The 56,077-nt window shown below is 65.7% G+C and carries 54 protein-coding genes and 1 tRNA gene (2 of these 55 cut by a window edge); 28 read left to right on the plus strand and 27 right to left on the minus strand.

What is annotated here, in order from left to right:
- Nucleotides 1–221: the 5' end (the start) of a 16S rRNA (cytidine(1402)-2'-O)-methyltransferase gene (rsmI, locus tag QQL87_RS12675; protein ID WP_284418469.1), read on the minus strand. It extends 739 nt beyond the left edge of the window; 221 of the gene's 960 nt are visible here — the first part of the coding sequence; its start codon is at nt 219–221; its stop codon lies off the left edge, out of view.
- A 303-nt stretch (nt 222–524) separates the two neighbouring features.
- On the opposite strand from rsmI, the gene QQL87_RS12680 reads away from it, so the two are divergent.
- Nucleotides 525–1,724, plus strand: a complete 1,200-nt coding sequence (locus QQL87_RS12680) for a penicillin-binding protein activator (RefSeq protein ID WP_284418470.1) — start codon at nt 525–527, stop codon at nt 1,722–1,724.
- 3 nt (nt 1,725–1,727) lie between these two features.
- On the opposite strand, the gene QQL87_RS12685 is transcribed toward QQL87_RS12680, so the two are convergent.
- From QQL87_RS12685 to rph, 5 genes are all read right to left on the minus strand, one after another.
- Nucleotides 1,728–2,597 carry a hypothetical protein gene (locus QQL87_RS12685; protein WP_284418471.1) on the minus strand — a complete coding sequence of 290 codons (870 nt, stop codon included), beginning with the start codon at nt 2,595–2,597 and terminating at the stop codon, nt 1,728–1,730.
- The gene (locus QQL87_RS12690; RefSeq protein WP_284418473.1) at nt 2,594–3,685 is read right to left on the minus strand and encodes an aminotransferase class I/II-fold pyridoxal phosphate-dependent enzyme; all 1,092 of its coding nucleotides are present in this window, start codon (nt 3,683–3,685) and stop codon (nt 2,594–2,596) included. Before QQL87_RS12690 ends, QQL87_RS12685 begins: the two co-directional genes overlap by 4 nt.
- A 136-nt stretch (nt 3,686–3,821) precedes the next feature.
- Nucleotides 3,822–4,979, minus strand: coding sequence for a radical SAM family heme chaperone HemW (gene hemW / locus QQL87_RS12695; protein ID WP_284418474.1), 1,158 nt, complete (start codon nt 4,977–4,979; stop codon nt 3,822–3,824).
- Nucleotides 4,966–5,610: an RdgB/HAM1 family non-canonical purine NTP pyrophosphatase gene (gene rdgB / locus QQL87_RS12700; protein ID WP_284418475.1), complete on the minus strand. Its 645-nt coding sequence runs from the start codon at nt 5,608–5,610 to the stop codon at nt 4,966–4,968. The genes hemW and rdgB overlap by 14 nt, the downstream gene beginning before the upstream one ends.
- Nucleotides 5,607–6,320 carry a ribonuclease PH gene (gene rph, locus QQL87_RS12705; protein WP_284418476.1) on the minus strand — a complete coding sequence of 238 codons (714 nt, stop codon included), beginning with the start codon at nt 6,318–6,320 and terminating at the stop codon, nt 5,607–5,609. Before rph ends, rdgB begins: the two co-directional genes overlap by 4 nt.
- A gap of 172 nt (nt 6,321–6,492) precedes the next feature.
- On the opposite strand from rph, the gene hrcA reads away from it, so the two are divergent.
- From hrcA to QQL87_RS12720, 3 genes are all read left to right on the plus strand, one after another.
- Entirely contained in the window at nt 6,493–7,581 is a 1,089-nt protein-coding gene (gene hrcA / locus QQL87_RS12710; protein ID WP_284418478.1) for a heat-inducible transcriptional repressor HrcA, read from the plus strand.
- A gap of 127 nt (nt 7,582–7,708) precedes the next feature.
- Nucleotides 7,709–8,329: a nucleotide exchange factor GrpE gene (grpE, locus tag QQL87_RS12715; protein WP_284418485.1), complete on the plus strand. Its 621-nt coding sequence runs from the start codon at nt 7,709–7,711 to the stop codon at nt 8,327–8,329.
- 303 nt (nt 8,330–8,632) lie between these two features.
- Nucleotides 8,633–10,150, plus strand: coding sequence for a hypothetical protein (locus QQL87_RS12720; RefSeq protein WP_284418486.1), 1,518 nt, complete (start codon nt 8,633–8,635; stop codon nt 10,148–10,150).
- On the opposite strand, the gene QQL87_RS12725 is transcribed toward QQL87_RS12720, so the two are convergent.
- Together QQL87_RS12725 and QQL87_RS12730 are read right to left on the minus strand one after the other, a co-directional pair.
- Nucleotides 10,151–10,750, minus strand: coding sequence for a class I SAM-dependent methyltransferase (locus QQL87_RS12725; RefSeq protein WP_284418487.1), 600 nt, complete (start codon nt 10,748–10,750; stop codon nt 10,151–10,153).
- Nucleotides 10,747–11,793 carry a glycosyltransferase family 2 protein gene (locus QQL87_RS12730; protein WP_502871165.1) on the minus strand — a complete coding sequence of 349 codons (1,047 nt, stop codon included), beginning with the start codon at nt 11,791–11,793 and terminating at the stop codon, nt 10,747–10,749. The genes QQL87_RS12725 and QQL87_RS12730 overlap by 4 nt, the downstream gene beginning before the upstream one ends.
- A 288-nt stretch (nt 11,794–12,081) precedes the next feature.
- On the opposite strand from QQL87_RS12730, the gene QQL87_RS12735 reads away from it, so the two are divergent.
- Nucleotides 12,082–12,780, plus strand: a complete 699-nt coding sequence (locus tag QQL87_RS12735) for a class I SAM-dependent methyltransferase (RefSeq protein ID WP_284418489.1) — start codon at nt 12,082–12,084, stop codon at nt 12,778–12,780.
- 14 nt (nt 12,781–12,794) lie between these two features.
- On the opposite strand, the gene pncA is transcribed toward QQL87_RS12735, so the two are convergent.
- Nucleotides 12,795–13,508 (minus strand): bifunctional nicotinamidase/pyrazinamidase, encoded by a 714-nt coding sequence (pncA, locus tag QQL87_RS12740; protein WP_284418491.1) that lies wholly within the window; start codon nt 13,506–13,508, stop codon nt 12,795–12,797.
- Nucleotides 13,509–13,693: 185 nt separating this feature from the next.
- On the opposite strand from pncA, the gene QQL87_RS12745 reads away from it, so the two are divergent.
- Nucleotides 13,694–15,232 carry a hypothetical protein gene (locus QQL87_RS12745; protein WP_284418492.1) on the plus strand — a complete coding sequence of 513 codons (1,539 nt, stop codon included), beginning with the start codon at nt 13,694–13,696 and terminating at the stop codon, nt 15,230–15,232.
- 12 nt (nt 15,233–15,244) lie between these two features.
- Here the strand turns inward: QQL87_RS12745 and QQL87_RS12750 are convergent, their stop codons facing one another.
- A complete protein-coding gene (locus QQL87_RS12750; protein ID WP_284418493.1) occupies nt 15,245–16,180 on the minus strand; it encodes a hypothetical protein in 936 nt (311 codons plus the stop codon).
- A 534-nt stretch (nt 16,181–16,714) separates the two neighbouring features.
- On the opposite strand from QQL87_RS12750, the gene dnaK reads away from it, so the two are divergent.
- The 9 genes from dnaK to QQL87_RS12795 all read left to right on the plus strand — a co-directional run bounded on the left by dnaK (nt 16,715) and on the right by QQL87_RS12795 (nt 25,955).
- A complete protein-coding gene (gene dnaK / locus QQL87_RS12755; RefSeq protein ID WP_284418494.1) occupies nt 16,715–18,610 on the plus strand; it encodes a molecular chaperone DnaK in 1,896 nt (631 codons plus the stop codon).
- 146 nt (nt 18,611–18,756) lie between these two features.
- Entirely contained in the window at nt 18,757–19,890 is a 1,134-nt protein-coding gene (dnaJ, locus tag QQL87_RS12760; protein ID WP_284418495.1) for a molecular chaperone DnaJ, read from the plus strand.
- A gap of 237 nt (nt 19,891–20,127) precedes the next feature.
- Nucleotides 20,128–20,730 carry a class I SAM-dependent methyltransferase gene (locus tag QQL87_RS12765; RefSeq protein ID WP_284418496.1) on the plus strand — a complete coding sequence of 201 codons (603 nt, stop codon included), beginning with the start codon at nt 20,128–20,130 and terminating at the stop codon, nt 20,728–20,730.
- Between the two features lie 45 nt (nt 20,731–20,775).
- Nucleotides 20,776–21,354, plus strand: a complete 579-nt coding sequence (locus QQL87_RS12770; RefSeq protein WP_284418497.1) for an NADPH-dependent FMN reductase — start codon at nt 20,776–20,778, stop codon at nt 21,352–21,354.
- Between the two features lie 6 nt (nt 21,355–21,360).
- Complete coding sequence (pyrF, locus tag QQL87_RS12775; RefSeq protein ID WP_284418498.1) at nt 21,361–22,092, plus strand: orotidine-5'-phosphate decarboxylase; 732 nt, start codon at nt 21,361–21,363, stop codon at nt 22,090–22,092.
- A gap of 33 nt (nt 22,093–22,125) precedes the next feature.
- Complete coding sequence (locus QQL87_RS12780) at nt 22,126–22,428, plus strand: DUF1330 domain-containing protein (RefSeq protein ID WP_284418499.1); 303 nt, start codon at nt 22,126–22,128, stop codon at nt 22,426–22,428.
- A 90-nt stretch (nt 22,429–22,518) separates the two neighbouring features.
- Nucleotides 22,519–23,337 (plus strand): 4-hydroxy-tetrahydrodipicolinate reductase, encoded by an 819-nt coding sequence (dapB, locus tag QQL87_RS12785; RefSeq protein ID WP_284418500.1) that lies wholly within the window; start codon nt 22,519–22,521, stop codon nt 23,335–23,337.
- Nucleotides 23,338–23,361: 24 nt separating this feature from the next.
- The gene (locus QQL87_RS12790) at nt 23,362–23,985 is read left to right on the plus strand and encodes a 2,3-bisphosphoglycerate-dependent phosphoglycerate mutase (RefSeq protein ID WP_284418501.1); all 624 of its coding nucleotides are present in this window, start codon (nt 23,362–23,364) and stop codon (nt 23,983–23,985) included.
- A 1,169-nt stretch (nt 23,986–25,154) separates the two neighbouring features.
- Nucleotides 25,155–25,955, plus strand: coding sequence for a hypothetical protein (locus tag QQL87_RS12795; RefSeq protein ID WP_284418503.1), 801 nt, complete (start codon nt 25,155–25,157; stop codon nt 25,953–25,955).
- Between the two features lie 121 nt (nt 25,956–26,076).
- On the opposite strand, the gene QQL87_RS12800 is transcribed toward QQL87_RS12795, so the two are convergent.
- Nucleotides 26,077–26,358: a hypothetical protein gene (locus QQL87_RS12800; protein WP_284418504.1), complete on the minus strand. Its 282-nt coding sequence runs from the start codon at nt 26,356–26,358 to the stop codon at nt 26,077–26,079.
- Nucleotides 26,359–27,387: 1,029 nt separating this feature from the next.
- On the opposite strand from QQL87_RS12800, the gene QQL87_RS12805 reads away from it, so the two are divergent.
- Entirely contained in the window at nt 27,388–27,903 is a 516-nt protein-coding gene (locus tag QQL87_RS12805) for a DUF488 domain-containing protein (protein WP_284418505.1), read from the plus strand.
- A complete protein-coding gene (locus tag QQL87_RS12810; RefSeq protein WP_502871161.1) occupies nt 27,839–28,603 on the plus strand; it encodes a DUF8758 domain-containing protein in 765 nt (254 codons plus the stop codon). The genes QQL87_RS12805 and QQL87_RS12810 overlap by 65 nt, the downstream gene beginning before the upstream one ends.
- 14 nt (nt 28,604–28,617) lie before the next feature.
- On the opposite strand, the gene QQL87_RS12815 is transcribed toward QQL87_RS12810, so the two are convergent.
- Both QQL87_RS12815 and QQL87_RS12820 read right to left on the minus strand, forming a co-directional pair.
- Nucleotides 28,618–29,517 carry a methylated-DNA--[protein]-cysteine S-methyltransferase gene (locus QQL87_RS12815; RefSeq protein ID WP_284418507.1) on the minus strand — a complete coding sequence of 300 codons (900 nt, stop codon included), beginning with the start codon at nt 29,515–29,517 and terminating at the stop codon, nt 28,618–28,620.
- Nucleotides 29,518–29,857: 340 nt separating this feature from the next.
- Nucleotides 29,858–30,391 (minus strand): DUF2244 domain-containing protein, encoded by a 534-nt coding sequence (locus QQL87_RS12820; protein WP_284418508.1) that lies wholly within the window; start codon nt 30,389–30,391, stop codon nt 29,858–29,860.
- A 22-nt stretch (nt 30,392–30,413) separates the two neighbouring features.
- On the opposite strand from QQL87_RS12820, the gene nth reads away from it, so the two are divergent.
- The 4 genes from nth (at nt 30,414) to QQL87_RS12840 (ending at nt 34,687) form a co-directional block, all read left to right on the plus strand.
- The gene (nth, locus tag QQL87_RS12825) at nt 30,414–31,298 is read left to right on the plus strand and encodes an endonuclease III (RefSeq protein WP_284418509.1); all 885 of its coding nucleotides are present in this window, start codon (nt 30,414–30,416) and stop codon (nt 31,296–31,298) included.
- Between the two features lie 214 nt (nt 31,299–31,512).
- Nucleotides 31,513–32,565 (plus strand): type III polyketide synthase, encoded by a 1,053-nt coding sequence (locus QQL87_RS12830; protein WP_284418510.1) that lies wholly within the window; start codon nt 31,513–31,515, stop codon nt 32,563–32,565.
- Entirely contained in the window at nt 32,562–33,071 is a 510-nt protein-coding gene (locus tag QQL87_RS12835; protein ID WP_284418511.1) for an isoprenylcysteine carboxyl methyltransferase family protein, read from the plus strand. The genes QQL87_RS12830 and QQL87_RS12835 overlap by 4 nt, the downstream gene beginning before the upstream one ends.
- On the plus strand, nt 33,068–34,687 hold the full coding sequence (locus tag QQL87_RS12840) for an MDR family MFS transporter (protein WP_284418512.1): 1,620 nt from the start codon (nt 33,068–33,070) through the stop codon (nt 34,685–34,687). Before QQL87_RS12835 ends, QQL87_RS12840 begins: the two co-directional genes overlap by 4 nt.
- On the opposite strand, the gene QQL87_RS12845 is transcribed toward QQL87_RS12840, so the two are convergent.
- Complete coding sequence (locus QQL87_RS12845) at nt 34,625–35,377, minus strand: sulfate transporter family protein (RefSeq protein WP_284418513.1); 753 nt, start codon at nt 35,375–35,377, stop codon at nt 34,625–34,627. The two genes, QQL87_RS12840 and QQL87_RS12845, sit on opposite strands and share 63 nt — an antisense overlap.
- Before the next feature lie 204 nt (nt 35,378–35,581).
- Nucleotides 35,582–38,269, minus strand: coding sequence for a heavy metal translocating P-type ATPase (locus tag QQL87_RS12850; RefSeq protein ID WP_502871162.1), 2,688 nt, complete (start codon nt 38,267–38,269; stop codon nt 35,582–35,584).
- A 46-nt stretch (nt 38,270–38,315) separates the two neighbouring features.
- On the opposite strand from QQL87_RS12850, the gene QQL87_RS12855 reads away from it, so the two are divergent.
- On the plus strand, nt 38,316–38,591 hold the full coding sequence (locus QQL87_RS12855) for a metal-sensitive transcriptional regulator (protein WP_015663319.1): 276 nt from the start codon (nt 38,316–38,318) through the stop codon (nt 38,589–38,591).
- 15 nt (nt 38,592–38,606) lie between these two features.
- Here the strand turns inward: QQL87_RS12855 and QQL87_RS12860 are convergent, their stop codons facing one another.
- Nucleotides 38,607–39,584: a YiiX/YebB-like N1pC/P60 family cysteine hydrolase gene (locus tag QQL87_RS12860; RefSeq protein WP_284418515.1), complete on the minus strand. Its 978-nt coding sequence runs from the start codon at nt 39,582–39,584 to the stop codon at nt 38,607–38,609.
- Nucleotides 39,585–39,774: 190 nt separating this feature from the next.
- On the opposite strand from QQL87_RS12860, the gene QQL87_RS12865 reads away from it, so the two are divergent.
- Nucleotides 39,775–41,178, plus strand: a complete 1,404-nt coding sequence (locus tag QQL87_RS12865) for a flavin monoamine oxidase family protein (RefSeq protein WP_284418516.1) — start codon at nt 39,775–39,777, stop codon at nt 41,176–41,178.
- A gap of 159 nt (nt 41,179–41,337) precedes the next feature.
- Here QQL87_RS12865 and QQL87_RS12870 read toward each other — a convergent pair whose 3' ends face one another.
- The 7 genes from QQL87_RS12870 to rpmI form a co-directional block, all read right to left on the minus strand.
- Nucleotides 41,338–42,294 (minus strand): MBL fold metallo-hydrolase, encoded by a 957-nt coding sequence (locus QQL87_RS12870; RefSeq protein WP_284418517.1) that lies wholly within the window; start codon nt 42,292–42,294, stop codon nt 41,338–41,340.
- Nucleotides 42,295–42,327: 33 nt separating this feature from the next.
- Nucleotides 42,328–43,104: a sulfite exporter TauE/SafE family protein gene (locus tag QQL87_RS12875; protein WP_284418518.1), complete on the minus strand. Its 777-nt coding sequence runs from the start codon at nt 43,102–43,104 to the stop codon at nt 42,328–42,330.
- On the minus strand, nt 43,101–45,509 hold the full coding sequence (gene pheT / locus QQL87_RS12880; protein ID WP_284418520.1) for a phenylalanine--tRNA ligase subunit beta: 2,409 nt from the start codon (nt 45,507–45,509) through the stop codon (nt 43,101–43,103). Before pheT ends, QQL87_RS12875 begins: the two co-directional genes overlap by 4 nt.
- Nucleotides 45,506–45,922, minus strand: coding sequence for an ASCH domain-containing protein (locus tag QQL87_RS12885; RefSeq protein WP_284418521.1), 417 nt, complete (start codon nt 45,920–45,922; stop codon nt 45,506–45,508). Before QQL87_RS12885 ends, pheT begins: the two co-directional genes overlap by 4 nt.
- The gene (gene pheS / locus QQL87_RS12890) at nt 45,919–47,001 is read right to left on the minus strand and encodes a phenylalanine--tRNA ligase subunit alpha (protein ID WP_284418522.1); all 1,083 of its coding nucleotides are present in this window, start codon (nt 46,999–47,001) and stop codon (nt 45,919–45,921) included. The genes QQL87_RS12885 and pheS overlap by 4 nt, the downstream gene beginning before the upstream one ends.
- Before the next feature lie 169 nt (nt 47,002–47,170).
- Nucleotides 47,171–47,530, minus strand: a complete 360-nt coding sequence (gene rplT / locus QQL87_RS12895) for a 50S ribosomal protein L20 (protein WP_172113603.1) — start codon at nt 47,528–47,530, stop codon at nt 47,171–47,173.
- A gap of 78 nt (nt 47,531–47,608) precedes the next feature.
- Nucleotides 47,609–47,809, minus strand: a complete 201-nt coding sequence (gene rpmI, locus QQL87_RS12900; RefSeq protein ID WP_008539890.1) for a 50S ribosomal protein L35 — start codon at nt 47,807–47,809, stop codon at nt 47,609–47,611.
- 260 nt (nt 47,810–48,069) lie between these two features.
- On the opposite strand from rpmI, the gene QQL87_RS12905 reads away from it, so the two are divergent.
- Entirely contained in the window at nt 48,070–48,438 is a 369-nt protein-coding gene (locus QQL87_RS12905) for a hypothetical protein (protein WP_284418523.1), read from the plus strand.
- A gap of 64 nt (nt 48,439–48,502) precedes the next feature.
- Here the strand turns inward: QQL87_RS12905 and infC are convergent, their stop codons facing one another.
- The gene (gene infC / locus QQL87_RS12910) at nt 48,503–49,042 is read right to left on the minus strand and encodes a translation initiation factor IF-3 (RefSeq protein ID WP_284418646.1); all 540 of its coding nucleotides are present in this window, start codon (nt 49,040–49,042) and stop codon (nt 48,503–48,505) included.
- A 329-nt stretch (nt 49,043–49,371) separates the two neighbouring features.
- Between infC and QQL87_RS12915 the strand changes: the two genes are divergently transcribed.
- Nucleotides 49,372–50,157, plus strand: a complete 786-nt coding sequence (locus QQL87_RS12915; protein WP_284418524.1) for an alpha/beta hydrolase — start codon at nt 49,372–49,374, stop codon at nt 50,155–50,157.
- Nucleotides 50,158–50,159: 2 nt separating this feature from the next.
- On the opposite strand, the gene queG is transcribed toward QQL87_RS12915, so the two are convergent.
- The gene (gene queG / locus QQL87_RS12920) at nt 50,160–51,338 is read right to left on the minus strand and encodes a tRNA epoxyqueuosine(34) reductase QueG (protein WP_284418647.1); all 1,179 of its coding nucleotides are present in this window, start codon (nt 51,336–51,338) and stop codon (nt 50,160–50,162) included.
- Complete coding sequence (locus QQL87_RS12925; RefSeq protein WP_284418525.1) at nt 51,287–51,979, minus strand: glutathione S-transferase family protein; 693 nt, start codon at nt 51,977–51,979, stop codon at nt 51,287–51,289. Before QQL87_RS12925 ends, queG begins: the two co-directional genes overlap by 52 nt.
- 358 nt (nt 51,980–52,337) lie before the next feature.
- Between QQL87_RS12925 and QQL87_RS12930 the strand changes: the two genes are divergently transcribed.
- Complete coding sequence (locus QQL87_RS12930; RefSeq protein WP_284418526.1) at nt 52,338–53,144, plus strand: undecaprenyl-diphosphate phosphatase; 807 nt, start codon at nt 52,338–52,340, stop codon at nt 53,142–53,144.
- A gap of 116 nt (nt 53,145–53,260) precedes the next feature.
- On the opposite strand, the gene QQL87_RS12935 is transcribed toward QQL87_RS12930, so the two are convergent.
- The gene (locus tag QQL87_RS12935) at nt 53,261–54,229 is read right to left on the minus strand and encodes a complex I NDUFA9 subunit family protein (protein ID WP_284418527.1); all 969 of its coding nucleotides are present in this window, start codon (nt 54,227–54,229) and stop codon (nt 53,261–53,263) included.
- Nucleotides 54,230–54,454: 225 nt separating this feature from the next.
- Here QQL87_RS12935 and QQL87_RS12940 point away from each other — a divergent pair.
- Nucleotides 54,455–54,541 (plus strand) — tRNA-Leu (locus tag QQL87_RS12940).
- Nucleotides 54,542–55,547: 1,006 nt separating this feature from the next.
- Nucleotides 55,548–56,077, plus strand: partial view of a hypothetical protein gene (locus QQL87_RS12945; RefSeq protein ID WP_284418528.1) — the 5' portion only. It continues 205 nt past the right edge of the window; 530 of the gene's 735 nt are visible here — the first part of the coding sequence; it begins with the start codon at nt 55,548–55,550; its stop codon lies beyond the right edge, outside the window.

A 56,077-nucleotide genomic window follows, 5' to 3' on the forward strand; every position in this document is an offset into this window, starting at 1 on the left:
CGCGTGATTCGCGTGTCCTCGCAGAAGATGATGTCAGCACCGGCGAGGGTTTCGAGCGCGCGCAGCGTGATATCGCCGAGATTGCCGATCGGCGTCGCCACCAGATGAAGCCCGGGCCGCGTCTTGGCGACGGCGACGCGCTGTCCCGCCACCAGATATGCCGATGTGGTGGAAGATTTGCCGTCATCCGGCGAAATGTTCGGGATTGCGTTGGCGCCCATCGCAGTAATTTAAAGGGGCTGACGGGGGAATGCCACCAGGGAACGATCGTGCCGACAATTTGAAGTTCCGATCCAGGGCGCGCCGCGGCGCTGTTCATCGGGGATTCAAGTGCGAAGCCGCACGACTACGAGTGGTCCTGAGCAGGGGATAGAGCGTGCAAAACGTCGATTTGATCGCGGGTGTGGCGCTGACAGCCTTTTGTTTTGCTTAACTATTCGTCGACAATATGAATCAAATCGCGCGGCCCTTGCGGCGTGCGGTTGGGGAACTTCTGGCCGGTCTCGGCCGAACGAAGAGATGCCATGGTGGGCCCGCGTCATCCCAAGTCTCAAGGTCCGGGAGCCCATGCGGTTGCCCGGCGAACGGCGCTTGGCCTGATCGTCGGCGCGCCGCTGTTGTCAGCCTGCTCCGGCGTGCAGAACCCGTTCGAGCAGTCGGTCGCCCCGGCGGGTCCGCCGCAGCAGCCGGCGGTGGCCGGCAACGGCCAGGTCAAGGTCGGGCTGATTCTGCCGCTCTCGGCGTCGGGAAATGCCGGTGTTGCGGCGCAATCGATGAAGAACGCGGCCGAGATGGCGCTCGCCGAGTTTCAGAATCCCAATATTCAGCTGCTCATCAAGGACGATGCCGGCAGCCCGCAAGGTGCACAACAAGGTGCACAACAGGCCTGCGACGAAGGCGCGGAGATCCTGCTCGGGCCGCTGTTCGCGGGCTCGGTGCCGGCGACCGCCCAGGCGGCACGCACGCGCAACATCTCTGTGATCGCGTTCTCGACCGATTCAAGCGTCGCCGGCCGCGGCGTCTATCTGCTCAGCTTCCTGCCGGAGTCCGACGCCACCCGCATCGTCGACTACTCGGCCAGTGTCGGGAAGCGCTCCTTCGCGGCGCTGCTGCCGGACAACCCGTATGGCACCGTGGTGGAAGGCGCGTTCAAGACCGCGGTCAGCCGGCGCGGCGGACGCATCGTGGCGTTCGAGAAATATGCCGGCGATCGCACCATGGCCGCGCGCAACGTGGCGCAGGCGCTCGGCGGCGCCGATGCGCTGCTGCTGGCCGATGATGGCGAATCAGTCGTCGCGACGGCGGATGCGCTGACGGCGGCCGGCGCGAATCTGCGCAACATCCAGCTGCTCGGCACCGGGCTGTGGGACAATCCGCGCGTCTACAACAGCGCCAGCCTGCAGGGCGGCCTCTATGCGGCGCCGGATCCATCGGGCTTCCGTGCCTTCGCGGGGCGCTACCGGACGCGGTTTGGCGGCGATCCCGTGCGCACGGCGACGCTCGCTTATGACGCGGTGGCGCTGGTGGCCGCATTGGCGCGGACGCAGGGCGCGCAGCGCTTTGCGCCGGATGTGCTCACCAATGCGTCGGGCTTTGCCGGCATCGACGGCCTGTTCCGCTTCCGCAGCGACGGCACCAACGAGCGCGGGCTGGCCGTGATGCGCGTCAGCTCGGGCGGCGGCCAGGCGGTCACGGGTGCGCCGAAGAGCTTCAGCGCGACCTGAAAATCAGCCGCCAGCCGTCCTGGTTGAAGACCACCCGGCGTTGTCCTGGGCCACGGCATCGTCATAGCGGCGCCGGTTGCTCCAATAGATGTTGGCGAACAGCGCGGCTTCGTTGCGGAACGGGACGTGATCCGTCTCGTCCTCACTCGCCTGTCCATCAATCCACGCCGCGTGCTGCGCGATTGCGCCGGACCTGTCGCCGTTCAAAGCGCGGATCTGGAACGCGAACATCTGGCTCTCGATGTCGAGATAGCGATCATACCAGCAGGTGGACCATTGCCGGTTTTGCAGCGCAAATCGCCGTATCCAGCGCTCGGGCAGGTCCATCTCATGTTCGGGCTTCGAGAACATCACGTCTCGCCGGGCTTCCTGCAAAGTCTCGATGGCGACGAGCTTGTTGCTGCGCCACAGCGTGTGCATCGCCGGGTCATGAAGAAAACGATCGGCATAGATGGAGTGGTCGAAGGTCAGCTCGCGCAAGGCCGGCAGCTCGAAATAGATCCGGATCTCCGAGCAGACACTGGCCTTGAGCTCGTTGTCCTCCATCTTGCGGTGAAACGCGTCGAACCCGATCCCGGGGAAATAGGGCATGAACGCTGCGTGGAACATTTCGTGCAGCCGATAGAGGTCTTCGATGGCGGCATTGTCATAGCTGCGGTTCATCATGACGCCCCACCATGAACAGAAGTGGGCGCGTTCGAGCCGGTCATCCGTGCAGTCGCAGAACAGCCGCGGCAGCGTGGCGAATTGTTCGACGATGTCGTGAACGAAGCCGCCATCCGCATGGGATTGCCGGAACGGTTTGCTGCGCCACAAGCCGGCAAGATGGTCGTGAATGTCCCGAGGGGTGGTCAGAACGATGAGATTCTTCATGGCGAGGCTTCGGCGATCTTGATCGGTCCGGCCGTTCCGATCATCTGGGCCATGGCCGGAGTAAGACAGATGCGTAACGTTGCGGCTGGATGGCCGGCGGGGCGACGCAGGAAGGCGGCGAGTTGCGGATCCGTCGACGAATCCGCGACGGCCGTGGCCAGCACGTAAACGTCGCTGGGACGCAGCGTGAGGCCCAGGCTGCGGCCGATCCTCAGCAAAGCCTCCTGCTGCACAGGCCGGTACTTTCGCGGCAGGTCGAGGACGGCATGGCGGTCGATCAAAGCCGTGCCGAGCTGCAGCGAGGTCAGGTTCTTGAACCATTGATTCCCGAGCAGGCTGGGCACCGGGTGGCGACAGAGGACGCCGCCGATCCGGTCATAGTAGACGCCAAACGGCTTCGACAGGCTGAACGTCACCGCCAGGACCGCCCCGCAGTCGGCTGAGATTCGCTGTGCCGGCAATTCGGCGGTGGCGCCGACATAGGTCAGATCGAGCAGAACGCGCGGTTCTCGGCCATTGTCGACCAGCGCAAGAAATGCGTTGGCATCGCTCCAGACATTGCCGTCGATGGCAGATGGCTGGCTGAGGCAGAAGAGCGCTGAAGCGGGCAGCTGAGCCGCCACCGCCTCCCAATCGGCCCGCGCATGTTCGACGACGGCGATCCCGCACGCCTCCGCATAGGCGCGGTATCCCTCGTACTCGCCGGCAAAAATATGAACTTCAGGGGCAAAGCGCTCCTTGTGAGCGCGATTGCCATATTGTGCGATCAGATGAAACAGCGCTTCGCTGGCGCCGGAGGTCGGATAGCGCCAGGGGAAATCAGCCGCTGACATCGCGACCATCGGCGCCGTCCATGCCGTCCATCGTTCGATGAGGATTTCGTGGCTCTTGAACTGCTTGCCGGTCCAGGCCTCACGAAACTGCTCGAGATGGACCCGTCGCGCAGCATCGGGTCCGGCGCTGCAGTTTCCCAGAATGAGGTGCTTTGCCGCCTCGGTCTCGGGGGTCACGAGGGCGTAGACGGTCTTGCTGCCGCCGGCGTCCTTGACCAGCCGATCGAAATCAATGTCCTGGCTCGTGCTCTGCATGGGGAGCCTTGATAGGGCAAAATCATTACCCGTTATCTAGCCGGAGACCCTGCCACGCTTTTTTTGAGGCCAAGTACATTTGAGGTTGTGCCGTTCCCCCACCGTTCGACGGAGGGAGCCGACCCGTGCCGACGCGTCAGGCGGCGAGATCGGCGACGACGGCGTCGAGCACCGGGAAGCCGTCCTGGGTGACGCGCAGCCGGCCATCGGGATCGACGGCGATCGCCCCCTCTTCGCGCAGCAGCGCGATGCGGCGCGGGTCGAGCGCCCGTCCCGAGATCGCCTGATAACGCTGCGGATCGATGCCCTCGGTGAGGCGGAGCCCCATCAGCAGGAATTCGTCGGCGCGCTCCTCGCGGTTGAGCTGATCGTCGGTCAGGACGCCGTGGCCATTGGATTCGACGCGCATCACCCAGGCTTCCGGACGCTTGTCGGTCGCCGTGGCGTGACGGATGCCGTCGATGTCCAGCCGGCCGTGGGCGCCAGGACCGATGCCGGCATATTCCTGGCCGCGCCAGTACACCAGATTGTGCCGGCACTCCGCGCCGGGGCGGGCGTGATTGGAGATCTCATAGGCCGGCAGACCATGCCGCGCGCAGATCTCCTGCGTGACGTCGTAGAGCGTGCGCGCCAGACCTTCATCCGGTGTCTTCAGCTTGCCGGCGGCGTGCAGCCCGAAGAACGGCGTGCCTTCCTCGATGGTCAGCTGGTACAGCGACAGATGCTCGGCCGCCTCGCCGATCGCGCGCGTCAGCTCCGCGGTCCACATGTCAGGCGTCTGGTCGGGCCGCGCGTAGATCAGGTCGAACGAATAGCGGTCGAAGGCGCCACGCGCGATCGCGACCGCCTGCATCGCCTCCTCCGCCGTGTGCAGCCGTCCGAGCATCTTCAGCGACGCGTCGTCCATGGCCTGGACGCCGAGCGAGACACGGTTGACGCCGGCCGCGCGATAGCCGGCAAAGCGCGTGGCTTCGACGCTGGTCGGATTGGCCTCGAGCGACACCTCGACGTCGCCGGCGACGTGCCAGTGCTTGCCGATCGCGTCGAGAATGGCGCCGACGGTCTGTGGCTGCATCAGCGACGGCGTGCCGCCGCCGAGAAAGATCGAGCTGACGGTGCGCGGCCCGGTGCGCGCGGCGGTGGTCGCGATCTCCTGCGCAAAGGCGCGGGCGAAGCGGTCCTGGTCGATGGCAGCGTGGCGGACATGGCTGTTGAAGTCGCAATAGGGACATTTCGACAGGCAGAACGGCCAGTGCACATAGACGCCGAACGCTTCGCTGTCAGCGCTGGTCAAGGCAGATCTCCGCGAGCTTCACGAAGGCGCGGGCGCGGTGCGACAGTCCGAGGCCGAGCGGCGGCAGCCCGTGCTTCTCGATGCTCGTCATCTCGCCGAAGGTGCGGTCGTGTCCATCGGGCAGGAACATCGGGTCATAGCCGAAGCCGGCCGTGCCACGCGGCGGCCATACCAGGGTGCCGTCGACGCGCGCTTCGACCTCCTCGACGTGTCCGTCCGGCCAGGCCACGCACAGCGCCGAGACGAAATGCGCCGTGCGCTTGTCGGCACGGACCGCGCCGCGCTCCTGCAGCAGCCGCTCGATCCGCGTCATCGCCGCACTGAAATCCTTGCCCGGGCCGGCCCAGCGCGCCGAGTAGATCCCCGGCGCGCCGTCCAGCGCATGGACAACGATGCCCGAATCGTCGGCAAAGGCCGGCAATTGCGCCGCCTCTGCCGCGGCGACGGCCTTGATGCGGGCATTGGCCTCGAACGTGTCGCCGGTCTCCTCGGGTTCGCCGAGCCCGAGCTCGCCGGCGGAGACGGCCTCGATCCCATGGGGCGCCAGCAGCTCGCGCATCTCGGCGAGCTTGCCGGGATTGTGGGTCGCAATGACGATGCGCCCTGAGAGCTTGCGGTGCGGACGGCTCACGCGACGGCCATCTTCTGCAGATCGACAAGGCGCCCCACGCCCTTGCGGGCCAGCGCCATCAGCGCGAGGAACTCGGCCTCGGTGAACGGCGTCTTCTCCGCCGTGCCCTGCACCTCGATGATGCGGCCGTCGCCGGTCATGACGAAATTGGCATCGGTTTCGGCCTCGGAATCCTCGGCGTAATCGAGGTCGAGCACCGGCGTGCCGTTATAGATGCCGCAGGAGATCGCGGCGACATTGGTGCGCAAGACCTCGGTCTTGATCATGTTGCGGGTCTTCATCCACCTGATGCAATCGGCCAGCGCCACCCAGGCGCCGGTGATCGAGGCGGTCCGGGTGCCGCCGTCGGCCTGCAGCACGTCGCAGTCGACCGTGATCTGGCGCTCGCCGAGCGCTTCCAGGTCGATCGCCGTACGCAGCGAGCGGCCGATCAGGCGCTGGATCTCGACGGTGCGGCCGGTCTGCTTGCCGGATGAAGCCTCGCGCCGGGTCCGCTCCAGGGTGGCGCGCGGCAGCATGCCATATTCGGCGGTGACCCAGCCGCGTCCCTGCCCCTTGAGCCAGGGCGGCAGCCGGTCTTCCAGCGTCGCCGTCACCAGCACGTGGGTGTCGCCGAATTTCACCAGGCAGGAGCCCTCGGCATATTTGACGACGCCGCGTTCCAGGCTCACGGCCCGCATTTCGTCCGGTGCACGGCGGCTCGGCCGCATGGATTCTCTCCGTGAAAAAAGCCAAATGACGTCTTGACCGGCCTTGTAGGAGGCGGGACCGGCACCGGCAAGGGTTTATGAATGGTGAAACAGGCCGGGCCTCCTCAAGACCGGCTTGCCACCGAGCCGCCGCATGGCCAGATTATATGCAACTGGGTGAGGAGGATATCTGGTGGCCCACCACGATCCGATCAACCTGATGACACCGCCGGCAGGGCTGGCGCAGCTCAACGAACGCTCGCGCGAGATCTTTCGCCAGATCGTCGAGAGCTACCTGGCGACCGGCGAGCCGGTCGGCTCGCGCAACATCTCGCGGCTGATCGCGGTTCCGTTGTCGCCGGCCTCGGTGCGCAACGTGATGGCCGATCTCGAGCAGCTCGGCCTGATCTACGCGCCGCACACCTCGGCCGGCCGGCTGCCGACCGAGGCCGGCCTGCGCTTCTTCGTCGACGCCCTGATGCAGGTCGGCGACATGACCGAGGCCGAGCGGCAGTCGATCCAGAGCCAGCTGGCCTCGGTCGGGCGCGCCCAGTCGGTGGAAGCGGCGCTGGACGAGGCGCTGACGCGGCTGTCCGGCCTCACGCGGGCCGCTGCCGTGGTGCTCACCGCAAAGTCCAATACAAGGCTCAAGCATATCGAGTTCGTGCGGCTGGAGCCGGAGCGCGCGCTGGTCGTGCTGGTCGGGGAGGACGGACAGGTCGAGAACCGGGTGCTGGTGCTGCCGCCCGGGGTGCCCTCCTCGGCGCTGACCGAGGCCTCCAACTTCCTGAATGCGCGGATCCGGGGACGCACTTTGGCCGAAGCGCGGCTCGAGCTCGAGACCGCGCTCGCGCATGATCGTACCGAGCTCGATCAGCTGACGCAGAAAGTGATCGCAGCCGGCGTCGCGAGCTGGTCCGGCGGCAACAGCGAGGATCGCCAGCTGATCGTGCGCGGTCAAGCCAATCTGCTCGAAGACCTGCATGCCCTCGAAGATCTCGAACGTGTCAGGCGGCTGTTCGACGATCTCGAGACCAAGCGTGGCGTCGTCGATCTGCTCGGGCGCGCCGAGAGCGCCGAGGGTGTCCGCATCTTCATCGGCTCGGAGAACAAGTTGTTCTCGTTGTCCGGCTCATCGACGATCGTGTCGCCCTATTCCGACGCCACCGGGCGGATCGTCGGCGTGCTCGGCGTCATCGGTCCAACCCGGCTGAACTATGCCCGTGTCATTCCGACCGTCGATTATGCGGCACGTCTGGTCAGCCGCCTGCTGGGTGGCTGATATCAGACATGGTTAACCGATCGACAGCGCCATCGTCAGGCTGCGCTTGATTTTCAGCGCCCAAAGCACGATATCCCGCCCGACATCCCCAAATCCCGTTCAGCCGAACTTGTGAGAAGTCTGTCCCATGACCGATCCCGACCTGCATCAGAACGATCCGGAAAACCCGGCGCAGGCCAGCGAACCCGTCGTCTCCAAACCCTATATCATGCCCGACGACCCCGAGACCGGCTCAGCTGAGGCCTACGCCAAGGAAGCGGCCGATGCGCGTGACAAGATGCTGCGCACGCTGGCGGAAATGGAAAACCTGCGCAAGCGGACCGCGCGTGAGGTCGCCGACGCGCGGCTGTACGGCATCACCGGCTTTGCCCGCGACGTGCTCGACATCGCCGACAATCTGCAGCGTGCCCTCGATGCGGTTCCTGCGGAGACGCGCGCCAATGCCGATGCCGGCCTCAAGTCGCTGATCGAAGGTGTGGAGCTCACCGAGCGCTCGCTGCTCAACACGCTGGAGAAGAACGGCGTCAAGAAGTTCGATCCGACGGGACAGAAGTTCGACCCCAACTTCCAGCAGGCGATGTACGAAGTTCCTGATCCCTCAGTGCCGTCGGGCACGGTGGTCCAGGTCGTGCAGGCCGGCTTTATGATCGGCGAGCGCATTCTGCGCCCGGCGCTGGTCGGCGTCTCCAAGGGCGGCGCAAAGCAGGCGCCTGCCGCGAACAACGACCAGTCGAACAGCGCGGCCTGACCTTCGCCGAAAGCTGCGATCGTCAACAATTTCCTGCAATCACGAGAGGCGCCAATTCGGTTTCCGATGCGGCGCCTCTCTGCTGTTTGACGTGATGAACGAGCGCTGCTCCAGCTCAGATCGTCATCGCCGGGCTCGACCCGGCGATCCATCCCGTTGCGCACGATTCGTCGGACGGATGAACCCCTGCTCGAGGCCTGGGGGTGACGAGGCGGTGCCGTGCCTCAGGCCCCCGCAGCCGCAACACATCGCGCCTTAACCAACCTCCGCTAGCGTGGGCCGATGTCTTTCGAGGACGGTCCCATGAGCTCGCAAATCGACGCCGCAGTCCGCCACGCGGTGGCGCCGGCGAGTCCTGCACGCTTCGCCCGGGCGCCGTGGCTGCTGATCGGCGCCGTGTTCATCGTCGCCATCCTGCTGCGCCAGGTCGTGCCCCTGAATACCGACGTGAGCTGGCTGCTCGTCGTCGGCGAGCGCATGCTGGATGGCCAGCAACTCTATCGCGACATCATCGAGATCAATCCGCCGATGGCGGCGTTCGCCTATCTGCCCGGCGTTGCGCTCGGGCGCGCGCTGCACGTCGATGCCCGGCATGTCATCGATGCGCAGCTGCTGTTGCTGGCCCTGGCCTCATTGCTCGCGACGTGGCGCATTATCCGGCTCTCGCCGGCCTCGGCCGAGGTCGATTGGGGGCCGTTCGCGATCTGGGCTGCGGCCGTCGTCACCATTCTGCCGATGCATGTGTTCGGCCAGCGCGAGCACATCGCGACGCTGACCTTTCTGCCGGGGCTCGCCGTGTACGCGCTGCGCAGCCAGCGCGTGCCCGTTCCGGCATGGGCGGTCATCGTCGCGGGCATCGGCGTCGGAATCACCCTCGCCTTCAAGCCGTTCTTCACCTTCCCGGCGGCGTTCTGCATTCTGGCCGGCGCCCTGCGGTCGCGTGCCTGGCTTCAGCTGCTCGCGCCCGAGAACATCATCGCCGGCGTGATCGTGGCCGTCGTCAGCCTCGGGACCTACCTGCTCTATCCCGAATATTTCACGGTCACCTATCCGCTGGTGCGCGACACCTATCTGTCGTGGTCGATGTCGCCTTCGGTCATCTTCCTCAATGCGGCGACGCTGCTTTTCGTCGTTGCGCTGGCGTCGGTCGCGCTGACCCGGCGGAGTGGCCGGCTCGACGGGCTGCTGCTCGTCATGGTCCTGGCGTCGATCGGCTTTGCGATCTCGTTCTATCTGCAGCGGCGCGGCTGGCCGTATCATTCCTATCCGATGGTTGCGCTCGCGATGCTCACGATGGGCTATGCCCTGCTGACGGCGGCCGATTCGGGGTCGCGTCTGCGCCGCACCGGCGCTACCTCCACGTTGATCCTGGTGGCGGCGTTTGCCCTCGGCCTGCAATGGTTCAACGCCCGGATTCATGTCGGCCCGCTGCCGGAGGTGCTTGCCAAGCTCAAGCCGCATCCGCGGCTGCTGGTGCTGAGCGGTGAGGCGGCGATCGGGCATCCGCTGGTGCGCGACCTCGGCGGCACCTGGGTGTCACGCCAGGAGAATCTGTGGATTCGTGAATTCGTCCGGCTGACGCGCGAACGAACCTCCGTCGACGCCGCGGCCGATGCCAGGCTGAACGGCTATCTGGCCCTCGAGCGCGACTGGCTGATCGAGGATTTCCGGAAGCTGCCGCCCGACCTGGTGCTGGTCGACAATCTGCGCAACGGCTGGGGCGATTGGGCCCGCGCCGATGCCGAGTTGCAACAGCTGCTCCGGCCGTACCGGCTGATCGAGACGGTCGAGGGCATCGATATCCTCGAACGGACGGAGTGACTATTTCTGCGATACGCCGATCGCGAACGTGTAGGGCACGCGCGAGTAGTTTTCGCGAATGTCGAGGTTGACGCGCGGAAACGTGCTACGCAGCAGCTGATAATAGCCATTGCGGTCGCGGACGAAGTTGCCGCGGTCGTTGTCGAGCAGCCATTTGGCGATGCGTGACTGTCCGTCGCAATAGCAGCCATCCAGGGTGAAGAGCACGCCGTCATCAGCGAGCACGTCGCGGATGTCGGCAAGCGTGGTCTTCAGCTCATCGTCGCCGATGTGGTGCAGCACGCCGTTCATCATGACGACATCGGCGCCGGCGAGCTCCCGTGCCGCGGCCGCATCGAAGTGGCGGCAATGGAATGTGCCGAGATGGCCGAACGAGCGCTGTGCGTGGGCGATGTAGGTCTCGTCGACATCAAAGCCGGTGTAGACGATACCTTCGGGCAGATGGCGCAGGATATAGCCGGGCCCGCAGCCGATATCGATGATCCGCATGCCCGGGCGCAAGGCCAGATAGTCGCGGATCGCCTTGACGCGGGCGCCGAAGAAGCCGCCGGCGTTCTGATAGGCCTGATACAGCGCCGGATGTTTCAACAGCTCCTTCACGAGGAGGCCTCCTCATGCAGCGAGTGGCGCAGCTCCGGTCCCGAATGTGCGAGCAGCGTGTTGAGCGGCGGGCTCTCGGTCTCGTGCAGCGCATCGGTCGACAGCTGCGGCACGCGGCCGCGGCGATGGATCTGCGAGATCATGAACAGCGGCCGGTTCTTGGATTGGATGTAGATGCGGCCGACATATTCGCCGATCAGGCCGAGCACCAGCAGCTGCACCGAGGAGATCATCACCACCAGCAAGGTCAGGCTGGTCCAGCCCGGCACGGTGCCTGAGAAGATCCAGCTCATGACCGCGGCAATGCCGACGAAGGTGAGCCCGGTCGTCAGCAGCGCGCCGACATAGGTCGCGATCCGCAGCGGGACCATCGAGAAGCTGATCAGCGCGTCCGCAGCGAAGCTGATCATCTTCAGCAGCGGATATTTGGTGCTGCCGGCGAACCGCGGCTTGCGGTCATATTCGTAGGCCACCTGCTTGTAGCCGAGCCAGGCCACCATGCCGCGGATGAAGCGGTCGTGCTCGGGCATCTGCACCAGCTGGTCCGAGATGCGGCGGCTCATCAGCCGGAAATCGCCGGTATCGACGGGGATGTGCACCCGGGTGATCCTGGCGAGCAGGCGGTAGAACGCCTCGGCCGACCACTTCTTGAAGCGGGTCTCGCCGGCGCGGCTGCGGCGCTGGCCGTAGACGACGTCGGCGTTTTCGCGCGCCATCATCTCGTACATCGGCGTCAGCAGGTCCGGGGGGTCCTGCAGGTCGGCGTCGATCACCAGCACCAGGTCGCCGCGCACGGTGGACAGTCCGGCGGTCAGCGCCAATTGATGGCCGTGATTGCGCGCCAAGCGGACGGCAACGACGTTGCGGTCCTCGGCGAGCAGTTCGTTGATGACCTTCCAGGTGTTGTCGGTCGAGCCGTCGTCGACCAGGATCAGCTCGAACCTGGTGCCGCACAGCGCGCGGGCCGCCGCCGTCATCTGCCGGTGAAATTCGCGCAGCACCTCCGCTTCGTTGTAGCAGGGCACAACGATCGAGACGTACATCTTGCCGGGGCGCGGCGTCTCGTCTTGCTGCTCTGTCAAACTCGGAGGCCTCATACTACCGGCGCACGTCGTTCTGCCGGAGTGTCGTAATCGTTGAGGATGGCAAGTTAATTGTTCACGAATTTCGCGGCCGCAGCGCAGGATCTGCGTAGTTCTTCGGATGCACGGCAGCGTGACGCGCGACCGCAGCGACGCAGCCTCAAGTTAAGTATTGCGGACTAAGAGAGGCACCATGGCATGCGGCTGACGCCAGTTTTGCCCAGCAGCGTTTCAGACACGGAATCGTCGATGATGGACAAGGCCGAATTTGATCGCTTCGCCGACGCCTACGACGCCCAGCACCGCTCGAACGTGGCGGTGACCGGGGAAGGTCCGGAATATTTCGCGGAATACAAGATCCGGCTGCTCCGGAAGATCGTGGATCGCAGCCAGCTGGAGGTCTCGCAGATCTGCGATTTCGGCGCTGGGATCGGCAATTCGATTCCCTTCTTCCGCCGGTATTTTCCTGACGCCGCGCTGACCTCGTCCGATGTCTCCGAACGCAGCCTCGCGCTCGCGAGGCAGCGCCACCCCGGCAGCGGCGAGAGCCTGCTGATCGAGACTGATCGCATCCCCAGCGACTCCAATCGTTTCGACGTGGTGTTTTCCGCCTGCGTGTTCCACCACATCGCCCATGATGAGCATGTCGGCTGGCTGCGCGAGCTGCACCGGATCACCCGCCCGGGCGGCCTGATCGCCGTGTTCGAGCATAATCCGCTCAATCCGCTCACGGTTCGCGCCGTCAACACCTGCCCGTTCGACGAGAATGCGGAGCTGATCTTCCCGCGCACCCTGACGCGGCGCCTGCAGGCCTCCGGCTGGAGCTCGCCGCACATCCAGTACAGCCTGTTTTTCCCGCGCGCGCTGGCGCGGCTGCGGCCGCTCGAAGACGTGCTGCGCTGGCTGCCGCTCGGGGCCCAGTACGTCGCCCTGGCACGCAAGGCCTAGCGCCGCAAAGGTCGCTACGCTGCGATGTCTTCGGACGTGATGCGCTTCACGCCGGCGGCTGCCATGTCCGTCCATGCCTTGGCCAGTGAGCCCTGGGTGTCGATGCCGCGGCAGGCGTCCTCGATGACATAAGTCTCGAGCCCGGCCTTGCGGGCATCGAGCGCGGTCCAGGCGACGCAGAAATCGGTCGCCAATCCCGCCACGAACACCTTGGCGATGCCGCGCGCGTTGAGATAGGCAGCGAGCCCGGTCGAGGTCTTGCCGTCGGCCTCGGTAAAGGCCGAGTAGCTGTCGACGTCGTTGTGAAAACCCTTGCGCAGGATCAGCTCGGCCTGCGGGATCGCGAGGTCCTTGGAGATCGCCGCACCGTCGGTGCCCTGCACGCAGTGATCCGGCCACAGCACCTGCTTGCCGTAGGCGAGATCGATCAGCTCGAACGGCTTCTTGCCGGCATGGGTGGACGCGAACGAGACGTGCGCCGGCGTGTGCCAGTCCTGCGTCAGCACCACGTTGCTGAACGCCTTGGCTATTCGGTTGATCACCGGCACGACCTGCTCGCCGTCCTTCACAGCCAGGCTGCCGCCCGGGAGAAAGCAGTTCTGCACGTCGATGACGAGCAGTGCGGATGCAGCATCGGGTTTGATCGATGCGGCCGCGCGCGCCCGGTCGGCGATCGCCGCCGCAAAAGCCGAGCTGCCGAGCACGCGCAGGATCTGCCGTCGGTTCATCTTGCTTCCTCCCAGGGAATGAGACGGCACCGCAACCCGTGGCGCGGTCAACGCAGGGCCTCGCCGCGACGGTACCACTCTGACGATCCAAACCTTAAACCAAAGATTGCCGCCGGCGAAAGAAGCAATCCCTTAAAGGTGCCTCGGTATGGTCCGGAAATCCACGGGGATCGGCGGTGACGGCCATGACCATGAACTTCGAGTCCGATGCCGGCTTCGCCCTGCAGCCGATCGGGACGGTGGGCCGAAGGACCGGCGCCAATGGTTGGGTGATCCTGACGCTCCTGTTCGCGGCCGCCATCGGGATGCGCCTCCTGGTCGCGGCGAACAGCGATGTGAGCTGGCTCCTGATCGCCGGCGAGCGCTGGCTGGACGGCCAGCGCCTCTACTCCGACATTCTGGAAACCAACCCGCCGATGGCGGTGCTGGTCTATGTCCCCGGTCTGCTGCTGGCGCGCGCGGTGGGTCTGCCCGCAGAAGTCGTGATCGATGGGCTCGTATTTGCGGCCTTGGCCCTATCGCTGGCTGCCAGTGCGCTCATTCTGCGACGTTCGACCGCACTGTCGGCCGAGCAGAGATGGCCGCTCGCGATAGCAGCGTTGCTCGTCCTGGCTGTGCTGCCTGCTCAATCCTTCGGACAGCGCGAACATATCGCCGTGATCGAGTTGATGCCGGTGTTCGCCGTGCTGGCGCTTCGGATCAACCACGAGACGCCGCCACGCTGGGGCGCGCTGATGGCCGGTCTGGGCCTTGGGCTGGCTCTCTGTTTCAAGCCGCATTTCGCGCTGGCCATGATGGGCGTGTTCGCCGTCGTCGCAGCTCGTGTGCGGTCGCTGCGGACACTGTGCGCACTGGAAACGGTCGTCGCCGCGGCCGTGCTGGCCATCTATGGCACCTGTACCGTGTTGTTCTTCCCGGAGTATTTCAGCGAGATCTGGCCGCTGATCCGCGACATCTATTCGGTCGGTCTGCCGTTTCATCGGATGGTGATGAAACCCGCCGTCGTGCTCTGGGCCCTGACCTTGGCGACGACAATCCTGCTGAGGCGCGACAGCACCGTGCGGCCGACCTTGCTGCTATTGTTTGCCGGATCGTTCGCATTCGCGCTCGTCTACCTGCTTCAGCGCAAAGGCTGGCCGTATCATTCCTACCCGATGATGGCCTTTGCCTGGCTCGGCTTCGGCTACGCCATCGGCGCGAGGGAGTCGGGTCGGACATCGCAGTCGTCCTGGCAGTCGTCCTGGCGAGGCGTCGGGACCTCGGCTGCGGCGGCGGCGTTGTTCATGGTGGCGATCGTCTGGTTCAACCATGTGATCGACGCACGATTCCTGCAGCCTGCGATCGCCCGCCTCGGCCTCGCCCATCCGACCATCCTGGCGATTTCGGGAAATGGCGGAGTGGCGCATCCGTTGACGCGGGCCGTCGGCGGCGTCTGGGCATCGCGGCAGCAGAGCCTGCTCGTCGCCAGCTATGACGAGTATGTGCGCGAAACGGAAACGGACCCGCGCAGGTTGGCCCTGTTCGAATCTTATCTGCAGCGGGAGCGGAGCTGGATGATCGATGATTTCAAGCGCACAAATCCGACGATCGTGCTGGTCGACAGGGCGACCGGCAACTGGGATCAATGGCTGCGCGCAAGCCCGGAGCTCGTACGGATGCTCGGCGGCTACCGTCTGTTCGAGACCGTCGGGAACGTCGATATCTATGTCAGGCGGGCCAACTGAGCCGTACAGCCGTTAGCCCTTCGGCTGAATGCCGTCCCGGACCGCGCGGAAGCGGGGGAAGGCGGCCGACCATTGGTCGCGCGGCGCGCTGCCGATGATTCGCAGCGTGTTCGGGCCGCCGAAGCGCAGCCATTGCACGATCGTGACCGGGGTATTGTCCTTGCCGCTCGTCGCCTCGATGCGGGTCTCGTAGGCCGGCAGGCCATCGATGCGGATCGGCTCGGACATCGTGATGCGGGCTTCGCGGACCCCGGGAATGCTGGTGGCCGCCTGCTGCGCGACGCGGCCGCGGTCGCCGGCCTCGGGCGCGACGCCGGCCACCAGCCCGATCACCACGAAGGGCGCCGCCTCGAACCCCTTCTCCTCGTCGCCATCGGCGAGGATCAGGGCACCGGCTCCCAGGATGCGCACCGTCTTGAACCCCGAGAGCTCGCTGACATTGAACGGCATGATCGACAATTGCTCGTCGACCGGCACCTCCTTGCGGACGATGGCGGAGGCGAACATCTGGCGCACGGCGTCGTCGGTGTAGATCCTGCTCGCCGTCTCGGGAATCTGCACCGCCACATAGCCGGAGAAGCCAACGCCGGGCAGGATCATCGAGTAGCGCCGCACCGGGTTGACGCCATCACGGCCGTTCTCCACCGTGTAGTAGGCGGTGCCGGCAGCGGTCTCGATGTTCTCGGGCTTGATGCCGCCGGCGCCGGACGGATTGGCGGCAAACGCGTTCTTCACCTCGCCATAGGCCTTGGCCGGCAATTCCGTCAGCAGCACCTTGACGCTCTTATCCTCGCTCTCGAAGCCGGAGAAGGTCTTGGCGTTGCTGAGCCCGACCAGGGGCGCGAGCCCGATGCGGACGCCCGGCGGAAAGATCGCGTCCGCTGCCAGCGCCGGTCGGAGCAGGGAGATCGACACCAGCGCTGCGGCGAGAAGTCGGGAAAACATCATGAAGAAGCTGCCTCGTTCATTGACCCAATTCGACGCCCAGTTCGACGGCCGTCATCGTCCCCGCGGTGGCCGTCCTCGGACGAGACGCCTTTTAGCGGGTTTGCCGCGTCCGTAACAGGTCGATGGGTGCGACCTGAAGTTCCGCCGGGAGTGGATGAGGAGGCTCGATCCGGACGACGGGTTATGGCTTTGCTAAGCATGATCGGGTCTGCCGGCCGGCCGCAATCGGGGCGACTTTGCGGCCCGATCGCGCGTTGTCCAGGCCCGTTTGCGGCCGTTCGGAAGCCGGCGGCCGCCGCGGCGCGAGCGGCTCCGGGCATGCGGGCATGGCCTGTTCTCGGGGCTTTCACGGAGCTTCGAAGAATCCGCGGTTTTTCCGCGCCCCTCGGTCTCCTCCGGTCCTTGCGGGTCACTCCCCCCCTCCTATATGACGCTCATCGTCGCAATATCGCGAGCATTTGATCTGAGGGGGTTTTGGATGGGGGCGCCGTCAGGGCCCCACCCAACCTGCCGCAAAAAGAAGGATATGAGACCATGGGAAAGGTCATCGGGATCGATCTCGGCACCACCAATTCGTGCGTGGCCGTCATGGACGGCAAATCGTCGAAGGTCATCGAGAACGCTGAGGGCATGCGGACCACGCCGTCGATCGTCGCGTTCAGTGACGATGGCGAACGTCTGGTCGGCCAGCCCGCCAAGCGCCAGGCCGTGACCAACCCCGAGCGGACCTTCTTTGCGGTCAAGCGCCTGATCGGCCGCCGCTACGACGACCCGATGGTCGAGAAGGACAAGAAGCTCGTCCCGTACAAGATCGTGAAGGGCGGCAATGGCGACGCCTGGGTCGAGGCCGACGGCAAGTCCTATTCGCCCTCGCAGGTCTCCGCCTTCATCCTGCAGAAGATGAAGGAGACCGCGGAAGCCCATCTCGGCCAGAAGGTCGACCAGGCCGTCATCACCGTCCCCGCCTATTTCAACGACGCCCAGCGTCAGGCCACCAAGGACGCCGGCAAGATCGCCGGCCTCGAGGTGCTGCGCATCATCAACGAGCCGACCGCGGCCGCGCTCGCCTACGGCCTCGACAAGACCAAGGCCGGCACGATCGCCGTGTACGACCTCGGCGGCGGCACCTTCGACGTCTCGATCCTTGAGATCGGCGACGGCGTGTTCGAGGTGAAGTCGACCAATGGCGACACCTTCCTCGGCGGCGAAGACTTCGACATGCGTCTGGTCAGCTATCTCGCCGACGAATTCCAGAAGGAGCAGGGCATCAACCTGCGCAACGACAAGCTCGCTCTGCAGCGCCTCAAGGAAGCTGCCGAGAAGGCCAAGATCGAGCTGTCGTCGACCACCCAGACCGAGATCAACCTGCCCTTCATCACCGCGGACCAGTCCGGTCCGAAGCATCTGACGATGAAGCTGACCCGCGCCAAGTTCGAGGCGTTGGTGGCCGACCTCGTGGAGAAGACCATCGAGCCGTGCCGCAAGGCGCTGAAGGATGCCGGCCTGACCGCTGGCGAGATCGGCGAAGTGGTGCTGGTCGGCGGCATGACCCGCATGCCGAAGATCCAGGAGATGGTGAAGCAGTTCTTCGGCAAGGAGCCGCACAAGGGCGTCAACCCCGACGAGGTGGTTGCGATCGGTGCGGCCATTCAGGCCGGCGTGCTGCAGGGCGACGTCAAGGACGTGCTGCTGCTCGACGTGACCCCGCTGTCCCTCGGCATCGAGACGCTGGGCGGCGTGTTCACCCGCATCATCGACCGCAACACCACGATCCCGACCAAGAAGAGCCAGGTGTTCTCGACCGCCGAGGACAATCAGAACGCGGTGACCATCCGGGTCTTCCAGGGTGAACGCGAGATGGCGGCCGACAACAAGATGCTCGGCCAGTTCGACCTGATGGGCATTCCGCCGTCGCCGCGCGGCATGCCGCAGATCGAGGTGACGTTCGACATCGACGCCAACGGCATCGTCAACGTCTCGGCCAAGGACAAGGCCACCGGCAAGGAGCAGCAGATCCGCATCCAGGCCTCGGGTGGCCTGTCGGAGGCCGACATCGACAAGATGGTCAAGGACGCCGAGGCCAACGCCGCGGCCGACAAGAAGCGCCGCGAGGCGGTCGACGCCAAGAACCATGGCGACGCGCTGATCCATTCGACCGAGAAGGCGCTGGCCGAGCATGGCTCCAAGGTGGGCGAACCCGAGCGTCGGGCCATCGAGGATGCCTTGAGCGACCTCAAGGAAGCGCTGAAGGGCGACGATGCCGAGGCCATCAAGGCCAAGACCAACACGCTGGCACAGGCGTCGATGAAGCTCGGCGAGGCCATGTACACGCAGCAGGCCGAGGCCGACGCGGCCCGCGATGCCGCCAAGGATGACGTGGTCGACGCGGAGTTCACCGAGGTCGACGACGACAAGAAGAAATCTGCTTAAACGACGGTAGAGGCGAGAGCCATGACCCCCATGCCAAAGAGCGCTATCGGCGTCTCATTGGATGGGGGTCATTTTCATTGATCCGGACCCTGCGCGGTTGCCGCGCGGAGCGTGCCGGTCGGGCGAAGTTCGGGCGGGTTTGATTGATGTCCACCAAGCGCTGCTATTACGAGACCCTGGAAGTCGAACGCGACGCCGACGAGACCAAGCTCAAGGCCGCCTTCCGCAAGCTGGCCATGAAATGGCATCCGGACAAGAATCCGGGCGATGCCTCCAGCGAGGTGAAGTTCAAGGAAATCAACGAGGCCTATGAGGTGTTGCGCGACGCCGACAAGCGCGCCGCCTATGACCGCTATGGCCATGCCGCATTCGAACAGGGCGGGGGTGGTGGTCCGCACGGCTTCGGCGCCGGCTTCGCATCTTCCTTCTCCGACATTTTCGAGGACCTGTTCGGCATGGCCGGACAGCGGCGCAGCGGCGGCACCGGTCGCGAGCGCGGCGCCGACCTGCGCTACAACATGGAAATCACGCTCGAGGAGGCCTACCTCGGCAAGACCGCGCAGATCGAGATTCCGGTCTCGGTGACCTGCGAGTCCTGCTCCGGCACCGGCGCCAAGGCCGGCACCAAGCCGAAGACCTGCTCGATGTGCGGCGGCGCGGGCCGGGTCCGCCAGGCCCAGGGCTTCTTCACCCTGGAGCGAACTTGCCCGGGCTGTCACGGCCGTGGCCAGATGATCGAGGATCCCTGCCCGTCCTGCTCCGGCTCCGGCCGGGTGACGCGCGACCGCACGCTGTCGGTCAACATTCCGCAGGGCGTCGAGGACGGCACCCGCATCCGTCTCGCCGGCGAGGGCGAGGCGGGCCTGCGCGGCGGGCCGCCGGGCGACCTCTACATCTTCCTGTCGCTGTCGAGCCACGAGTTCTTCCAGCGCGACGGCGCCGACCTGCATTGCCGGGTGCCGATCTCGATGGTGACCGCGGCTTTGGGCGGCGAGTTCGAGGTGCCGACCATCGAGAAGGGCAAGACCAAGGTCAAAATCCCCGAGGGCACCCAGTCGGGCCGCCGCTTCCGGATCGCCGCCAAGGGCATGCCGGTGCTGCGCTCGCGCCAGACCGGCGACATGTATGTCCAGGTCGTGGTCGAGACGCCGCAGAACCTGACCAAGAAGCAGCAGGAGCTGCTGGCCGAGTTCGAGAAGCTGTCGTCCGGCGCGACGCAGCCCGAGGCCGCCGGTTTCTTCACCAAGGTCAAGGACTTCTTCGGCAAGGCGGCGAGCTGAGCGGTGGTCTTGCTGCGTGCATTCGGAGGCGTTTCGCCGAGCAGTTTCGGGTCGTGCGGGCCGCGTGATTCTGCTGCTCTGCACATGCAAAAAATTAGCGAATGCATCTGTAGGACGACGGACCCGCCAGCCTTAATCGTACGTTACGGTTCGGCTTGACCGCCCCGCCTGCGACCTATACGTCTTTGTGACTCTTTTCTGACATCGCCGTGAAGAACGGTCCCGTCCGGTACTGAGATGCCCCTGCAAACGTCCGTGCGTGCGTCGAAAAAACCTCTTCGTCTCGACGACGAGGTGCGATTCCTCCGCTCATGGATCGAAAAGCCGCTGCACATGGGTGCTGTCATGCCGTCGGGTCGGCTGCTGGCCCGCACCATGGCGCATTATGTCGATCCCAAGGGGACCGGCCCCGTCATCGAGCTGGGACCCGGCACCGGTGCGATCACCAATGCGCTGGTCGAGCACGGCGTCGATCAGAAGCGGCTCGTCCTGGTCGAATACAACCCCGGCTTCTGCGCGCTGCTGCGCGACCGCTATCCGCAGGCGAAGGTGGTGCAGGGCGACGCCTACCGGCTTCGCGATACGCTCTGGAACGTCCTGGGCGCGCCGGCCGCGGCCGTCGTCTCCGGCCTGCCGCTGGTCACCAAGCCGATGCTGACCCGGATGAAGCTGGTGCGCGACGCGTTCGCGGCGATGTCGCCCAACGCGCCGTTCGTGCAGTTCACCTATTCGGTCGTGCCGCCGATTCCGAAGTCGCTGCCCGGCGTCACCACCGAGGCCTCCGAGCGGATCTGGATGAACCTTCCGCCGGCGCGCGTCTGGGTGTATCGCAAGCCCTGACCGGCAGCCGCGGCTCGTCGTGGCGGGTCGCTTCCCGGCCGCACGATGTCCGCGCTGAAAATCCTCGTCATCCCCGGCTCGACCCGGGCCGGCTCGCACAATGCGAGGCTCGCGGCGGCCGCGGCCTATCAGTTCGTGCTGGCCGGCGTCGACGTCACCCGCATCTCGCTGGCCGATTTCCCGTTGCCGATCTACGACGCCGACCTCGAGGCCGCATCCGGCGTGCCGCGCGAGGCGCTCCATCTGAAACGCATGATCGGCGCGCATGATGGCGTGCTGCTGGTGACACCCGAATACAACGGCGCGGTGCCGCCGCTGCTCAGCAATGCCATCGCCTGGCTGTCGCGGGTCGACGAGCCGCCGGACGGGCGCGGCGCGCTGTTCCGCACGCGGCCGTTCGCGATCGCCGCGGCCTCCGAGAACCGCTTCGGCGGCGTCCGCGCGCTCGCGGCCCTGCGGCAGATGCTGACGGCCTGCAACGCGACCGTCATTCCGAGCCAGCTCGCGCTGGCGTTCGCCGACAAGGCCTATAACGACCTGGACCGGCTCAGGCTGCCGGCCGACATCGCCGCGCTCGATGCGCTGGTGCGGCAGCTGATCGAAACCGCCCAAACCACGATGTGAGGTGACATGCCGACCGAGATTGCTCCGCGCGACCGCCTGATCGTGGCGCTCGATCTGCCCAGCGTGGCGGACGCCGAGGCCATGATCACCAGGCTCGGCGATCACGTGACGTTCTACAAGATCGGCATGGAGCTGACCTATGCCGGCGGCCTCGGCCTCGCCGAGCGGCTCGCCGCCTCCGGCAAGCACGTCTTCATGGACCTCAAGCTGCACGACATCCCGACCACGGTCGAGCGCGCCACCCGCCAGATCGCGAAACTCGGCGCCCGCTTCCTCACCGTGCACGGCTTCTCGCAGAGCATGCGCGCGGCGCTGGCCGGCGCCGCCGGCTCGCCCCTCGAGCTGCTCGCCGTCACCGTGATGACCTCCTACGACGATTCCGATCTCGCCACCGCCGGCTACGCCATGGGCGTGAAGGAGCTCGTCGCCCGCCGCGCCGTCCAGGCCAGGGAGATCGGCATCCACGGCCTCATTCTCTCGCCCGAGGAAACCGGGCTCGTCCGTCCCCTGGTCGGCCCCGACATGCAGCTGGTCACGCCGGGCATCCGTCCCGCCGGGGCCGATGTCGGCGACCAGAAGCGCATCATGACGCCGGCGCTGGCCATCGCCGGCGGCGCCGATCGCCTCGTGGTCGGCCGCCCCGTCACCGCCGCTGATGATCCCGCTGAAGCCGCCGAGGCGATCGTCGCCGACATCGCCACGGCGCTGGCGCTGGTCGGCAAGACCAATCGGACGTAAGCGTAAGTCCTCAGAACAAGGAGACCCCGAGGGATGCCCAAGGCCTATTGGATCGCGCGGATCGACGTGCACAACATGGACGGCTACAAGGAGTACGTCGCGCAGAACGGCGCCGTGTTCCATCAGTACGGCGCCAGGTTCCTGGTCCGCGGCGGTCAGTACGAGACCAGAGAAGGCACCTCACGCTCGCGCAACGTCGTGATCGAGTTCAAGGACTACGCGACCGCGCTGGCGTGCTACAATTCTCCCGAATACCAGCGGCTGGTGGCGATGCGCGCGCCGCATTCGCAAGGCGACCTGGTGATCATCGAGGGCTATGACGGCCCGCAGCCCTGATCGCCGCCCCAGCCACCTGCCACGCGGCCTCGCTCGGTTGCCGCCGACGCGCGCCCCGGCTATAGCCCTTGACGGGGCGGAGGAGCTGAGATGTCCAAGATGCGCTTGATCGTTGCCGGAGCCGGCGGCCGCATGGGCCGCGCCCTGGTGCGTGCGATCGCCGAGACCGACCGCGCCGTGCTGGTGGGCGCGCTCGAAGCGCCGGGCTCGGAGCTGATCGGCAAGGATTCCGGCGTCCTCGCCGGCCTGCCCGCCAACGGGATCAAGCTGTCTGGCGACCTCTGGACCATGTCGGCCGAAGCCGACGGCATCCTCGACTTCACCGTCCCGGCCGCGACCATCGCCAATGTCGCGATCGCCGCCGAGCGCGGCCTCGTCCATGTCGTCGGCACCACCGGCCTGTCGTCGTCCGACGACGCCGTGATCAAGAGCGTCACCAAGCGCGCCATCGTCGTGCAGTCCGGCAATATGAGCCTCGGCGTCAATCTGCTGGCGGCGCTGGTCCGGCAGGTGGCGAAGTCGCTCGATGCGAATTTCGACATCGAGATCCTCGAAATGCATCACAAGCACAAGGTCGACGCCCCCTCCGGCACCGCCCTGATGCTGGGACGCGCGGCGGCCGAAGGCCGCGGCATCGTGCTGGAGCAGCATTCGGCGCGCGGCCGCGACGGCATCACCGGCGCACGGCGCCCGGGCGACATCGGCTTCGCCTCGCTGCGCGGCGGCACGGCCGCGGGCGATCACAGCGTCATCTTCGCCGGGCCCTCGGAGCGGCTGGTGCTGTCGCATCAGGCCGAGGACCGCATGATCTTCGCCCAGGGCGCGCTGAAGGCGGCGCTGTGGGCGCATGGCAAGCCGCCGGGCTACTACACGCTGGACGACGTGCTGGGCCTGAAGGACCTGTTCTAAACCAACCAAGTGGATCAGTAAGCAATGAGCGAACGTCTCCTGGTGCTGGTGCGCCACGGCCAGAGCGAGTGGAACCTGAAGAACCTGTTCACGGGCTGGAAGGATCCGGACCTGACCGAGCAGGGCGTCAGCGAGGCCAAGGACGCCGGCCGCAAGCTGAAGGCGCAGGGGCTGGTGTTCGATGTCGCCTTCACCTCGGTGCTGACCCGCGCTCAGCACACGCTGGACCTGATCCTGACCGAGCTCGGCCAGACCGGCCTGCCGACCAGCAGAAATCTCGCGCTCAACGAGCGCGACTATGGCGACCTCTCCGGCCTCAACAAAGACGACGCCCGCGCGAAGTGGGGCGAGGAGCAGGTCCACGTCTGGCGCCGCTCCTACGACGTGCCCCCGCCCGGCGGCGAAAGCCTCAAGGACACGCTGGCCCGCGCGCTGCCCTATTACGTCCAGGAAATTCTCCCCGGCGTCCTCCGCGGCCAGCGCACCCTCGTCGCCGCCCACGGCAACTCGCTCCGCGCCTTGATCATGGTGCTGGAGAAGCTGACGCCCGAAGGCATTTTGAAGCGCGAGCTGGCGACGGGCGTGCCGATCATCTACCGGCTGAAGGCGGATTCGACGGTGGAGTCGAAGCTGGATCTCGCGGGCTGATCGAGCACACCACGATCAGCCAACTCATCAGCTCGTCATGCCCGGGCTCGATCCGGGCATCCATCCCCTTCGCGAGACTGTTTCCAAGACGATGGATGGCCGGGTCAAGCCCGGCCATGACGAAGCGAAAGCTCTCAAATCTCCTCGTGACGACTATCGCCCCGGCAAAGCGTCCATGCGATGTCCTCACATCGCGTTGAGAACGATGAGGCCAAGGTCCGGGCCTCGCCCTTCGAGACGCCCGCCTGGCGGCGGGCTCCTCAGGGTGAGGGGCGAAGGTCGTCGCCGGGCGGCAGGAGTTAGATCGGAGCTAAAGCCCATCCCTCTCCATGAGCTCGTTGCCGATGCTCAACGTGCAGCGCCGGCTTCGGGACTCAACCCTCATGGTGAGGAGCGTCGCCCTTGCGACGCGTCTCGAACCATGAGGCCCCGATGGCGCGGACTCGGCAGACGAGCGCCGATCGCCGCTGCTTCGGCGCGCGAATGATCATCTCCCCGATTCACATCTCAAACAGCCCCGCGCACGGCTCCACGATCTCGCGGCGCATCCCGCCCGAGTCGTGCATCTCACATGTCCCTCCGAAACCTGAGAGGGCGCGGGGAATGCCGGATGCTGGCCGCACCCATGGCCCGCCTGCAGAAAAGAAAGCAGGCGGCAGTCACCACAGGTTCAGCCGGAACAACCGGCATTCCCCGCGCGACGGTTTTCACGCTTATACGCAGTCTCCCTGGTGCGCCGGGCTTGTTGGCCACCATCCCCACGTGAAGCGAAGCCTCGTCGTGAGTTGATACCAGCGTCGGGGTATCAGGACCCTGCGACTTCACGTCCGCAGTCCCACCGTTCGTCGGCGCGCCCGAAGACACGCTGCGGCAGACCACGGCCATCGCTCCCCACCTCGCGTGTCGTGACGATCGCGCGCAACGCCCCTCTCGTCGAGGCGGGATACGAGATAGAAACATGCGTTCCGAAAAAACGCAATAGGATTATTTTTTTTAGAAGTTATTGCGATGAAAGTCGCATGAGTGTCGGGTTGGAAGGGTCGACCGCATCTTGCGGAGGCTCCTCTCCTCGGGGGGCGCGTCTGAGCGATAGGCCCTGCCCGACTACATCCGAAGATTGAATTCCGTCGCGCCGTAACCAATTTGTAGCGTGAGCTGGAGACGACTTGGTGAAAAAAATCGGCCAATGCTGTATATGTGGCGCGAAGAACGTGCGGCTCTCGTTCGAGCACGTTCCACCCCGCGCTGCGTTCAACGATCAGCGCGTCTTCGAGACGAACATCCAGAAGATGCTGACCGGGGAGTGGGACGGAAAGCCTCAGCCCCCACAAGGCAAGTGGCTGCAGGCTGGCGCAGGCAAGTATACTCTCTGCGAGAAGTGCAACAACGACACTGGCGCTTGGTACGGCTCTGCGTATGTTGCGATGGCGCGACGAGCTCTAGAACTTGTTACGTGGTCGGGCGGCACTGTTTCGCTCGCATATCCCTATCAAATCTTTCCGCTCCGAGTATTGAAGCAGGTGATCGCGATGTTCTGCAGCGCTTGTGGTCCGTCACTTCAAGAACGATTTCCGGACATTCCGCGGTTCGTGCTGGACAGGGATCAGCGATACATTCCGCACGACTTGAAGGTGTTTGCCTATCTGATTGATCCGAGTAAGTCGGTCGGTAATCGTCAAGCTCCGATGTCGGGAGTATTGATCAAGGGGAAGCAGCACGTGTTTGCCGAAATCGCCTTCGCCCCCTTAGGATTTGTGCTTACCGGCGATACTGATCCAATCGATTTTAGTTTGTTGAATATCACGCATTTTGGCCATTCAGCTTTTTATCATCGCGAAACCTTGTTTCTCAAGCTGCCCGTGCTGCAGATCAGCACATGGTTGCCGGGTGACTTTCGCTCAAAAGATCAGGTTGCCCGCGATGTCGCCTCTAATGAAGTCAAGGGGCGCGTTGATCTCAATGTCTTCTGAACGAGATCGCCCCGCGTCTAACTATCACAGTCAGCCGTCACCGTGAGTAGCCAGCGAGGCTTCCAAAAAAAGGGGCCGGCGGATTTCTCCACCAGCCCTTTGCTCCCAGACGTCTTGCCCGTCACTTGCGGGCAACCTTCCGGTAGGCCTTCCACCCGAGGTACACAAGACGGAGTACCCGGTAGACCCTGAGAGTCATGCTCGGCAGAATCGAATGAGCAAGCTCTTCAACAGCCCACTCGGACGCCTTCTGTTCACCGTCTTCACGACAAATCTGGTCGTAAATTTCGAGAAATTCCGGCACCCAAAGTGCTGCATATTTGCCCGCCGCGAGAACGCGGAGTGCGGTCGTGAGCCACTTATTATGTGGCGGGGGAGGGGACGAGTGCTTCGTCACCTTCATGGGCTGTCTCTCCAATCAGCTGAGAAGACATCCGTCGTTGGGTGGCCGCAGTATGACTGAGCAGGCGAACTCCGGACGCCTCCAAGCGGAAGATTCGTCGTCTTCGACCACCACGCACGTGCTCAGGTTCAGATTCTTGGGAAGTCACCAGACCACGGTTTTCCATTCGCTCTAGGCAGACGAAAACCTGTGCCAAGGAGACATGACGTTCGAGGGCTTTCGTGAGCCGTCGAGCGATCTCGGCCGGGAAGGCCTGAGTTCCCAAGTTGGAGACAGCAACTAAAACTGCGTGCTCGAAATGCTGAAGAGGTCGAACACGCTCAAGTCGCTCTATTACCCCGTCCCGATTTGATTGAGTGTCATGCATTCGTTCTCCATTCTCTCGTTCAGCCGCCTGAGGGAATCTCCCCTTCAGCCGAGGGCGGCGTCCCGGCTGATATTTCATACATACGCGATAACGTTATCGCGTGTCAACTCTCCCGGCAGGGTGTCTTAAGGTATTGAGATAGGGAAATAAGGATTAGGATAGGGACGTGAGTGGTGTCATCGTCCGCACGGTCATGAACAATATGACATTCGACGGAGCGGCCACCGACCCGGTGGCGATGGCGTCAGTGATACGCTGATCGCCTTCATAGCGACGGCGGAAGACCCAGGCAGAACCCACGAAGGAAGCCCGACGCCACGGCATTGACTTTGCGGAGCGTCCTGATGCACCGGAACGTAAGTACCTCGGGCACAAGCTCAGCTTCACACGTCAGCAGTTGGAGAAGGTCTGCAACATGCCCGATTTGGACAGAGGGATTAGCGAGATCGCCAACGCCACCGGTTTGGCTCGGTAGACAGTTTACCTCATCAAAGTTGTGAGGGGCGCGGTAGAGGCGGCTTTGGCAAGCTGGGCCGCTTAGGTCGCCAGACGGAAGTAGATCGGCGCGCCCCTGTCGTGTTTTTGCATCTGCGAATTGACAGGCGTAATGGGGTGTTCACTTCTACTAAACCAAGATCGACGCCGGGACACAGGTGATTTGGATGACGACGACGCTGTACACCATTGGCTATGAGGGTACCGATATCGACCGCTTCGTAGCCACTTTGAAAAGCGTCAAGGTGCAACTCCTCGCCGATGTCCGTGCTGTGCCGATCTCCCGGAAGAAGGGGTTTTCGAAGAACAAGCTCCGCGACCGCGTTGAGCAGGAGGGTATTCGTTACATCCACCTCGCATCGCTCGGCGACCCGAAACCAGGGCGCGACGCTGCAAGGGCCGGTCAAATCGCTCTATTCCGGGAGATTTACGGCAAGCACCTCGCCCAGAGTGGGCCGCAGCAAAGCCTCCGAGAGCTGGCCAAGCTGGCCGACGAGCAGACTACCTGTCTGATGTGCTTTGAGCGTGATCCTCGTGGATGCCACAGGTTGATTGTTGCAGCGGCACTACCGACTCAGGTCACTATGTTCCACCTTTTCGGTGATGAGCCTGGTCGCTATGTCCGTAACGCCGCAAAGCTCCAGAGCAGTCGTTCTGGTCAAAGCACTTCCGCAGCCCAGTAGAACCTACGGGGAAACGGTCTGCTGTGCTGGCGTGACAGTGGACGGGCAGTGGAAGCGGCTCTTTCCTGTGCGCTTCCGGCATCTACGGGGAGATAGCAGCTTCTCCCGGTGGAACTGGGTGAAGTTCTCTTATCGACCGCCGACACGCGATAAGCGAAGCGAGAGCTGTCACGTCTACGAAGACAGCATCACCATCGACGGCGAGCTGCCGCAAGACGAGCGGACACGATTGCTTGCGCCGCTCATCACTTGTTCAGCCAAGCAGGCGATGTCCCTTGGCAAATCGCTAACCCTCATTCGGCCCCGAAACACCAAGTTCATCGCAAAACGAAAATCCGCGGCTGACCTCGCTGAGGAGCGCGAAGCATTCGAACTTGCCGCGCGGCAAACATCGATCTTCGACAAAGAGCTGGCGGAACTCGACCCTTCGCCATTCGAGTTCCGATTTGAGTTCGACGACGATGACGGCCACCACAACTACCAGAACGGAGACTGGGAAACCCATGCCATGTTCTGGCGCTGGCGGGCCCAATACGGTGAGGCGGGTGCCTTGGACCGCATGAGGGCCGTCTACGACGACGACTATCCCCGCAAGGGCATGGCATTCGCACTTGGAAACCAAGCCAAGAGGCCCCAGACTTGGCAACTGCTAGGTGTGATCCGGTTGGACGAGGTAACGCAACCCGACCTTTTTGGATAATTGCCCCTGACCATTTACCCCATCCCCACCTGCCCAGCCTCCCACCCGATCATCGCCTGCTTGCGGGTCAGGCCCCAGTGATAGCCGGTCAGCGCGCCGGTCTTGCCCAGCGCACGATGACACGGGACCACGAACGAGATCGGGTTCTTCCCCACCGCCGCCCCCACCGCGCGCGACGCTTTCGGCGACTCCAGCCTCGTCGCGATGTCCGAGTAGCAGACGGCGCGGCCCATGGGGATCTTGAGCAGGGTCTCCCAGACGCGGACTTCGAAGTCGGTGCCGATCAGGACGACGCGGAGCGGCTGGTCGGGGCGCCACAGGGTCTTGTCGAAGATGCGCTGGGCGAGGCCGGCGGTGCCGGGGACGTCCTCGATGTACGAGGCGCGGGGCCAGCGGCTCTTCATGTCGGCGAGCGCGGACGCCTCCTCGCCGGGGTCGGCGAAGGCGAGGCCGGCGAGGCCGCGCGGGGTGGCCATGACGAGCGCCAAGCCGAACGGGCAGGGGTGGAAGCCGTAGCGCAGGGTGGTGCCGGCGCCGCCGGTCTTCCATTCGCCGGGCGACATCGCCTCGTGGGTGACGAACAAATCGTGCAGCCGGCCGGGGCCTGACAGGCCGGAGTCGAGCGCGGCGTCGAGCACGCTGGCCGAGCCTTTCAGCAGGCCCTTGGCGTGGTCGAGCGTCAGCGCCTGCATGAACGCCTTCGGCGTCAGCCCGGCCCAGCGCCGGAACAGATGGTGCAGCTCGTCGGGCGTCAGGCTGGCGGCGTCGGCCATGTCCTCGATGGCCGGCTGCCGGCGCCAATGCTCGGAGATGAAGGCGATCGCGCGACGCACGGCGTCGTAGTCGCGCAGATCGGCCGATTGTTGCGGGCCCGGCTTGGCCAGGGCGGAATCGTGAATGGCGAGGGTCATCATGGGTCCGGATGTAGGGCGGACGGGATGGGGACTCCACCCGATTTCCGATGCGAGGGCCAGTGGCGGATGCGCTTCACGTTCAGCGGAATTCGCGGCGCCCCCACCCCCGACCCCTCCCCGCAGCGAACCATCGCTGCGCGATGGTCGCCGGGGGAGGGGAGTGGACCGTGGGTGTGGCGGCAACTCGGGACGCCAGCGCAGCCAATGAAGCTCGACCTGTCACCGCAAAGCCGGTCCGCTCCCCTCCCCCGTGCCGTCCTCGCGCCAGCGAGGGCGGCATGCGGGGAGGGGTCGGGGGTGGGGGGCTGCGCGCACGGAACGTCGTTGGGGAGCAGGCCCGCTACAGCGGATTGTAGACCGGCCCGCGCTTCGCAGCCTGCAACCCTGCCGTCAGTGCCTTCGCAAAGCTCGCCTTCTCCTCCGGGCCCAGGAAGCTCGCGATGGCGACGCGGTGGCCGCGGGCGACGAGGTAGAGGTTTTCGATGCCGAACTCCTCGTGGGTGACCTGGTCGAGGCGCACCCACAGCGGGTTGAAGCGCCATTCCATGACGTCGCCGTTGTGGCTGACGCGGCGCAGGCGCAGCTCGGTCAGGGTGATCGAGACGTCCTCATAGGCGTTGGCGCGGCGGAAATTGATCTTGAAGGCCCAGTAGATCGCCAGCGCATCGAGGCCGAAGAAGCCGAGCACGGGCCAGGCGCCCATCAGCAGCGAGGCGAGCCCACCGATGAAGCTGATGGCGCAGACCACGATCATCAGCACCACGAAGCCGGTGCGGCTCAGCGACCGGTGGGGCCTCAGCCGCGCCGAGAACAGCTCGGCGTCGGCGGTATCACAGCCGGTCTCCTGAGACGCAAAAGCGTTGCCTGGGATCATGGGGCCTCAGTATACCCGGATCATGGCCAAAATCACCCGCCCCCAACGCGCCAAGCCGGCGCCGGTTCGCGCCCCCAACGCAAAGTCCGCCAAGGCGGGATCCAAGACGTCTGCGAAGACGCCTGCCAAGACGACGGCCGGGAAGGTCGCCAAGAAAGCCGTCAAGCAAGCCGGCAACACCATCGGCAAGACAGGCGCCAAAAAAACCGGCGTGGGGACGAAGCCGACGACTCCTGCCCGCGCGGTGAAGACAGCGTTGAAGGCGACGAAACCCTGGACGCCGGCGGAGATCCGCGAGGTCTTCAGCCGGTTCGCAGCGGCCAACCCGGAGCCGAAGGGCGAGCTCGAGCACCTCAACCCTTACACCCTGCTGGTGGCCGTGGTGTTGTCGGCGCAGGCGACCGACGCCGGCGTCAACAAGGCGACGCGGCCGCTGTTTGCGATCGCCGACACGCCGCAGAAGATGCTCGCGCTCGGCGAGGACACCGTGCGCGAGTACATCAAGACCATCGGCCTCTACCGCACCAAGGCCAAGAACGTGATCGCGCTCTCGGAGAAGCTGATCAATGAGTTCGGCGGCGAGGTGCCGCGCACGCGGGCCGAGCTGGAGTCGCTGCCCGGCGCCGGCCGCAAGACCGCGAATGTCGTGCTCAACATGGCATTCGGCGAGCACACGATGGCGGTCGACACCCACGTCTTCCGCGTCGGCAACCGCACTGGCCTGGCACCCGGCAAGACGCCACTGGAGGTCGAGCTTGGGCTGGAGAAGGTGATCCCGGCCGAGTTCATGCTGCATGCCCATCACTGGTTGATCCTGCATGGCCGCTACACGTGTCTCGCGCGCAAGCCGCGCTGCGAGCTGTGCCTGATCAAGGATCTCTGCCGCTGGCCGGAAAAGACGGCCTGAGCGTACGTGATGCACGGCGAATGGTTGCGCCTGACACTGCCTTTGACAGTCACTTTTGTGTCACGCCGCGCCGTGGTCTGACCATGGCCGGGCCACATCGCCGCCCGGCTTCGACATAAGATGACAGCGAAATTCCGGCCGACGTGAGTGGCGCGTGACTTATCCCGCGTTCTCGGACGTTTTTTCGACGCCGGGAACTGGAAGGATCATCCGAATGGACCATGCCGCCGCACTCGTGTCGCTCGCGACCGCTGTGCCACCTCATCAGTTCCGCCAGAACGAGGTGATGGAAGCCGCGCGCGTCGTGCTGTCGCCGCGCTTTCCACAGTTCGACACGATGGCGAGCCTGTTCGCCAACACCGGCATCCGCCAGCGCTACGGCGTCAAGCCGATCGAATGGTACATGGAGCGGCGCGGCTGGCCGGAGCGCACGGAAGCCTATCTCGAAGGCGCCGAGGCGCTGTTCATCGAGGCCACCACCAAGGCGCTGGCGCAGGCCGATCTCGTCGCCGCTGACATCGACACCATCGTCACCGTGAGCTCGACGGGCATCGCGACGCCGACCTTGGAGGCGCGCGTCGCCGGCCGCATGGGCTTTCGCTCCGACGTCTCGCGCGTGCCGGTGTTCGGGCTCGGCTGCGCCGGCGGCGTCTCCGGCCTCTCGATCGCAGCAAGGCTGGCGCAGGCGCGGCCCGGCACCAACGTGCTGATGGTCACCTTCGAGCTGTGCACGCTGGCGGTGCGCCATGACGAGCTGACCAAGGCCAACATCGTCGCGCTCAGCCTGTTCGGCGACGGTGCCGCGGCCGCCATCCTGCGCGCCGGCGACGGCGGCGCTGTCCGCGTCGAGGCCACCGGCGAAAAGCTGTGGCCGGATACGCTGGACATCATGGGCTGGAGCGTCGATCCTGAGGGTTTTGGCGTCATCTTCCAGCGCACGATCCCGGACTTCGTCACCGAGAACATGGGCCCCGCGGTCAACGAGATCCTCGGCCGGATGAAGATCGCGCCTGGCGAGGTCGATCGCTTCGTCTGCCATCCCGGCGGCGCCAAGGTGATCACGGCGCTGGAGCGCGCGCTGTCGCTCGGCCAGGGCACGCTCGACCATGAGCGCGAGGTCATCGCGGACTACGGCAACATGTCGGCGCCGACGGTGCTGTTCGTGCTGGAGCGCGCCCGCGCCCGCGGTCTGCCGCCGCGCTCGGTGCTCACGGCGCTCGGACCCGGTTTCACCGCAAGCTGCGTTTCACTGAGGCACGCCGCATGACCTTCGCCGCCTTCGTCCTCGCTCTCGTCACCATGCAGCGGCTCGGCGAGCTCGTGCTCGCCCGCCACAACACCAGGCGGCTGCGCGCGATGGGCGCGGTCGAGGTCGGGGCGGATCATTACCCGCTGATGATCTCGATGCATGCGGCGTGGCTGGTGTCGCTGTGGCTGCTCGGCGCCGACCAGGAGGTCGACCCGTGGCTGCTGTCGGGCTTCGTGGCTCTGCAGGGGCTGCGCTGGTGGGTGCTGGCGACGCTCGGCCCGCGCTGGACGACGCGAATCATCATCCTGCCCGGCGCGCCGCTCGTCACCGACGGGCCGTATCGCTACATCTCGCATCCGAACTATCTGGTGGTGACGGCGGAGATCGCGCTGCTGCCGCTGGCGCTGCATCTGCCGCTGATCGCGCTGATCTTCTCCGGCCTGAATGCGGCGGTGCTGTTCATCCGCATCCGCGCCGAATCCGAGGCGCTCTCCTCAGGCGTCAGCGGCGGCCAGACCGCATGAGCGCGCCGGCCGCGCCGCAGGACTCGCCGGGCGTCACCACCTGGCTCGGCTTCGTCCTGATGTGCGTCGGCATGTTCATGGCGATCCTGGACATCCAGGTGGTGGCAACGTCGCTGCCGACCATCCAGGAGGCGCTCGGCATCACGCCGGACGCGATGAGCTGGATCCAGACGGCGTATCTGATCGCCGAGATCATCGCCATTCCGCTGACCGGCCTGCTCACGCGCGTGTTCACCTTGCGCTGGCTGTTCGTCGGCGCCGTCAGCGTGTTCACCGCCGCCTCGCTCGGCTGCGCGCTGAGCGGCAGTTTTCATATGCTGCTGGCGTTCCGCGTGCTGCAGGGCTTCTTCGGCGGCCTGCTGATCCCGGTGGTGTTCTCGGCGGTGTTCCTGCTGTTTCCGGCGCGGCTGCATGCGCTCGCCACCACCATCGGCGGCGTGGTCGCGGTGCTCGCGCCGACGGTCGGTCCGGTGGTCGGCGGCTTCATCACCAACACCTGGTCGTGGCCGTGGCTGTTCCTGATCAACATCGCGCCGGGCATCCTCGCCGCAACGGTGACGCCGGCTCTGCTGCCGCGACAGGACGTGGAGCTGGGTGAGCTCGACAAGCTCGATCTGCTGGCGCTGCTGCTGCTCGCGGTGTCCCTGGCGAGCCTCGAGCTCGGCTTGAAGGAAGCGCCGAAGGGCGGCTGGCTGTCGTCGAACTGCATCGCGCTGCTGGTGCTGAGCGCGTCATGCCTTACGCTGCTGATCCAGCGGCTGCTGGCGGCAGCGCACCCGATCCTGCGGCTCGGCAGCTTTCAGCGCCGCTCGTTCACGCTCGGCTGCTTGTCGAGCTTCTGTCTCGGCATTGGCCTGTTCGGCTCGGTCTATCTGATGCCGGTGTTCCTCGCCTTCGTGCGCGGGCATGATGCGTTCGAGATCGGCAAGATCATGCTGGTGACGGGCGTCGCGCAACTGATCGCCGCGCCGTTCGTCACCGCGCTGGACGGCAAGGTCGATGCGCGGCTGCTGACCGCGTTCGGCTTCGTCCTGTTCGGCGCCGGCCTTGCCGCCAGCGCGTTCCAGCCGGCCAGCGCGGACTATCAGGAGATGTTCTGGCCGCAGGTGGTGCGCGGCGTCGGCATCATGTTCTGCCTGCTGCCGCCGACCCGGATCGCGCTCGGCGACCTGCCGCAGGCCGAGGTCGCCGATGCCAGCGGGCTGTTCAACCTGATGCGCAATCTCGGCGGCGCCATCGGCATCGCGCTGATCGACACCATCATCTACGGCCGCGTCGCGCTGCATGCCCAGGCGTTCCGCGATCGGCTGATGGCGGGAGATACGGCCACGGCCAAGGCGATTGGGCTCGCGCCGGAGCTGCTGCGCAATCGTCCGCGCAACATCTCGGAGGAGCAGGCCATCGCCTATGTCCGGCCGCTGGTCGAGAAGGCGTCGCTGGCGCTGTGCGTCAATGAGGCCTGGGCGCTGCTTGCGGCGGTGGCGCTGCTCGGCTTCGTGCTGATTCCCTTCGCGCGCAACAAGGCGGCTAGCGCGTCGCCGCAGCTGATGCCGCTAGAGGCTGCGCAGCCGGCGCTCCGGCGACGGCTCGATCAGCTCGGGTCGCGGTCCGGATAGGCGCTTGTGCAGGTGGACCATGAAGGCCATGCCGAACAGCGGCGTCGCCAGGTTCACGATCGGGATGGTGACGAAGGCGGCGATGAACAGTCCCGCGATGAACACGGTGACGGCGTTGTCGCGCCGCATCGCCTTGGCTTCCGCCGGCGACCGGAAACGCATCGCGGCCATCTCGAAATATTCGCGGCCGAGCAGCCAGGCGGTGGCGATGAAGAAGATCACGAAGCCGGCGCCGGCCAGCAGCACGAAGGGCAGGGCGACCAGATAGATCAGGATGGTGAGGGCGGCTGCCTTCACGCCCTCGATCAGGGCGACGCCGACGGGCAGGGCCTGCCCGGGACGCTCGGCCGGATAGTGCTCGCGCTCGACCAGATCGGCGACGTCGTCGACGAACAGGCTCGCGATCAGCGAAGTGATCGCCGGCATCAGCATGATGCCGCCGAACACGACGCCGAAGCCCGCTGCGATCGAGATGATCCAGGTCAGCACCTCGAGGGTGCCGTGCGAGTTCGGCCCGAGCATCGCCTCCGCCCAGCCCTCGCCGGCCGTCGCCATCCAGGTCAATAGCCGCTGCAGCCCGATCGCGAGCACCGTGACCAGCACCAGCGCCAGCCCGATCGAGCGCCACAGGATCGTGCGCATCGGCGGCGACAGAATCTGCGAAATCGCCTTGATGGCGGCGTCGATCATGACGGTGGAACCTCTCTGTTAGCCTCGCGTGAGGAGGTAGACACGGCCGCAGGCTTCGGCAAGTCCGTCCTCCCCACCGCACGCAAATGCGCCAAGACTGCTTCCTTCGTCATTGCGAGCGCAGCGAAGCAATCCAGGGTGGTGGGCGGGACTCTGGATTGCTTCGCTGCGCTCGCAATGACGGCGGAGAGACCGTACGTCGCCTCACAGCTCGGTCGCCCGCAGCCGCAATGCGTTGCCCACCACGCTCACCGATGACAGCGACATCGCGGCTGCCGCGATGATCGGCGACAGCAGGATGCCGAACACCGGATAGAGGACGCCGGCTGCGATCGGGATGCCGGCGGCGTTGTAGATGAAGGCGAAGAACAGGTTCTGGCGGATGTTGCGCATGACAGCGGCGGAGAGCTTGCGCGCCCGCGCGATGCCGCCGAGATCGCCCTGCAGCAGCGTGATGCCGGCGCTCTCCATCGCGACATCGGTGCCGGTGCCCATGGCGATGCCGACATCGGCCGCCGCCAGCGCCGGCGCATCGTTGACGCCGTCGCCGGCCATCGCGACGACCTTGCCGCTGGCGCGCAGACGCGCGACCACGGCGCTCTTCTGATCCGGCAGCACCTCGGCCTCGACCTCGGTGATGCCGATTTTTCGCGCGACAGCGGTGGCTGTAGTCCGGTTGTCGCCGGTCAGCATGATCACCTTGATGCCGTCGGCCGCGAGCGCCTTCAGCGCCGCCGGCGTCGAGGCCTTGACGGGATCGGCGATCGCAAACAACGCGGCCGGCTTGCCGTCGACGGCCATCGTGATCACGGTCGCGCCCTCGCTGCGCAGCTTCTTGCTCTCGACGCCGAGCGTATCGGTGATGATGCCGAGCGAGGCGAGATAGGTGGCGGTGCCGATCACGATCGTCCTGCCGTCGACCTCGCCGCGCGCCCCCTTGCCGGTCGGCGCATCGAAACCCTTGACCTCGGCGAGCCTGATCTTCCGCTCGCTCGCATGGTGGACGATGGCCGCGGCGAGCGGATGCTCGCTGGCGCGCTCGACGCTGGCGGCAAGCCGCAGAGCCTCGGCCTCGTCGAAGCCGTGAGCCGCGATGATCGCGGTCACCTTCGGCTTGCCCTCGGTCAGGGTGCCGGTCTTGTCGACGACCAGCGTGTCGACCTTCTCCATCCGCTCCAGCGCCTCGGCGCTCTTGATCAGCACGCCCGCCTGCGCCCCGCGGCCGACGCCGACCATGATCGACATCGGCGTCGCGAGCCCGAGCGCGCAGGGGCAGGCGATGATCAGCACGCTGACAGCGGCGACGAGGCCGAAGGCGAAGCGCGGCTCGGGGCCGAACGCGTACCACGCGACGAACGCGGTGACCGCAGCCGCAATCACCGTCGGCACGAACCAGCCGGCGACCTGGTCGGCGAGGCGCTGGATCGGCGCGCGCGAGCGCTGCGCGTCGGCCACCATCTGCACGATCTGCGACAGCAAGGTTTCGCGGCCGACCTTGTCGGCGCGCATCACGAAGCTGCCGGTCTGGTTCAAGGTGCCGGCGATGACGCGCTCGCCCTCGTCCTTGGTGACCGGCATCGACTCGCCGGTGACGAGCGATTCATCCAGCGACGAACGGCCTTCGAGGATGATGCCGTCGACCGGCACCTTCTCGCCGGGACGCACGCGTAAGCGGTCGCCGACCGCAAGCTCTGCGATCTCGACCTCGTGGTCGTTGCCGTCGGCATCGAGCCGCCGCGCCGTCTTCGGCGCGAGCTGCAGCAGCGCCTTGATCGCCCCCGACGTCGCCTCGCGCGCGCGCAGCTCCAGCACCTGGCCGAGCAGGACGAGAATGGTGATGACGGCCGCCGCCTCGAAATACACCGCGACCGCACCACCATGACCGCGGAACGCCGGCGGAAACGCCTGCGGCGCCAGCGTCGCAATCACGCTGTAGACATAGGCGACGCCGGTGCCCATCGCGATCAGGGTGAACATGTTGAGATTGCGGGTCTGGACCGATTGCCAGCCGCGCACGAAGAACGGCCAGCCCGCCCACAGCACGACCGGCGTCGCCAGCGCGAACTGGATCCAGTTCGACAGGGTCGGGTCAACCAGGCCATGGCCGCCGACGAGGTGGCCGCCCATCTCCAGCACGACGACGGGCGCCGCGAGCACCGCGCCGATCCAGAACCGTCTGGTCATGTCGGCGAGCTCGGGATTCGGCGCATCGTCGAGGCTGATGACGTCAGGCTCCAGCGCCATGCCGCAGATCGGGCAGGTGCCCGGGCCCTCCTGCCGGATCTCCGGATGCATCGGACAAGTGTAGATCGTGCCCGCCGGCATCTCCGGCGGCGGCTCGCGCTCGCCGAGATATTTGTTGGGATCGGCCGCGAATTTGGTGCGACAGCCGGCCGAGCAGAAATGGACGGTGTGTCCCTCATGATCGAAGCGGTGCTTCGAGGTCGCGGGATCGACGCTCATGCCGCAGACGGGGTCGATCACCTTGGTCGCGTCGTCCTGATGCGCGTGATGATCGTGGCCGCCGCAGCACGACTCGGCTGCAGCGGGCGCGAGATATTTGGCGGGATCAGCGGAAAATTTGCTGCGGCAGCCAGCCGAGCAGAAATGGAAGGTCTGTCCCTGATGCGCGAAGCGGTGCTTCGACGTGACCGGATCGACCGTCATGCCGCAGACGGGATCCTTCACCGTTGCGGGTGGGGCCGGCGCGTCGTCGTGACTGCCACAGCAGGCGCCCGCGCCGCTCTCGGCGGCCGAACCGGCATGATCGCTGCAACAGGCCTCTGCAGGTGTCTCGCTTTGTCGGGTTTCGACCGTTCCCGTGCGCGATCCGCAACCGCACGCCCCGGATTGAACCGCTGCGACACCATGCCCGTGTTCGGTTTCCGACATCGTCCAGCCTCTTGAAACCTATACCCTGTAGGGGTATATAGAGCGCATGCGCGACGACATCAAGACATCCTGTCAGAAACGTTTGAGCCGGATCGAGGGGCAGGTCAGGGGCCTGTCCAAGATGGTCGAGGACAACCGCTACTGCATCGACATCGTGACGCAGATCTCGGCTGTCAGGGCGGCGCTCCGCCGCGTCGAGGAGGAGATTTTGCGCGACCACGTCGCGCATTGCGTCGAGCACGCCATCGCCTCCGGCGACAAGGCCGACCAGCGGCAGAAGATTGCCGAGCTGATGGACGTGATCGGCCGGTCGGATCGCTGAGCGGGTCGCGCTCGCTTAGACCGCAACCCTCCGCCGACGTGCGGCCACGCGCGGCGCTAGCTTTCGCACGGGTTCGGCGACGAGAAAATGCTCGTTGACCACGAGCCGTTCGCTGACCTTCTCGATCGTCACTTCCGCAGCCGCAGCCGGCTGCGGCGCCTCTTCGTCAGCCGCCTGAGGAACGAGCGGCGGCGCTGTGATGGCTCCTGGAAACACGGCGAATTCGCCCGCTACCTCCGCGAGCGGCTTCTGCTTGTCGGCCCAATGGAGAGTCGTGTAGTCGAAGCCGTTGACGATGGTCGGCTTGACGATCTCGAAATAGGGCGAGATGTCGAAATCGCGCGGCATGTACAGCGAGGAATCGCGGATGTGCAGGATCTCGCGCTTGGCGCGCCGCGACGGTGCCCGCGTGATCTTCGGCAGGATCGGATAGCGCACCGCGTCGAACGCCTGCGCGATCAATGCCGAGCAGATCATCTTGGTCGGATCGCCGGAGCCCAGCGCGATCATGCGCCGCCGCCAGCGCTGCGGGATCGGCATCGGGATCAAATAGCGCATCAGGTCAATGATGTTCTTGGTGTCGTAGCCGAAGCCGATGCGGTTGATGGCGTAGCGGCACACCGTGTGCCGGTCCTCGAAGGTCAGCCCGACCGGGCGGCACACGCGGGTGTGATAGTCGAAATATTTCGACAGCGGCGCCGAGATCACGCCGTCGCCGACATAGGCCTCGACCAGAACATGCGGCTCGCCGTCAGGCTCGACGGCGCCGTCGATCGGACCGACATAGAGCGCGGCATGCGACCAGGTCGACTGCGTGAGATATTTGATGATGCCGGAGATGCGGCTGTTGCCTTCGACCAGCAGCACGTCGCCGGGCTGCATGTCCTTGCGAAGGTAGTCGGGATCGCTCGGGGTGAACGGCTCGTAGCCCGGTATCTCCTTCTGGAGATAGGCGGCAATCAGCTTGCCGATCTGATCGAGCACGATACCCATGACGCTCCCCGGTCGACCTTGTCCGGCCGCCTGCTTTCCCTTCTTCCATGATGGTCGATTGCGGTTGCAATTTGGTTCATAGTCGAACTGATTTAGACGGTATGGGATTTACCATCCCCGTTGCCGCAGCGCGGCGGATGCGGCAAAATTCGGCGCAAACGCGCTTTTCAAAGCTTTCGGAAACCATGTCATGAGCTTCACGCGCCGCGGCTTCCTTTCCGCTTCCGCGGCGCTGGCCGCCATGCCCCTCGTCGGCCGCCCAGCGTGGGCTGCGGTTCCGCACGAGGCTGACATTGTCGTGATCGGGGCGGGGGCGGCCGGCATCGCCGCGGCGCGCCGCATCGCGGCGGCCAACCGCAAGGTCGTCCTGCTCGAAGCGTCGTCGCAGATCGGCGGCCGCTGCAGCACCGATGCCGCGACATTCGGTGTGCCGTTCGATCGTGGCGCGCGCTGGCTGCTCAATGCCGACAGCAACCCGATCGGCAAGCTCGCCCGCGGCGTCGGCCTCGACGTCGTGGCCGCGCCGGTCGGCCAGAAGATCCGCGTCGGCCGGCGCAATGCGCGGCCGGGCGAAACCGAGCAGTTCCTGGCGGGCCTGGTGCGCGCCAACCGCGCCATCGACGAGGCCTCGCGCGGCAAGATCGATGTGTCCTGTGCCGCGGCCCTGCCGAAGGATCTCGGCGACTGGACGGGCACCACCGCCTTCGTGCTCGGCGCCAGCGCGACCGGCAAGGACGTCGCTGATCTCTCGGTCATGGACAAGGCGCGCGCCCAGGATCGCAGTGCGCCGCTCGCCTGCCGCCAGGGCCTTGGCACGCTCGTCAGCAAGCTCGGCGAGCAGCTGCCGGTTGCACTGTCGACCCCGGCGACGCGCATCGTGTGGAGCAACCGCGACGTCGCGGTGGAAACGCCGTCGGGGCGCATCGCGACCCGGGCGGTGATTCTCACGGTCTCGACCAACGTGCTGACCTCAGGCGCGATCAAATTTGCGCCCGAGCTGCCGAAGCGTCAGCTCGACGCCGCAGCAAAGCTCAGCCTCGGCAGCACCGATCACATCGCGCTGATGCTCTCGGGCAATCCGCTCGGCCTGTCGCGTGACGAGGTCATCGTCGAGCAGAGCAATTCGAACCGCACCGGTCTGTTGCTCGCCAATATCGGCGGCTCGTCGCTGTGCACCGTGGATGTCGCCGGTTCGTTCGGTCGCGACCTCTCAGCCCAAGGCGAAGCGGCCATGACCGCGTTCGCCAAGGAGTGGATCGGCAAGCTGTTCGGCAGCGAAGCCGCCGCTGCGGTGAAGTCCTCCGCGGCCACGCGCTGGAACCAGGTGCCGGGCGTGCTCGGTGCGATGTCGGCGGCGGCGCCTGGCAGCCAAGGCGCCCGCAGGATCCTCAGCGAGCCCTTGGGGCCGCTGTTTCTCGCCGGCGAAGCCACGCATGAGACGCTGTGGGGCACGGTCGACGGCGCCTGGGATTCCGGCGAGCGCGCCGCAGAAGCTGCGCTGCGCCGGATCGGCGCGTTGAAGGATCCCGAGTCCGAACAGAGCGAGCGGCCGCGCAACCGTCGCCGCAAGGGTCGTGCCTCGCCGGAGGATTGAGCCGAACGACTTTACTTTGACGGCTGTAGGGTGGGCAAAGCCGCAGCCGTGCTGTGTCCGCGTTCGAGATCGCTGTGGCGTCGTGCCCACCATCCTGCTGATGAGTTCGCGGCTCGACGGTGGACATGCTGCCGCCTGGCGGCGGCTGCTTTGTCCACCCTACACCGGCAACTTCAACTCCATCAGGTCCTTCGCGACGATGATGCGGCCCGTGTAGTTCTTCTTGACGTCGCGCGTCCAATCCTCGTCGGTGACCTCGGGATCGTCGCCGGGAACGAAGTGGCTGAGCACCAGCACCTTCACGCCGGCCGCAGCGGCGATGCGGCCGACGTCCTCGGTGGTGGTATGGCTTTCGAGCAGATGCTTTTTCAGCGTCGATCCGTTCTTCGTCTTCAGCACGAGCCGGTCGACGGCCGGCACGTACAGGCATTCGTGCACGAGCACGTCGGCGCCCCTGGCGAAGTCAGCGAGCTTGGGGTTGTAGGCGGTGTCGCTGGAGAACACGATCGTGCCGTCCGGCGTCTCGAACTTGTAGGCGAAATTGTCGGTGATCGGCGGATGCGGCGTGCGGAACGCGGTCACCGTGACGTCCGCCGTCTTCAGGACGACGCCATCGTCGTCGATGTCTTTCGCAATCAGCAGCGGCCGTGGATCGGGGCGGCCCTCGTCCTCGATGCGGGTGTCGACATCGAACTTGTTGGTTGTCCAGAAGCTCCTGGTCATCGCCTCCAGCCCCTTCGGTCCGAACGACTGGATGGGTGTCGACAAGCCTGCGGCCCAGGCATTGTAGACCAGGTTGCCGTATTCGAGATTGTGATCGGAATGATGGTGACTGATCAGAATGTATTTCACGGACGGGATCGGCACGCCGGCATTGACGAGCTGGCGGCTGACGCCCATGCCGCAATCGATCACGAAGGGCGTCCCATTCACGACCACGAGATTGGCGGGATTGGAGGCACCGACGCCGACCCGCGGGCCACCTTTTGTGCCGAGGAAGACGATACGCGTGCCGGTCTTCGTGCCCTGGTTCGTACCCTGGGCGAACGCCGATGGCGCTGCGATGGCGCCAGCGGTTCCCAACGCAAGCGTCAACATGGTTCGGCGATTGATCACGACGTCCTCCCGATCGGTCTCGTTGCGGGGAAGCTAGCCGCGTCCGAGCAGGCCGTCGAGAGCCGGCAGACCGACGATCACAGCGATGGCGATCAGCGCGTAGCAGATGCTGCGGAACACCCGCTCGCTGGCGCGGCCGAACAGCGAGGCGCCCAGGGCTACTCCAAGCGCGTAGACGGGACCGATCAGGAGCGAGAGCTTCAGCGAGTCCCAGGTGATCAGCCCGCTCGCCGCATAGCTGATCATCGCGAAGCAATCCGAGGCGCCGAAGAACAGCACGATGTTGGCGCGCGCAATCTTCGACGGGATCTGACGTCCCAGCCAATAGCCGACGATCGGTGGACCTCCGGTCTGGGCCACGCCGCTGCAGAAGCCCGAGACGGCACCGACCGCAACCGAGAGCGCCGTGTGGTCCTTGCCGCGATAGCGCCAGCCCGAGATCAGCAGTGCGAGCAGCGCGATCACGAAGCCGGTAATGATCCAGCGCACGGTGACCGGATCGAGCCGGCTGAGGAAGTACGTGCCCACGGGCACGCCGACCAGCGCGCCCGCAACGATCACGGCGGTCGCCCTGCGGTCGGCCTCGCGCCAGGCGTTGGGCACGGTCGGTGCCATCGAGACGAAGTCGATCACTAGCAGCAAGGGCGCAACGAGGCGCGGCGTCGCGAAGCTGCTCGCCAGCGGCATGAAGATCAGCGCCGCGCCGAAGCCGGAGAAGCCCCGCGCGGTCGCGGCGATCAAGGCAACGATCGCCAATGCGATCGTCGTGAACAGGCTGAGATCGGCAGGGATGAGGCCGGAGAGGCTCATCCGCGCAACGTGCCGCCGGTCTTCTTGGCGATGTCGGCTGTGATCTTCGCTGCGACCGCGTCGATCTCCTCGTCCGTCATCGTCTTGTCCCGCGGCTGCAGGGTCACCGCGATCGCGACCGACTTCTTGCCGTCGTCGATGCCCTTGCCTTCGTAGACGTCGAACACAGTGACATCGGTGATCAGCTTCTTGTCGACACCCTGCGCCGCCCTCACGATGTCGCCGGCCTTGACCTTGCGATCGACGATGAAGGCGAAGTCGCGCGATACCGGCTGGAAGGCGGAGAGGTCGAGCACCGGCTTGGCCCGTGTCGGCTTCGCCTTCGCCGCCGGAATCCGATCGAGGATGACCTCGAAGGCGACGAGCGGACCATCGGCCTTCAGCGCCTCGAGCGTGCGCGGGTGCAACTCGCCGAAATGGCCGAGCACGTTTTGCGGTCCCATCTGGATCGTGCCGGAGCGGCCCGGATGCATCCAGGCCGGCCCGCCGGAGACGATCTGCAGCGATGCCATCGGCGCGCCGGCCGCGGCCAGCACAGCCAGTGCATCGGCCTTCGCGTCATACGCGTTCGCCGCTTGCGATCCGGTCCAATGCCGGCCGAGACCCCTCGACGACGCGATCCCGCGGCGAATGCCGCTCGCGGCCATGAACTGATCCTCCGGCCGATCGCCCTTGAAGATCTGCCCGACCTCGAAGATCGCGGCATCGCCGAAGCCGCGATCGGCATTGGCCTGCACGGTGGCAATGAGACCCGCCAGCAGGCTCGGCCGCATGTCGGAGAGATCGGCGGCGATCGGATTGGCGAGCGCAAGCTCGGCCTTGCCGCCGCCGAACAATTCAGCCGCCGGCTTGGAGATGAACGACCAGGTCACGGCCTCGACCATGCCGCGCGCCGCCAGCGCGCGCTTGGCGCGCCGGGTGCGCAGCTGCAGCGGGGTCAGCACCGGCTTGCGCGGGGCATCGCCGCGCTCGAACGGCGTCATCGGCACCTTGTCGACGCCGACGATGCGCACGACTTCCTCGACGAGGTCGGCCTTGCCGTGGATGTCGCTGCGCCACGAGGGCACTGCCACCTTCACCACCGGGCCGTTGCCAGCGACGACGAAGCCGAGATGCGTCAGGATCCGCCGCACCTCGGTGAACGGGACCTCAATGCCGGCCAGACGCTTCACCTCGGTGAGCGGGAAGTCGATGATGCGGTCGTCGCCGAACGGGTTCCCGACGACGACATTCTCCGACGGCGAGCCGCCGCACAGCTCGAGCACGAGCCTGGTCGCCATCTCCAGGCCCGGCACCATGAAGGCCGGATCGACGCCGCGCTCGAAGCGGTAGCGCGCGTCGGAGTTGATGCCGAGCTTGCGGCCGGTCTGGGCGATGTTGATCTCATTCCACAGCGCCGATTCGATCAGCACGTCGGTGGTGTTTTCGTCGCAGCCCGAGGCTTCGCCGCCCATGATGCCGGCGAGCGATTCGACGCCGGCATCGTCGTCGATGACGCACATCGCGTTGTCGAGCGTGTAGGTGCGGCCGTCCAGCGCGAGCAGGGTCTCGCCGTCGCGGGCGCGGCGGACGACCAGATTGCCCTTCACCTTCTTGGCGTCGAACACGTGCAGCGGCCGCGCGCGGTCGAACGTCATGTAGTTGGTGATGTCGACCAGCGCGTTGATCGGGCGCAGCCCGATCGAGGTCAGGCGCTGCTGCAGCCATTTCGGCGACGGGCCGTTCTTGACGCCGCGCACCAGCCGCAATGCAAAGCCGGGGCACAGTTTCTCGTCTTCCACCGCGACCTTCACGGGGCAGGGGAATTCGCCCTTGATCGGCTTGATGCCGGGGTCCTTGAGCTTGCCCATGTCGGCGGCGGCGAGATCGCGCGCGATGCCGTGCACGCCGGTGCAGTCCTGGCGGTTCGGCGTCAGGTTGATCTCGAACATGGGGTCGCCGAGCCCGGCCCATTCCGCATAGGGCTTGCCGATCGGCGCATCGGCCGGCAGCTCCATGATGCCGTCGTGATCATCGGAAATCTGCAATTCGGCCGCCGAGCACAGCATGCCGCGGCTCTCGACGCCTCTGATAGTGCCGACCGACAGCGTGATGTTCTTGCCGGGGATGTAGGTGCCGGGCGGCGAGAACACCGAGACGAGGCCGGTGCGCGCGTTCGGCGCGCCGCACACCACCTGCACCGGTGCGCCACCGTCGCCGGTGTCGACCATGCAGACGCGCAAGCGGTCCGCATTCGGATGCTGCTCGGCGGACACGACGCGCGCGATTCTGTAGGGCGCGAGCAGCTTCGCCTTGTCCTCGAGATGCTCGACCTCGAGGCCGATCATGGTGAGCTTCTCGGCAAGCTTCTCGACGGGCTCGTCGGTGTCGAGATGATCCTTCAGCCACGACAGTGTGAATTTCATGATGCAATCCTGCGATCGGCAAAGACCTCGACAAGGCGGAAGCGCTCACACATCAACATCATGGTGTCGCTGAACTTGCCCAGTCGGGTGAAGTAGGTGCGGTGCGCTTGGCGCCAGTGGTTCAAGCTGCGGTCGCCTTCGCCCTCTTCAAAGGCGAAGGCGGCGTCAACCTCGTCGAAGCGGCGATAGCTGACCTCGGTGGTTTCGATCACGCAGCGCGGCTCGCCCCGACCGTCGAGAACGATCCAGCGCTCGCGCGGCGTGGAGGTGTTGGGCTCGTCCTCGGTGCTGCAGGTCGCCGTCTTGACGCCCTTGATGACAAGGTCGAGCAATTCATCGGCAAGCTCCGGACCATCGCCGAACGCGAACGTCCTCAAGCCGCGATAGGCTTCGGGGACTGTCTCGAGGTTCACGAGCTCAACCCTCCGGCCAAGGTCGGCACCTCCAGCGGCTTGAAGCCGTAGTGCGACAGCCAGCGGACGTCGCCTTCGAACAACTGGCGCAAGTCGCTCATGCCGTATTTCAGCATCGCGATGCGGTCGATGCCCATGCCCCAGGCAAAACCCTGGTACTCGTCGGGATCGATGCCGCAGGCGCGGAGCACGTTCGGATGCACCATGCCGCAGCCGAGAATCTCCAGCCAGTCCTCGCCCTCGCCGAAGCGGATCTCGCCCTTGTCGCGGCGGCACTGGATGTCGACCTCGAGCGATGGCTCGGTGAACGGGAAGAACGACGGCCGGAATTTCATGTTGATGTGGTCGACCTCGAAGAACGCCTTGCAGAACTCGTGCAGGATCCATTTGAGGTGGCCGAGATGCGAGCCCTTGTCGATGACCAGGCCCTCGACCTGGTGGAATTGCGGCGTGTGGGTCGCGTCCGAATCGATGCGGTAGGTGCGGCCCGGGCAGATCACGCGGATCGGCGGCTTCTGGCTCAGCATCGTGCGCACCTGCACCGGCGAGGTGTGGGTGCGCAACAGCATGCGCGAGCCGTCCGGCTTCGGATTGAAGAAGAACGTGTCGTGCATCTCGCGCGCCGGATGGCCTTCCGGGAAGTTCAGCTTGGTGAAGTTGTAGTCGTCGGTCTCGACGTCCGGACCCTCGGCGATCGAGAAGCCCATGTCGGCGAAGATCGTCGTCAGCTCGTCCATCACCTGGCTGAGCGGATGGATGCGCCCGGTCTCGGCCGGCGTGTCCTGCAGCGGCAAGGTGACGTCGATGGTCTCCGCGGCCAGCCGCGCATCAAGCGCGGCTGATTTCAGCACCTCGCGGCGCGCGGTCAGCGCCTGCGTGACCTTGTCCTTGGCGAGGTTGATCGCCGCGCCTTGCGTCTTGCGCTCGTCCGGCGACATCTTGCCGAGGGTGGCCAGCAGCGCCGAGATCGAGCCCTTCTTGCCGAGGGCTGCAACGCGGACCGCCTCCAGCGCGGCTTCGTCGCTGGCGGCGGCGATCTGGTCGAGGATCGAGGTTTCGAGCGTAGCGAGGTCGGACACGGGCAAATCTCCGCGGGACAAAAGGCGGCTGGGTTGTCGCCGCGCGGGCGACAAGGGTCAAGCGAAAGCAGGCAGGCAAAGCCGGCAAGCAAAGCCGTGTATTGCGCCGGATAGCAAAAAGCGGCCGAGATCATCGGCCGCTTTTGAAATCCTCGCGATGGTGAGGCGATCAGGCGGCGAGCGCCGCCTTGGCCTTCACAACGATCGCCTCGAACGCGGCGGGTTCGTTGATCGCGAGATCCGACAGCACCTTGCGGTCGACGGTGATGCCGGACTTGGACAGGCCGTCGATAAATCGGCTGTAGGTGAGCTCGAACGGGCGCACGGCGGCGTTCAGGCGCTGGATCCAGAGCGCGCGGAAGGTGCGCTTCTTGCGCTTGCGATCGCGGAACGCATACTGGCCAGCCTTCTCGACGGCCTGCTTGGCGGTGCGGATCGTGTTCTTGCGGCGGCCGTAATAGCCCTTGGCGGCCTTGAAGACTTTCTTGTGCTTGGCGTGGGCGGTCACACCGCGTTTGACGCGAGACATGCCGGGTATCCTTAGGGTTCAGAGATGACGATCAGCCGCGGCTTTGATGCGGCCAGGGTTTCGGAAGCGAGAGGCCGGTCAGGCGTTCGGCAAGAAGTACTTCTTGACGTTGTCGCCGTCGGTCTTGAACAGCACGCGGGTACCGCGCAGCTGCCGGATCTGCTTCTTCGTCCGCTTGATCATGCCGTGGCGCTTGCCGCGCTGGGCGTGCATCACTTTGCCGGTGGCAGTCACCTTGAAGCGCTTTTTGGCGCCGGATTTGGTCTTCAGCTTGGGCATTTGGCTCTCCTTCATGCCAACGGCAAGCCGCCCGCGAGAGCGGCGCCATCCGGCGAAATTGCTCGTTAGAGCGTTGATTGTGCTCAGGTTTCGGATCCAAACCAGGACCCACCCGCACAGGGTCATCGCCACGGCAGCCCTTGATCAGCCGGGCGACGAAGGCCGCGCTTATGCCAGAGACGATGGCGCTTGGCAACGTCGAACCACGGAATCAGCTATTCCGACCCATGTTCAGCCACCCCCAGCCGAGGTTTTGCTCCATGGCCCGCATCATCCGCTTCGCCGCCTGCGCCGCCGTCCTGACGGTCGCCGCGTTGTCGCATCCCGCCCCGGCGCGTGCCGCCGGCTTCGACGGCGCCTGGACTGTCCTGATCATCACCGAGGCCGGCAGTTGCGACCAGGGCTACAGCTTCCCGCTACAGATCAGCGGCGGCCGGGTGACCTCGACCGGATCCGCCAACGTCACTGGCGCCGTCGGCCGCGGCGGGGCCGTCACGGTCCGGGTGTCCCAGGGCGGTTCTTACGCCAGCGGTACCGGGCGGTTGGGGGCGACGTCCGGCTTTGGCCGCTGGAGCGGAAAAGGCGGATCCGGGACCTGCAGCGGGCGGTGGCAGGCGACGCGGTCCTGACCGGCCATAAGGAAAAGCCCGCCAATCGCGTGGCGGGCCCGGTTGGCGCATCGGTATCTGGCGGCTAGCGCGGGGCCAGCACCATGACGACCTGACGGCCCTCGAACCTGGCGTCCTGCTCGACCTTGGCGAACGCCGCCACGTCGGACTTGACCTTGTCGAGCAGCTTGGTGCCGATCTCCTGGTGCGCCATTTCGCGGCCGCGATAGCGCAGCGTGATCTTGACCTTGTCGCCCTCTTCGAAGAAGCGCTGCATCGCCCGCATCTTCACGTCGTAGTCGTGATCATCGATCATCGGGCGGAGCTTGATCTCCTTGATCTCGACGACCTTCTGCTTCTTGCGGGCCTCGGCGGCCTTCTTCTGCGCCGAATACTTATACTTCCCGTAGTCCATGATCTTACAGACGGGAGGATTGTTGTTCGGCGAAATCTCGACCAGGTCCATGCCTGCTTCGATGGCCATCCTGATCGCAACCACGGTCTCGACCGTGCCACGGTTGGTGCCTTCGGCGTCGATCAGCTGGATCTGCGCATTGCGAATCTCATCATTGGTGCGCGGCCCGTCTTTGACGGCAGCGGGCGGGGCTCGATTAGGGCGGCGAATGGGTAGTTCTCCAAGGTTGTGGAAGAAGGCGGCTACTTTGAAGGAAGATGCCCTTGCGGGCAAGGTCGCTGGCGTCCGGTGCGTCGAATTTCCGCCCGGCCATCGCTGCGCTTGCGTCGCACGCGCAGGACTTCGGCTTGATCGTGCATTCCCCCAAACAGACCATCTGGCCAGAAAATGACGATCAAACTCGCGCGTTCTGGGCCTTTTTGGTTCCGCCGGGGGACATAGAGTGCGCCGCGCGCTTTCGCAAGCGGCAGCGTCTGGCTGCCCCAATTGACGGCAGCGGCCGGTTCGCCCACACAACGTCCGACACCGAGTAACGATCCATGAACCAAGCTGTCGAATCTGCCGATTCTCCCGCCTTCATCGCCGTCGGCACCGGCGACCAGTCGCGCCAGATCGCGGTGCGGGCGCGTCCTGGCAACCCGCCCGGGCTGTTCTGGCTGGGCGGCTTCAATTCCGACATGAAGGGCACCAAGGCACTGGCGCTCGACGCCTGGGCAGCCGAGCGCGGCCGTGCCTGTGTCCGCTTCGACTATTCCGGGCATGGCGAATCGGGCGGCCGCTTCGTCGACGGCACCATCGGCCGCTGGCTCGAGGAGAGCGTCGCGGTGTTCCGCCAGGTCTGCCGCGGGCCGCAGGTCGTGATCGGCTCCTCGATGGGCGGCTGGATGGCGCTGCTGCTGGCGCGCGCGCTGCTCCAAGAGCCGGCGGAAGCGACGCTGGCCGGCCTGGTCCTGATCGCTCCGGCGCCCGATTTCACCGAGGAACTGATGTGGAAGGGTTTTGCTCCGGAGATCCGCCAGGAGATCGAGGCCAATGGCGTGTGGATGCGGCCCTCCGAGTACGGCGAGCCGTATCCGATCACGAGGGCGCTGATCGAGGACGGCCGCAACCATCTGCTGCTCGGCGGCGCCATCAATGTCGGCTGCCCCGTGCGCATCCTGCAGGGCGCACAGGACCCCGACGTGCCCTGGCAGCATGCCTTTGCCCTGGCGCACCGGCTGCCCGCCGACGACGTGGTGCTGACCATGATCCAGGACGGCGACCACCGGCTGTCGCGGCCGCAGGACATCGCCCGCATGCTGGCGGCGGTCGGCGAGATCGGCTGACCTCAGCATCGCATCTGCCACTCTGCGCGGACATCACCGTCGGCCTCGGAGCCCAGCGCGGCCTCGGCCCGCTGCGCGAATGCGGCTTCGTCGAGCAACTGGCTCAGCGCCCAGGCGGCTGCACCGCGGACCAGCGGATTCGGGTCGGCCGCGAGTCGCTCGGCCGCCGGCACCAGCGCCGCATCGCCGGAGTTGCCGATCGCAATCAGCACGTTGCGCAGGAAGCGGTCGCGGCCGATGCGCTTGATCGGCGACTTCGTGAACAGCGCCCGGAACGCGGCATTGTCGAGCGCGGCCAAATCCGCCAGCGACGGCGCACGCAGCGCGTCGCGGGCCGCCAGCTTGGCCTCGCGCCCCTCTTGCGCGAATTTGTTCCAAGGGCAGGCGGCGAGGCAGTCGTCGCAGCCATAGATGCGGTTGCCCATGGCCTTGCGGAACTCGCGCGGGATCGGCCCCTTGTTCTCGATCGTGAGATACGAGATGCAGCGCCGCGCATCGAGGCTGTACGGGGCCGGGAACGCCGCCGTCGGGCAGCTGTCGAGACAGGCCCGGCACGAGCCGCAATGATCCCGCTCCGGCGCATCCGCCGGCCAATCGAGCGTGGTGTAGATCGCGCCGAGGAACAGCCAGGAGCCGAAGCCTGATGACACCAGGTTGGTGTGCTTGCCCTGCCAGCCCAGCCCGGCCGCTTCCGCCAGCGGCTTCTCCATCACGGCGGCGGTGTCGACGAACACCTTCACGTCGCAGCCGGCCTGCGCGACCAGCCAGCGGGCGAGCGTCTTGAGGTTCTTCTTGATGACGTCGTGATAGTCGTCGCCGCGGGCATAGACCGAGATCGCGGCGCGGCTGCGCTCAGCGAGGATCGCGCGCGGGTCCTCGCTCGGGCCGTAGTTGACGCCGAGCATGATCACCGAGCGCACCTCGCGCCACAGCGTCGCCGGATCGGTGCGCCGCCCTGGCTCGCGCGCCAGCCAGTCCATGTCGCCGTGCTGCCCGGATGCGATGAAGCGCTCGAAGGCTGTGGCGCGCTCGTGGCTGATCACCGGCGCGGTGATGCCGACGCAGTCGAAGCCGAGCCTCAACGCTTCGGCAGCCAGCGCCGCTTTCAGGGCGTCTGGCGCGTCACCGCTCAGAAGTCGAGGTCCACATAGGTCCGCGACGCCGGCACGCCCGCCAGCCAGTCGGAGAGCAGCGGCCGGAACGACGGCCGCGACTTCACCCGCGCGTACCACGCCTTCGCCGCGTCGTCCTCGATCCATGGCACGTCGCCCAGATAGTCGATCGCCGACAGATGCGCGGCGGCGGCGAGGTCGGCATAGGTCAGGCGGTCGCCGGCCAGGAAATTGCGCCGCTGCGCCAGCCAGCCGATATAGGCGAGATGGTAGCGCACATTGGTCTTGGCGGCGCGAATCACGTCGGTCGCCGGCGGCCCGCCGCCATCCTCCTCGTTCATGAAGCGCTTGTAGATGCGCTCGGTCACCAGCAGGTTCGAGGCCTCCTCGAAGAACTTATCGTTGAACCACGCCATCAGCCGGCGCACCTCGATGCGCTCGGCCGGCGAGGCCGGCATCAGCCGCCGGTCGCCCATCTCGAGCCCGCAGGTCTCGTCGAGAAACTCGGCGATCACGCCGACCCCGGGCACCGCCGGCATGCCCTCGACCGACAGCACCGGCGTGGTTCCCGCCGGATTGAGCACCAGAAACGGCTCACGGCGCTCCCAGGCGCGTTCCTCCACCAGGCGCAGATCGAGCCCGTATTCGCCGAGCACCAGCCGGACGAAGCGCGAATGCGGGCAGAAGGGGTGGTGGTAGAGCGTGTACATGGAGCCTTTCGACGATTCCGCGGCGGCCTGCGCTTAACGAACAATCAACCATCGGTTCGCACCGGGGCCTGGTCCCGATACCGGCGCACGGGCGGCGTTGCGAATCGGACCATTAGCGCATGGTCGGTGAAAGTGTAAGCAGGAGGGCGACGGGCCGGCATGCGGGATATGACGTTCCACGGACGCCTCATCAACGCGCCGGATACGCCGTCCGGCATCGTCGCGGTCTGATTCGCAGTGCCGATCACGCGCTGGTTCATTCGTCCGATGTGGCCGCGACCGTCGCTTTTTGCAATTGCGGGCGCGGGCCGAATAGGCGAGAAGGGCGGCGTTTTGCCGGCAATGTTGGATCGGATCAATGATGTCAGATACGCTGCGGGCCGTGCTGCTCGGCATTGTCGAGGGCGTGACCGAGTTTCTTCCAGTATCCTCGACCGGCCACCTGCTGCTGGCGGAACGCTTCTTCGGGCTCGGCGAGGACGGCTTCTGGAAGAGTTTTGCGATCCTGATCCAGCTCGGCGCCATCCTCGCGATCGTCGCGCTGTACTTCTTCAAGCTGTACCGCGTCGCCATCGGCGCGCTGACCAATGCCGATGACCGCCGCTTCATCATCGGCGTGCTGATCGCCTTCCTGCCGGCGGTCATCATCGGCCTCATCGCCGGCAAGTACATCAAGGCGCTCCTGTTCGACCCCTGGGTCGTCTGCTTCTCGCTGATCGTCGGCGGTGCCATCCTGCTGTGGGTCGACCAGATCGATCTCAAGCCCCGGGAGCATGACGCCACGCGCTATCCGCTGCTGATGTATCTGTGGATCGGCGTCGCGCAGTGCCTGGCCATGATTCCCGGCGTGTCGCGCTCCGGCTCGACCATCGTGGCGGCGATGCTGCTCGGCGGCGACAAGCGCTCGGCCGCGGAGTTCTCCTTCTTCCTGGCGATCCCGACCATGGTCGGCGCCTTCGTCTACGACTTCTACAAGAGCCGCGCCGAGATGACGTCCGATCATCTCGGCCTGATCGCGATCGGCTTCGTCGTCTCCTTCATCACCGCGATGATCGTGGTGAAGGCCTTCCTGGGCTACGTCACCCGCCACGGCTTCGTGCTGTTCGCCTGGTGGCGCGTCATCGTCGGCACCCTCGGCCTGATCGCGCTGGCGCTCGGGAAGTAGTTATCGCGTAGGGTGGGCAAAGGCGCGTAGCGCCGTGCCCACCGTTCTCACCGAGAATGCCGTCGCAAGACGGTGGGCACGCTTCGCTTTGCCCACCCTACGGGCTGGTGTGCCCCTCACGCGTTCTTGCGCTGGAATTGCCCGGCGGAGCGGAAGCGCCAGAGATATTGCGGGGCGACGGCCTCCAGCGAATCCGGATTGATGCCGAGGCCCTGCAGGGTCAGCCCGGCGGCCTTCGCCGCCTCCGACACCACATTGTCGTGGCGCAGCAGCTCGACCTGGTCCGGCGTCAGCTTCAGCGGGCCCGGCGCGAACTGCAGCACCGCGGCCTGCAGCTTGGCGAGACCGAACGGCAGCGGCAGCAGCGCGCGGTCGCGGTCGGTGATGTCGAGGATGATCTTGAGGATCTCGCGGAAGCTCAGCACCTCCGGCCCGCCGAGCTCGTAGGTGGCGCCCGGCTGCGCCTTGCCGTCGACGGCATCCGCCACCGCTGATGCGACGTCGCCGACATAGACCGGCTGCATCTTCGTCTCGCCGCCGCCGATCAGCGGCAGGAACGGCGAGATGCGGGCGAGGCCGGCGAAGCGGTTGGTGAACTGATCCTCGGGGCCGAACACCACCGACGGCCGCATGATCACGGCCTCGGGCACCGCGGCCAGCACGGCGGCCTCGCCGGCCGCCTTGGCGCGGGCGTAGCTCGAGGCCGATTCGGCATCCGCGCCGATCGCCGAGACGTGCACCAGGCGGGCGCCGGCGGCGGCCGCCGCCTTGGCCACGACGGCTGCGCCTTCGGCCTGCACGGCGTTGAAGGTCTGGGCGCCGCCCTCGGTCAGGATGCCGACCAGGTTGATCGCCACATGGCTGTCGCGCAGCGCCGCCGCGACCGAGTCGGGATAGCGCAGATTGGCCTGCACGGTGTGGATCTGGCCGACCCGGCCGAGCGGCTGCAGATGGCCGGCCAGCTCCGGCCGGCGCACCGCGACCCGGATGCGGTAGTCGCGCTTGGCCAGCGCCCGGACGACGTTGCGCCCGACGAAGCCGGAGCCGCCGAAGACGGTAACGAGGGTGTCCAGATTCGATGCCATTGGGATCATTCCTGGGATAGCCGGGCGGTCGATCCGCCCCGGACGAGAAGCCTGTCAGCGGCGATTCGCACCCCGCGGCCCGCCATCTTGCGGCGCTGTATAGCCCATCGTCCGCATCGCGGAAAAGGGAGCCGTGTTTTTGCGCGTGGCTTGAGAAAAATTGTCATCTTGGGCTCCGAGTGGTTTGACAAGCCGCCGTTCGATCCGTACACACCGCCTCCACATGCCCAGGTGGCGGAATTGGTAGACGCGCTGGCTTCAGGTGCCAGTGGCTTAACGGCCGTGAAGGTTCGAGTCCTTTCCTGGGCACCACGCTTCGCTCTTCGAGCTTCGCGTGGCGCCGCCGAGCTGAGACTCGGCTTGTGATTTTTCCTCCCGCTATCGTTGTAGCTGCCGAAGGTGCCGTACCACGCATTCCGTGGGTCGCAGACGCTTCGTCGCACATTGGCTCTTTCGCCGTGCGCGCCGTTTCGGGCATGACGACACCTCGTGGTATTCTCGATCTCGCCGCGCTGACAGTCAGCCCCCTCCCCCTTGCGGGGAGGGGTTGGGGGTGGGGGTCCACACGCTCCGCGGCACATGATGCGCACCTCGCTTCTCGTGCTTCAGAGAGGTGGTGCCCGTCACTTGCTTCATCGCCCGGAGACCCCCACCCCCCACCCCTCCCCGCAAGGGGGAGGGGAGCGCACCGTCACCACGGCGAGTGCCTGGTTCAATCGCGTAACGACCGAGCGCAACGCGTCTGCGGTCCCTGATCATTCTCATCATCGCGAACAGCGACCTGTCCTTGGAAAAAATCTGGGACCAGCATTTTCATCCTCGCGGCGCAGTCCGCGCCCGAGCTCTGAAGATTGTCTCGCCCTTCAATCATGAGGGCGCAGGGAAGGCCGGGTGCCGACTGCACCCATGGCCCGCCAGCGAGAAAAAATGCTGGCGGCAGGAACCACAGGTACGCGCCGGATCATCCGGCCCTCCCTGCGCGAGTGGTTTTAACGGCTGCTTCGCGTTCTCCCTGGTGCGCCGGGCTGTCTGGCCACCATCCCCACGCGAGGCCAAAGCCTCGACGCGAGTTGATATCAGCTTCGGGATATCAGGACCGCGCGACTTGACCGTGCGTGCATCCTTGTTCGTCCGCGCGATTAGCTCACGCTGCAACGACACACGCCCATCGCATCCCACTGCCAACGTCTCGTGACGGTCGCGACACGCCCCTCATGCGGCAGCAGGGACGCGCGGAAATGTGCAGCTGATTTGCCCGACGGTGCAAGGGCAAATGCTGCGACAGACTGGCACGACGGGCAGTTCGGAGATGGGTGGTATGTCGAAGGCGGTGATGAGCGATCGGCTCAATCGTTCAGCTTCAACCGTGCGCACGATGACTGTAGCTTTGGCTGAAGAAGTTGCGATCCTTATTCCGAGGACGCACGCGGGTCGAAGCGCTGCGAAACGGCTGACAAAGAAGGGACTCCGGATGACGGATCAAATCGTGGTCGGGCTGGCGTCTTGGATCATTCTGGATACGAACTACCCTGATTTCAAGAGCGGCTCCGAGGCCGCATTTGCGCTCGTGTTCTCGCCGAAGAAGCCGTTAGAGGACATCGCGCCGCATGCTGCCGTGGCGCCGTCGCGGATCCACCGCGGCAGTGGCGTCTACGGCATCATCGCGCAGGTCGTCCATGTCGCCGAGGACTGGTGGGTGATCGACGCGGGCGTTCTCGCATTCCAGGATTCTAGCCCGCCCGTCGATGCCAAGCCCGGCGCATGGCTGCGTGGCGAGATCCAGATCGATATCGATCCGTACGACTACTTCGAGCATTGGGGCCATCAGCCCGGTGTGCCGGCCTTGAT

The sequence above is a fragment of the Bradyrhizobium sp. SSBR45G genome (assembly GCF_030159255.1).
GTDB lineage: Bacteria > Pseudomonadota > Alphaproteobacteria > Rhizobiales > Xanthobacteraceae > Bradyrhizobium.

Bases quoted from the DNA above. Each gene is read 5' to 3' on its own strand.
- dnaJ (WP_284418495.1), top strand. From the start codon at position 18,757: ATGTCCACCAAGCGCTGCTATTACGAGACCCTGGAAGTCGAACGCGAC.
- QQL87_RS12850 (WP_502871162.1), bottom strand. From the start codon at position 38,269: ATGTCGGAAACCGAACACGGGCATGGTGTCGCAGCGGTTCAATCCGGG.
- QQL87_RS12680 (WP_284418470.1), top strand. From the start codon at position 525: ATGGTGGGCCCGCGTCATCCCAAGTCTCAAGGTCCGGGAGCCCATGCG.
- QQL87_RS12935 (WP_284418527.1), bottom strand. From the start codon at position 54,229: ATGGCATCGAATCTGGACACCCTCGTTACCGTCTTCGGCGGCTCCGGC.
- QQL87_RS12840 (WP_284418512.1), top strand. From the start codon at position 33,068: ATGAGCGCGCCGGCCGCGCCGCAGGACTCGCCGGGCGTCACCACCTGG.
- QQL87_RS12800 (WP_284418504.1), bottom strand. From the start codon at position 26,358: ATGAAGGTGACGAAGCACTCGTCCCCTCCCCCGCCACATAATAAGTGG.
- QQL87_RS12830 (WP_284418510.1), top strand. From the start codon at position 31,513: ATGGACCATGCCGCCGCACTCGTGTCGCTCGCGACCGCTGTGCCACCT.
- dapB (WP_284418500.1), top strand. From the start codon at position 22,519: ATGTCCAAGATGCGCTTGATCGTTGCCGGAGCCGGCGGCCGCATGGGC.
- QQL87_RS12690 (WP_284418473.1), bottom strand. From the start codon at position 3,685: ATGCAGAGCACGAGCCAGGACATTGATTTCGATCGGCTGGTCAAGGAC.
- QQL87_RS12875 (WP_284418518.1), bottom strand. From the start codon at position 43,104: ATGAGCCTCTCCGGCCTCATCCCTGCCGATCTCAGCCTGTTCACGACG.
- QQL87_RS12810 (WP_502871161.1), top strand. From the start codon at position 27,839: ATGTCCGTAACGCCGCAAAGCTCCAGAGCAGTCGTTCTGGTCAAAGCA.
- QQL87_RS12790 (WP_284418501.1), top strand. From the start codon at position 23,362: ATGAGCGAACGTCTCCTGGTGCTGGTGCGCCACGGCCAGAGCGAGTGG.
- pyrF (WP_284418498.1), top strand. From the start codon at position 21,361: ATGCCGACCGAGATTGCTCCGCGCGACCGCCTGATCGTGGCGCTCGAT.
- QQL87_RS12805 (WP_284418505.1), top strand. From the start codon at position 27,388: ATGACGACGACGCTGTACACCATTGGCTATGAGGGTACCGATATCGAC.
- QQL87_RS12765 (WP_284418496.1), top strand. From the start codon at position 20,128: ATGCCCCTGCAAACGTCCGTGCGTGCGTCGAAAAAACCTCTTCGTCTC.
- QQL87_RS12855 (WP_015663319.1), top strand. From the start codon at position 38,316: ATGCGCGACGACATCAAGACATCCTGTCAGAAACGTTTGAGCCGGATC.
- pncA (WP_284418491.1), bottom strand. From the start codon at position 13,508: ATGAACCGACGGCAGATCCTGCGCGTGCTCGGCAGCTCGGCTTTTGCG.
- QQL87_RS12835 (WP_284418511.1), top strand. From the start codon at position 32,562: ATGACCTTCGCCGCCTTCGTCCTCGCTCTCGTCACCATGCAGCGGCTC.
- rplT (WP_172113603.1), bottom strand. From the start codon at position 47,530: ATGTCTCGCGTCAAACGCGGTGTGACCGCCCACGCCAAGCACAAGAAA.
- QQL87_RS12745 (WP_284418492.1), top strand. From the start codon at position 13,694: ATGACCATGAACTTCGAGTCCGATGCCGGCTTCGCCCTGCAGCCGATC.
- QQL87_RS12735 (WP_284418489.1), top strand. From the start codon at position 12,082: ATGATGGACAAGGCCGAATTTGATCGCTTCGCCGACGCCTACGACGCC.
- QQL87_RS12925 (WP_284418525.1), bottom strand. From the start codon at position 51,979: ATGTACACGCTCTACCACCACCCCTTCTGCCCGCATTCGCGCTTCGTC.
- pheT (WP_284418520.1), bottom strand. From the start codon at position 45,509: ATGAAATTCACACTGTCGTGGCTGAAGGATCATCTCGACACCGACGAG.
- QQL87_RS12720 (WP_284418486.1), top strand. From the start codon at position 8,633: ATGAGCTCGCAAATCGACGCCGCAGTCCGCCACGCGGTGGCGCCGGCG.
- nth (WP_284418509.1), top strand. From the start codon at position 30,414: ATGGCCAAAATCACCCGCCCCCAACGCGCCAAGCCGGCGCCGGTTCGC.
- rpmI (WP_008539890.1), bottom strand. From the start codon at position 47,809: ATGCCCAAGCTGAAGACCAAATCCGGCGCCAAAAAGCGCTTCAAGGTG.
- QQL87_RS12820 (WP_284418508.1), bottom strand. From the start codon at position 30,391: ATGATCCCAGGCAACGCTTTTGCGTCTCAGGAGACCGGCTGTGATACC.
- QQL87_RS12780 (WP_284418499.1), top strand. From the start codon at position 22,126: ATGCCCAAGGCCTATTGGATCGCGCGGATCGACGTGCACAACATGGAC.
- QQL87_RS12915 (WP_284418524.1), top strand. From the start codon at position 49,372: ATGAACCAAGCTGTCGAATCTGCCGATTCTCCCGCCTTCATCGCCGTC.
- QQL87_RS12815 (WP_284418507.1), bottom strand. From the start codon at position 29,517: ATGATGACCCTCGCCATTCACGATTCCGCCCTGGCCAAGCCGGGCCCG.
- grpE (WP_284418485.1), top strand. From the start codon at position 7,709: ATGACCGATCCCGACCTGCATCAGAACGATCCGGAAAACCCGGCGCAG.
- QQL87_RS12730 (WP_502871165.1), bottom strand. From the start codon at position 11,793: ATGTACGTCTCGATCGTTGTGCCCTGCTACAACGAAGCGGAGGTGCTG.
- rph (WP_284418476.1), bottom strand. From the start codon at position 6,320: ATGCGGCCGAGCCGCCGTGCACCGGACGAAATGCGGGCCGTGAGCCTG.
- QQL87_RS12750 (WP_284418493.1), bottom strand. From the start codon at position 16,180: ATGATGTTTTCCCGACTTCTCGCCGCAGCGCTGGTGTCGATCTCCCTG.
- QQL87_RS12860 (WP_284418515.1), bottom strand. From the start codon at position 39,584: ATGGGTATCGTGCTCGATCAGATCGGCAAGCTGATTGCCGCCTATCTC.
- QQL87_RS12865 (WP_284418516.1), top strand. From the start codon at position 39,775: ATGAGCTTCACGCGCCGCGGCTTCCTTTCCGCTTCCGCGGCGCTGGCC.
- QQL87_RS12905 (WP_284418523.1), top strand. From the start codon at position 48,070: ATGGCCCGCATCATCCGCTTCGCCGCCTGCGCCGCCGTCCTGACGGTC.
- QQL87_RS12685 (WP_284418471.1), bottom strand. From the start codon at position 2,597: ATGAAGAATCTCATCGTTCTGACCACCCCTCGGGACATTCACGACCAT.
- QQL87_RS12930 (WP_284418526.1), top strand. From the start codon at position 52,338: ATGATGTCAGATACGCTGCGGGCCGTGCTGCTCGGCATTGTCGAGGGC.
- dnaK (WP_284418494.1), top strand. From the start codon at position 16,715: ATGGGAAAGGTCATCGGGATCGATCTCGGCACCACCAATTCGTGCGTG.
- QQL87_RS12770 (WP_284418497.1), top strand. From the start codon at position 20,776: ATGTCCGCGCTGAAAATCCTCGTCATCCCCGGCTCGACCCGGGCCGGC.
- QQL87_RS12845 (WP_284418513.1), bottom strand. From the start codon at position 35,377: ATGATCGACGCCGCCATCAAGGCGATTTCGCAGATTCTGTCGCCGCCG.